This is a genomic window from Shewanella sp. ECSMB14101, from assembly GCF_000773485.1.
Lineage (GTDB): Bacteria > Pseudomonadota > Gammaproteobacteria > Enterobacterales > Shewanellaceae > Shewanella > Shewanella marisflavi.
Genome location: NZ_JSFF01000003.1, coordinates 230,687 through 280,476 on the forward strand (window position 1 = coordinate 230,687; position 49,790 = coordinate 280,476).

At 46.3% G+C, this 49,790-nt stretch carries 45 protein-coding genes and 4 tRNA genes (1 of these 49 cut by a window edge); 23 read left to right on the plus strand and 26 right to left on the minus strand.

The genetic code is table 11. The features are described from left to right. The 6 genes from lrp to serS form a co-directional block, all read left to right on the plus strand. On the plus strand, positions 1–263 hold the 3' portion of the coding sequence (gene lrp, locus NY07_RS04655; RefSeq protein WP_011865823.1) for a leucine-responsive transcriptional regulator Lrp. 241 nt of this gene lie to the left of the window's left edge; 263 of the gene's 504 nt are visible here — the last part of the coding sequence; its start codon lies beyond the left edge, outside the window; its stop codon occupies positions 261–263. Positions 264–446: 183 nt separating this feature from the next. Further along, positions 447–2,957, plus strand: a complete 2,511-nt coding sequence (locus NY07_RS04660; RefSeq protein ID WP_033538166.1) for a DNA translocase FtsK — start codon at positions 447–449, stop codon at positions 2,955–2,957. 45 nt (positions 2,958–3,002) lie between these two features. Further along, positions 3,003–3,629 carry an outer membrane lipoprotein chaperone LolA gene (gene lolA / locus NY07_RS04665; protein ID WP_052125495.1) on the plus strand — a complete coding sequence of 209 codons (627 nt, stop codon included), beginning with the start codon at positions 3,003–3,005 and terminating at the stop codon, positions 3,627–3,629. Positions 3,630–3,637: 8 nt separating this feature from the next. Next, positions 3,638–4,969 (plus strand): replication-associated recombination protein A, encoded by a 1,332-nt coding sequence (locus tag NY07_RS04670; RefSeq protein WP_033538167.1) that lies wholly within the window; start codon positions 3,638–3,640, stop codon positions 4,967–4,969. Next, the gene (gene crcB / locus NY07_RS04675; protein ID WP_011865819.1) at positions 4,962–5,336 is read left to right on the plus strand and encodes a fluoride efflux transporter CrcB; all 375 of its coding nucleotides are present in this window, start codon (positions 4,962–4,964) and stop codon (positions 5,334–5,336) included. The genes NY07_RS04670 and crcB overlap by 8 nt, the downstream gene beginning before the upstream one ends. 19 nt (positions 5,337–5,355) lie before the next feature. Then, complete coding sequence (gene serS / locus NY07_RS04680) at positions 5,356–6,642, plus strand: serine--tRNA ligase (protein ID WP_033538168.1); 1,287 nt, start codon at positions 5,356–5,358, stop codon at positions 6,640–6,642. A 216-nt stretch (positions 6,643–6,858) separates the two neighbouring features. Here serS and NY07_RS04685 read toward each other — a convergent pair whose 3' ends face one another. From NY07_RS04685 to punR, 6 genes are all read right to left on the minus strand, one after another. After that, positions 6,859–7,197 (minus strand): TusE/DsrC/DsvC family sulfur relay protein, encoded by a 339-nt coding sequence (locus NY07_RS04685; protein WP_033538169.1) that lies wholly within the window; start codon positions 7,195–7,197, stop codon positions 6,859–6,861. Then, complete coding sequence (gene tusB / locus NY07_RS04690; protein WP_033538170.1) at positions 7,191–7,472, minus strand: sulfurtransferase complex subunit TusB; 282 nt, start codon at positions 7,470–7,472, stop codon at positions 7,191–7,193. The genes NY07_RS04685 and tusB overlap by 7 nt, the downstream gene beginning before the upstream one ends. Continuing rightward, positions 7,472–7,828 (minus strand): sulfurtransferase complex subunit TusC, encoded by a 357-nt coding sequence (tusC, locus tag NY07_RS04695; RefSeq protein WP_033538171.1) that lies wholly within the window; start codon positions 7,826–7,828, stop codon positions 7,472–7,474. Before tusC ends, tusB begins: the two co-directional genes overlap by 1 nt. A gap of 8 nt (positions 7,829–7,836) precedes the next feature. Further along, entirely contained in the window at positions 7,837–8,226 is a 390-nt protein-coding gene (tusD, locus tag NY07_RS04700) for a sulfurtransferase complex subunit TusD (RefSeq protein WP_033538172.1), read from the minus strand. Between the two features lie 176 nt (positions 8,227–8,402). Then, entirely contained in the window at positions 8,403–9,062 is a 660-nt protein-coding gene (locus tag NY07_RS04705; RefSeq protein ID WP_033538173.1) for a Bax inhibitor-1/YccA family protein, read from the minus strand. Positions 9,063–9,217: 155 nt separating this feature from the next. Further along, positions 9,218–10,120 carry a DNA-binding transcriptional activator PunR gene (punR, locus tag NY07_RS04710; RefSeq protein ID WP_033538174.1) on the minus strand — a complete coding sequence of 301 codons (903 nt, stop codon included), beginning with the start codon at positions 10,118–10,120 and terminating at the stop codon, positions 9,218–9,220. A gap of 120 nt (positions 10,121–10,240) precedes the next feature. Here punR and punC point away from each other — a divergent pair, with 120 nt between their 5' ends. After that, entirely contained in the window at positions 10,241–11,503 is a 1,263-nt protein-coding gene (gene punC, locus NY07_RS04715; protein ID WP_033538175.1) for a purine nucleoside transporter PunC, read from the plus strand. Positions 11,504–11,583: 80 nt separating this feature from the next. Continuing rightward, positions 11,584–11,674, plus strand: a tRNA-Ser gene (locus tag NY07_RS04720). 142 nt (positions 11,675–11,816) lie between these two features. On the opposite strand, the gene NY07_RS04725 is transcribed toward NY07_RS04720, so the two are convergent. From NY07_RS04725 to NY07_RS04735, 3 genes are all read right to left on the minus strand, one after another. Further along, positions 11,817–14,999 (minus strand): efflux RND transporter permease subunit, encoded by a 3,183-nt coding sequence (locus tag NY07_RS04725; RefSeq protein WP_033538176.1) that lies wholly within the window; start codon positions 14,997–14,999, stop codon positions 11,817–11,819. A 5-nt stretch (positions 15,000–15,004) separates the two neighbouring features. Next, positions 15,005–16,192: an efflux RND transporter periplasmic adaptor subunit gene (locus NY07_RS04730; RefSeq protein ID WP_033538177.1), complete on the minus strand. Its 1,188-nt coding sequence runs from the start codon at positions 16,190–16,192 to the stop codon at positions 15,005–15,007. A 475-nt stretch (positions 16,193–16,667) separates the two neighbouring features. Then, on the minus strand, positions 16,668–17,687 hold the full coding sequence (locus NY07_RS04735; RefSeq protein ID WP_033538178.1) for a phosphotransferase: 1,020 nt from the start codon (positions 17,685–17,687) through the stop codon (positions 16,668–16,670). A 222-nt stretch (positions 17,688–17,909) separates the two neighbouring features. On the opposite strand from NY07_RS04735, the gene NY07_RS04740 reads away from it, so the two are divergent. Continuing rightward, positions 17,910–18,605 carry an SDR family oxidoreductase gene (locus NY07_RS04740; RefSeq protein WP_033538179.1) on the plus strand — a complete coding sequence of 232 codons (696 nt, stop codon included), beginning with the start codon at positions 17,910–17,912 and terminating at the stop codon, positions 18,603–18,605. A gap of 3 nt (positions 18,606–18,608) precedes the next feature. Here NY07_RS04740 and NY07_RS04745 read toward each other — a convergent pair whose 3' ends face one another. Then, positions 18,609–19,667, minus strand: a complete 1,059-nt coding sequence (locus NY07_RS04745; RefSeq protein ID WP_033538180.1) for a hypothetical protein — start codon at positions 19,665–19,667, stop codon at positions 18,609–18,611. A 125-nt stretch (positions 19,668–19,792) separates the two neighbouring features. On the opposite strand from NY07_RS04745, the gene NY07_RS04750 reads away from it, so the two are divergent. The 4 genes from NY07_RS04750 (at position 19,793) to NY07_RS19500 (ending at position 22,612) form a co-directional block, all read left to right on the plus strand. Next, positions 19,793–20,359 carry a GNAT family N-acetyltransferase gene (locus NY07_RS04750; RefSeq protein ID WP_033538181.1) on the plus strand — a complete coding sequence of 189 codons (567 nt, stop codon included), beginning with the start codon at positions 19,793–19,795 and terminating at the stop codon, positions 20,357–20,359. 66 nt (positions 20,360–20,425) lie between these two features. After that, positions 20,426–21,757, plus strand: coding sequence for an NAD(P)/FAD-dependent oxidoreductase (locus NY07_RS04755; RefSeq protein WP_033538182.1), 1,332 nt, complete (start codon positions 20,426–20,428; stop codon positions 21,755–21,757). A gap of 114 nt (positions 21,758–21,871) precedes the next feature. Further along, positions 21,872–22,147, plus strand: a complete 276-nt coding sequence (locus tag NY07_RS04760) for a hypothetical protein (RefSeq protein WP_033538183.1) — start codon at positions 21,872–21,874, stop codon at positions 22,145–22,147. Between the two features lie 294 nt (positions 22,148–22,441). Next, positions 22,442–22,612: a hypothetical protein gene (locus NY07_RS19500; RefSeq protein WP_161783149.1), complete on the plus strand. Its 171-nt coding sequence runs from the start codon at positions 22,442–22,444 to the stop codon at positions 22,610–22,612. A gap of 57 nt (positions 22,613–22,669) precedes the next feature. On the opposite strand, the gene gap is transcribed toward NY07_RS19500, so the two are convergent. Further along, positions 22,670–23,680, minus strand: coding sequence for a type I glyceraldehyde-3-phosphate dehydrogenase (gene gap, locus NY07_RS04765; RefSeq protein ID WP_033538184.1), 1,011 nt, complete (start codon positions 23,678–23,680; stop codon positions 22,670–22,672). 213 nt (positions 23,681–23,893) lie between these two features. Then, a complete protein-coding gene (locus tag NY07_RS04770; RefSeq protein ID WP_052125496.1) occupies positions 23,894–24,739 on the minus strand; it encodes a DUF2989 domain-containing protein in 846 nt (281 codons plus the stop codon). Positions 24,740–24,937: 198 nt separating this feature from the next. On the opposite strand from NY07_RS04770, the gene NY07_RS04775 reads away from it, so the two are divergent. From NY07_RS04775 to NY07_RS04795, 5 genes are all read left to right on the plus strand, one after another. Beyond that, the gene (locus NY07_RS04775; protein ID WP_033538186.1) at positions 24,938–26,374 is read left to right on the plus strand and encodes a glyceraldehyde-3-phosphate dehydrogenase; all 1,437 of its coding nucleotides are present in this window, start codon (positions 24,938–24,940) and stop codon (positions 26,372–26,374) included. 232 nt (positions 26,375–26,606) lie between these two features. After that, positions 26,607–26,682: transfer RNA gene (locus tag NY07_RS04780), tRNA-Gly, on the plus strand. 34 nt (positions 26,683–26,716) lie between these two features. Further along, positions 26,717–26,790, plus strand: a tRNA-Cys gene (locus NY07_RS04785). A 39-nt stretch (positions 26,791–26,829) separates the two neighbouring features. Further along, positions 26,830–26,916, plus strand: a tRNA-Leu gene (locus tag NY07_RS04790). A 338-nt stretch (positions 26,917–27,254) separates the two neighbouring features. Next, a complete protein-coding gene (locus NY07_RS04795; RefSeq protein WP_033538187.1) occupies positions 27,255–28,448 on the plus strand; it encodes an amino acid aminotransferase in 1,194 nt (397 codons plus the stop codon). A gap of 99 nt (positions 28,449–28,547) precedes the next feature. Here NY07_RS04795 and yvcK read toward each other — a convergent pair whose 3' ends face one another. Next, a complete protein-coding gene (yvcK, locus tag NY07_RS04800; protein ID WP_033538188.1) occupies positions 28,548–29,459 on the minus strand; it encodes a uridine diphosphate-N-acetylglucosamine-binding protein YvcK in 912 nt (303 codons plus the stop codon). A 134-nt stretch (positions 29,460–29,593) separates the two neighbouring features. Between yvcK and NY07_RS04805 the strand changes: the two genes are divergently transcribed. Both NY07_RS04805 and NY07_RS04810 read left to right on the plus strand, forming a co-directional pair. Next, positions 29,594–30,421, plus strand: coding sequence for a glucosaminidase domain-containing protein (locus tag NY07_RS04805; protein ID WP_033538189.1), 828 nt, complete (start codon positions 29,594–29,596; stop codon positions 30,419–30,421). Continuing rightward, positions 30,399–31,019, plus strand: a complete 621-nt coding sequence (locus NY07_RS04810) for a DUF2987 domain-containing protein (RefSeq protein ID WP_033538190.1) — start codon at positions 30,399–30,401, stop codon at positions 31,017–31,019. Before NY07_RS04805 ends, NY07_RS04810 begins: the two co-directional genes overlap by 23 nt. Before the next feature lie 70 nt (positions 31,020–31,089). Here NY07_RS04810 and ttcA read toward each other — a convergent pair whose 3' ends face one another. The 11 genes from ttcA to ccoN all read right to left on the minus strand — a co-directional run bounded on the left by ttcA (position 31,090) and on the right by ccoN (position 41,027). Then, positions 31,090–32,043, minus strand: a complete 954-nt coding sequence (gene ttcA, locus NY07_RS04815; protein WP_033538191.1) for a tRNA 2-thiocytidine(32) synthetase TtcA — start codon at positions 32,041–32,043, stop codon at positions 31,090–31,092. Between the two features lie 84 nt (positions 32,044–32,127). Then, positions 32,128–33,060, minus strand: a complete 933-nt coding sequence (gene uspE / locus NY07_RS04820) for a universal stress protein UspE (protein WP_033538192.1) — start codon at positions 33,058–33,060, stop codon at positions 32,128–32,130. A 95-nt stretch (positions 33,061–33,155) separates the two neighbouring features. Continuing rightward, complete coding sequence (etrA, locus tag NY07_RS04825) at positions 33,156–33,905, minus strand: electron transport transcriptional regulator EtrA (protein ID WP_033538193.1); 750 nt, start codon at positions 33,903–33,905, stop codon at positions 33,156–33,158. Between the two features lie 55 nt (positions 33,906–33,960). Then, on the minus strand, positions 33,961–34,653 hold the full coding sequence (locus NY07_RS04830) for a sulfite exporter TauE/SafE family protein (protein ID WP_033538194.1): 693 nt from the start codon (positions 34,651–34,653) through the stop codon (positions 33,961–33,963). Then, complete coding sequence (gene ccoS, locus NY07_RS04835) at positions 34,650–34,835, minus strand: cbb3-type cytochrome oxidase assembly protein CcoS (RefSeq protein WP_033538195.1); 186 nt, start codon at positions 34,833–34,835, stop codon at positions 34,650–34,652. The genes NY07_RS04830 and ccoS overlap by 4 nt, the downstream gene beginning before the upstream one ends. Further along, complete coding sequence (locus tag NY07_RS04840) at positions 34,832–37,231, minus strand: heavy metal translocating P-type ATPase (RefSeq protein ID WP_033538196.1); 2,400 nt, start codon at positions 37,229–37,231, stop codon at positions 34,832–34,834. The genes ccoS and NY07_RS04840 overlap by 4 nt, the downstream gene beginning before the upstream one ends. Before the next feature lie 6 nt (positions 37,232–37,237). Continuing rightward, positions 37,238–37,717: a FixH family protein gene (locus NY07_RS04845; protein WP_033538197.1), complete on the minus strand. Its 480-nt coding sequence runs from the start codon at positions 37,715–37,717 to the stop codon at positions 37,238–37,240. Positions 37,718–37,827: 110 nt separating this feature from the next. Further along, positions 37,828–38,796: a cytochrome-c oxidase, cbb3-type subunit III gene (ccoP, locus tag NY07_RS04850; RefSeq protein ID WP_033538235.1), complete on the minus strand. Its 969-nt coding sequence runs from the start codon at positions 38,794–38,796 to the stop codon at positions 37,828–37,830. Between the two features lie 2 nt (positions 38,797–38,798). After that, a complete protein-coding gene (locus NY07_RS04855; protein ID WP_033538198.1) occupies positions 38,799–38,966 on the minus strand; it encodes a CcoQ/FixQ family Cbb3-type cytochrome c oxidase assembly chaperone in 168 nt (55 codons plus the stop codon). 15 nt (positions 38,967–38,981) lie between these two features. After that, complete coding sequence (ccoO, locus tag NY07_RS04860) at positions 38,982–39,587, minus strand: cytochrome-c oxidase, cbb3-type subunit II (RefSeq protein WP_033538199.1); 606 nt, start codon at positions 39,585–39,587, stop codon at positions 38,982–38,984. Between the two features lie 12 nt (positions 39,588–39,599). After that, entirely contained in the window at positions 39,600–41,027 is a 1,428-nt protein-coding gene (ccoN, locus tag NY07_RS04865; protein WP_033538200.1) for a cytochrome-c oxidase, cbb3-type subunit I, read from the minus strand. A gap of 264 nt (positions 41,028–41,291) precedes the next feature. Here ccoN and NY07_RS04870 point away from each other — a divergent pair, with 264 nt between their 5' ends. Beyond that, positions 41,292–41,774 carry a hypothetical protein gene (locus tag NY07_RS04870; protein WP_033538201.1) on the plus strand — a complete coding sequence of 161 codons (483 nt, stop codon included), beginning with the start codon at positions 41,292–41,294 and terminating at the stop codon, positions 41,772–41,774. A 54-nt stretch (positions 41,775–41,828) separates the two neighbouring features. Here the strand turns inward: NY07_RS04870 and NY07_RS04875 are convergent, their stop codons facing one another. Next, positions 41,829–43,400: a DUF3369 domain-containing protein gene (locus NY07_RS04875; RefSeq protein ID WP_033538202.1), complete on the minus strand. Its 1,572-nt coding sequence runs from the start codon at positions 43,398–43,400 to the stop codon at positions 41,829–41,831. Between the two features lie 421 nt (positions 43,401–43,821). Here NY07_RS04875 and NY07_RS04880 point away from each other — a divergent pair, with 421 nt between their 5' ends. Beyond that, positions 43,822–45,009 carry a tyrosine-type recombinase/integrase gene (locus NY07_RS04880; RefSeq protein ID WP_373681770.1) on the plus strand — a complete coding sequence of 396 codons (1,188 nt, stop codon included), beginning with the start codon at positions 43,822–43,824 and terminating at the stop codon, positions 45,007–45,009. Positions 45,010–46,032: 1,023 nt separating this feature from the next. Here NY07_RS04880 and NY07_RS04885 read toward each other — a convergent pair. Next, entirely contained in the window at positions 46,033–46,968 is a 936-nt protein-coding gene (locus NY07_RS04885) for a sensor domain-containing diguanylate cyclase (protein ID WP_033538204.1), read from the minus strand. 327 nt (positions 46,969–47,295) lie between these two features. Between NY07_RS04885 and NY07_RS04890 the strand changes: the two genes are divergently transcribed. Continuing rightward, positions 47,296–49,698, plus strand: coding sequence for a Lon protease family protein (locus NY07_RS04890; protein WP_033538205.1), 2,403 nt, complete (start codon positions 47,296–47,298; stop codon positions 49,696–49,698). Positions 49,699–49,790: the final 92 nt, after the last annotated feature.

Consider the following 49,790-nt stretch of genomic DNA (forward strand, 5'->3'; position numbering starts at 1 on the left):
CGCTAAATCGCGATACTGCAGAGGTATTTGATAAGTTTAATCGTGCTGTTCAATTGCTCGATGATATTCAAGAATGTCATTTAGTGTCTGGCGATTTCGATTATTTATTGAAGACCCGTGTTTCTGACATGTCTGCCTATCGTCGCTTGTTAGGCGAAACTCTACTTAAGTTGCCCGCTGTTTCTGATACTCGTACCTACGTCGTGATGGAAGAAGTTAAGCAGACCAACAGAGTTGCAATTAATGTAACGCTTGAGTCTTAAAAACGATTTATGTCGTCAAAAAGGAGCCTTAATGGCTCCTTTTTTTTCACCCTGAGTAGTTTTTCATCAAAGATTGCTTTTTAGTGCGCTATTGTGCTGTATAGACAGGTAAAACGCTGCATAGCGCAAATTATTTTGATATCTTAGGCTCACCTTTTTCGTTTTCGCATTGTGGGTTGTCTTTTGTCTCAGGGAAATAGCGTCAAAACACTTAGCGGTTTGCAGCGTCTGCTTGAGGGCGGGCTGATCATCTGCTGCATGATCGCCACCTATATATTGCTCGCGCTCAGTAGTTTTCATTCGTCTGATCCAGGATGGAGTCAGTCAAATTTCGAAGGTGAGATCAAAAATGTCACTGGCGCCGTCGGGGCATGGCTTGCCGATGTGCTGTTTTATTTTTTTGGCTATACCGCATATTTAATTCCAGTGATCGTCGCACTAACCGGTTGGTTGCTGTTTAAACGCATTCATCGTCTACTTGAGATAGATTATTTTTCTGTTGGTCTCAGACTGATAGGCTTTTTGTTGATCACCTTCAGTTTGGCATCTCTTGCCAGCATGAATGCCAATGACATTTATGAATTCTCTGCAGGAGGTGTTTCTGGTGATGTCATTGCCTATGCCATGCTGCCTTATTTCAATCAGTTAGGTACCACCTTACTCTTGCTTTGTTTTGTTGGCGCCGGCTTTACTTTGTTGACAGGTATCAGTTGGTTAACTGTGGTCGAGGCCGTCGGTTTTGCAACTATCTGGTGTCTTAAGCAGCTCAAACAGATCCCTGAGAAATTCTCTAGTGCTCCCGAAACGGAAGATACCAAAGGCTTTATGTCAGTGTTTGATCGTTTTAAGGAATCTCGACAGCAAAAAGCGTTAGCCCATGACGATGAGTTCGACGATGAAGATTATGATGTCGAACAGAAGGTAACTGGTGATAGCGACCAAGTTGCCAATGAAGCTAGGCGCAAAGTGAATGAGCCAAGCTTTAGCTTGCCTAAAGTGTCACTGGATAAAGAGGTAGAAGAGGATGAGGCATCGCTGAGCTTTAGCGCTCAAGATGACGATGAAAGCATAGATTTTGATGCTAAACACTCAAGCGGCGCGGTTATACCAGCCAAGCGCGCACAAGAAAAGGCAAAGATTGTCGATGGTATTGTGGTCCTGCCAGGTGGTGAAGAGGCGCAGCCTAAGAAGCCTGTCACGCCGTTGCCAGATATCTCTCTGCTCGATGTGCCTAATCGCAAGGCAAATCCGATTAGCCAGGAAGAGTTAGACCAGGTTGCGCGACTCGTTGAGCTGAAACTGGCAGACTTTAATATTGTGGCCAATGTCGTCGGTGTTTTCCCTGGTCCCGTTGTCACCCGCTTTGAGCTTGAGTTAGCGCCGGGAGTCAAGGCCTCTAAAATCACCAACTTGTCAAAAGATTTGGCGCGCTCACTGTTGGCTGAAAGTGTTCGAGTGGTCGAAGTGATCCCAGGTAAGGCCTATGTTGGGCTAGAGCTGCCTAACAAGTTCCGTGAAACCGTATTTATGCGCGATGTGTTAGGTAGTGAAGCATTTGAACACAGCCCGTCACATCTTAGTATGGTATTGGGCCAAGATATCTCGGGTGAGCCTGTTGTAGTAGATCTAGGCAAGATGCCACACCTACTGGTAGCAGGGACTACAGGCTCTGGTAAATCGGTTGGGGTTAACGTGATGATCACCAGCCTATTGTATAAGTCGGGTCCTGACGACGTTCGTTTCATTATGATCGACCCCAAGATGCTTGAATTGTCAGTCTATGAAGGGATACCTCACCTTCTTTGTGAGGTAGTGACCGACATGAAAGAGGCGGCTAACGCACTGCGTTGGTGTGTTGGCGAGATGGAGCGTCGTTATAAGCTGATGTCGGCTTTGGGAGTGCGTAATCTAAAAGGTTATAACGCCAAGATTAAAGAAGCTAAGGCTCGCGGTGAGGTGATAACTGATCCACTATGGCGCTCACAAGACAGCATGGAAGAGCAGGCGCCAGAGCTCGATAAGTTGCCATCTATCGTGGTGATTGTCGATGAATTTGCCGACATGATGATGATTGTTGGTAAGAAGGTGGAAGAGTTAATCGCCCGTATCGCCCAGAAGGCGCGCGCTGCCGGTATTCATCTTATCCTGGCGACTCAGCGTCCTTCTGTTGATGTGATCACCGGCCTAATTAAGGCAAACATTCCAACGCGCATGGCATTTCAGGTGTCATCACGCATCGATTCGCGCACCATCTTAGATCAGCAAGGGGCCGAAACCCTGCTGGGGATGGGTGATATGCTCTATTTACCACCTGGCACAAGTGTGCCAATACGTGTCCATGGCGCCTTTATCGATGACCATGAGGTACACGCTGTCGTTGCTGATTGGCATAGTCGCGGCAAGCCACAGTATATAGATGAAATTTTACAAGGTTCTGCCGAGGGCGAGCAGGTACTGCTGCCGGGTGAAGCTGCAGAAAATGATGAAGAGGTGGACGCGCTATATGATGAGGCTGTGGCTTTTGTCACTGAGACTCGCCGCGGCTCAATTTCCAGTGTTCAACGCAAGTTTAAGATAGGTTATAACCGCGCGGCACGTATCATAGAGCAGATGGAGATGCAGGGCGTGGTAAGTTCACAGGGGCATAATGGCAACCGCGAAGTCTTGGCCCCGCCACCACCTAAAGATTATTAAGCTACTTGCTTAGCGCAGGTGGCGTTTAAATTTAAAGGATTTGCAATGCTTAAATCGTTATCGACTTTAGTTTTTACTCTGCCATTAGTGGTGGCAACGTCTGTGTATGCAGATGATTCAGCATCATTGAAACAAAAGTTGGCGAATCTGGATAATCTGAAAGCCGACTTTAGCCAAGAAGTTACCGATGTCAACGACAAAGTGATTCAGCAAGGGGCGGGCACTTTTGCCTTGGCGGTACCTAATCAATTTTATTGGCACCTGACTCAGCCGGATGAATCTTTAATCGTGGCCGACGGTCAGGATGTGTGGATCTATAACCCCTTTGCTGAAGAGGTGTCAGTTGTCGATTTTAACCAGGCCATCGACGCCTCGCCAATTGCGCTGTTAGTGCATCGAGACGATGCGACCTGGCAAGCTTATCAGGTGAGCCAGAAGGATGAGTGTTATCAGATAACCCCCAAAGCGATCGACGCTAGCGTCACCCAAGTCGATATTTGCTTTACCCAAGACACACTAGAGGTGATGAAGCTTAAAGATCAACAGGGTAACTTGAGTGTCTTTTCTTTGACCAATCAGACATCTCTTGATGATGACGATGATAAGCTGTTCCAGTTTACCGTTCCCGAAGGCGTCGATATAGACGATCAACGCCTAAAGGCTCTTGACTAAGGTAGCCTGTGTCTAGTTTAACTTTCGACTTCGCGCCTGATTTTAGGCCGCTCGCAGCCAGGATGCGTCCTGAGACCCTTGAGCAATATATAGGGCAAGATCACCTATTGGGCGAAGGTAAGCCTCTGCGTCAGGCACTCGAGGCGGGTAGGGCCCACTCTATGATGTTTTGGGGGCCACCAGGCACAGGCAAAACCACCTTGGCCGAGTTGGTTGCCCATTACGCCAATGCCCATGTCGAGCGCATTTCAGCCGTCACCTCTGGGGTCAAAGAGATCCGCGCCGCCATCGAACATGCAAAAAATGTCGCCCAGTCTCGGGGGCAGAGAACCCTGCTATTTGTCGATGAAGTGCATAGATTTAATAAGAGTCAGCAAGATGCCTTCTTGCCCTTTATCGAAGATGGTACCGTCATTTTTATTGGCGCCACCACGGAAAACCCCTCGTTTGAGATCAATAACGCCTTACTCTCTCGCGCCAGAGTCTATCTGATCAAGCGCTTGCAAGATGATGAGATTATCAAGATTGTTCGCCAAGCGCTTGCTGATGAGGAGCGCGGCTTGGGTAAGCGCCAGCTGAAGATACCTGACGAGGTTGCTAAGAAGCTTGCCAGCCTGTGTGATGGAGATGCCCGTAAGGCACTTAATCTCATAGAGTTGATGAGTGACATGCTTGTCGATGGCGGCGATTTTAGTGAGCAGATGCTCATTGAGGTCGCGGGACAGCAGCTAGCCGGATTCGATAAGAATGGCGATCAGTATTACGATCTGATCTCTGCAGTGCACAAGTCGATTCGTGGCTCGGCGCCAGATGCTGCGCTTTATTGGTATTGCCGCATGCTAGAAGGGGGCTGTGACCCACTTTATGTAGCAAGACGCTTACTGGCTATTGCGTCTGAAGATATCGGCAACGCAGATCCCGTGGCCATGTCGGTCGCGGTAAACGCCTGGGAATGCTTTCACCGGGTGGGACCGGCCGAAGGAGAGCGTGCCATTGCTCAGGCAGTGGTGTATCTCGCCAGTGCCCCTAAGAGCAACGCTGTATATACCGCATTTAAGGCGGCGCGCCAATTAGCGAGAGAGACGGGCAGTCACGCGGTGCCTAATCACCTGCGCAACGCGCCCACTCAGTTAATGGCCAATATCGGTTTGGGTGAAGGTTATCGCTATGCACATGATGAGCCCAATGGGTATGCCAGCGGTGAGTGTTATTTCCCTGAGGCACTCGCTAATACGCGCTTTTATTATCCAAGCGAACATGGGTTTGAGAAGCGAATCAAAACCAAGCTGGAAACATTGGCAGAAATGGATCGCTTAAGTGAGGTTAAGCGCTATGAATAATCTCATTTTTGTGGCCTTGGGCGGGTCCATTGGAGCGGTATTTCGTTATCTTATTTCAATATTCATGATTCAGGTATTTGGCTCTTCTTTTCCTTTTGGTACACTGATGGTCAATGTGATTGGCTCCTTTTTGATGGGGGTGATCTACGCCCTTGGAGAAGCGAGTCAAGTCAGTCCTGAAATAAAAGCTTTGGTAGGTGTTGGGTTATTAGGGGCACTTACAACGTTTTCAACTTTTTCCAATGAAACTCTGTTACTGATGCAGCAGGGGGCCTGGTTGAAAGCATTTACAAATATCGCTCTGAACCTATGTCTGTGTTTATTCATGGTTTACTTAGGACAGCAGTTGGTTTTTTCTCGCATTTAACTATTAAGAAACTAAAAACATGTTAGATCCCAAATTTTTACGTACCGAATTAGAAGCGACCGCTGAGCGCCTCGCCACCCGTGGTTTTATCCTGGATGTGGATCGTCTCAGTAAATTAGAGGAAAAGCGTAAGTCACTGCAAGTGGCGACAGAAGAGCTGCAAGCGTCCCGTAATGCGATCTCCAAATCAATAGGTCAGGCTAAGGCCAAAGGTGAAGACGTTGCGCCGATCATGGCTAAGGTCGGGGATTTAGGCGCCGAGCTAAGCAGCAAGGAAGCCGAATTAAAGCAGCTGCTTGAAGAACTTAATGCCATTGCCATGAGCGTACCTAACTTGCCTGACGAATCTGTGCCTATTGGCGCCGATGAGGCTGAAAATGTTGAGATCCGCCGTTGGGGCGAGCCTAAGCAATATGACTTTGAAGTCAAAGATCACGTTGATCTGGGCGAACTGCATGCTGGTTTAGATTTCAAGAATGCCGTGAAGATCACAGGCTCACGCTTTATCGTCATGAAGGGCCAGATCGCGCGTATGCACAGAGCCCTAGCGCAATTCATGTTAGATCTGCACACCACAGAGCATGGTTATACCGAAGCCTATGTGCCGCTTCTTGTTAATGAGGACAGTCTGTTAGGTACAGGTCAGCTGCCTAAGTTTGGTGAAGATCTTTTCCACACCAAGCCAGCGACAGAAGAAGGTCAGGGCCTTAGCTTGATCCCAACTGCCGAAGTACCACTGACCAACCTAGCCCGCGATACTATTATCGATGAAGACGAGCTTCCGGTTAAGCTGACAGCGCACACGGCTTGTTTCCGCAGTGAAGCGGGTTCTTATGGCCGAGACACTCGTGGCCTGATTCGCCAGCACCAATTCGACAAAGTTGAGTTGGTTCAGCTCGTGAAGCCAGAAGACTCTATGGCGGCACTCGAAAGTCTGACTCAACACGCCGAGACCGTACTACAAAAGCTAGGCCTGCCATATCGCACCGTGGTGCTTTGTACCGGTGATATGGGCTTTGGTGCGGCGAAGACGTTCGATATCGAAGTCTGGCTACCGGCGCAAAATACTTATCGTGAGATCTCCTCTTGCAGTAACATGCAGGATTTCCAGGCTCGTCGCATGCAAGCACGTTATAAGGCTAAATCAGCTAAGAAGCCTGCACTGCTACATACCTTAAATGGCTCTGGCTTGGCGGTAGGTCGTACCTTAGTGGCAGTATTAGAAAACTACCAAAACGCCGATGGCTCGATCACTGTGCCAGAAGTGCTTCGCCCCTATATGGGCGGTTTGACCCAAATAGGTTAAGCATATAGCGAGATAGTGTGAAACATGGATAACGGTGGGCGCTATTTTCAGTGGCTGACCTATGTCGTCATTATCTGTATCTTTTTCGCAGTAATGTTTACAACATTTGGGAAAGCGATTTTGTTAGTGATGCAAAATCTCTAACGACAAAAAAAACCTTCGCCAAGGCGAAGGTTTTTTATTATGTGCTGATGTACCTTATGCTAACTATAAGGGTTAGATGCACTTAGCGGGCTTAGGCAGTCCGGCGATCTTAGTGGCCTGTTTTGCGGGGCCAATCGGAAAGAGGGTATAGAGGTATTTAGAGTTACCTTTTTCTGGGCCTAGACGCTGACCTATTGCTTTAACCAGGACACGTATCGCGGGGCTCGTCTTAAACTCCATATAGAAATCTCTCACGAAATGTACGACTTCCCAATGGGCGGGGGTCAATGTGATCCCCTCTTCAGCGGCAATGATCTCCGCTAGTGACTCATCCCAATCCGAGACATTTTTAAGGTAGCCCTGGGGATCTGTGGCGATTTGAGCATCGCCATATTGAATATAATTTACCAAGTGATCACCTTAGCATGAGTTAGTGTAAGTTCGACAAATTCTGCTTGGCTGAGTTGGCGGTAGTCACTCAGGTGCTGTTGCAACCCTCTTGCAATGACATCTTGCTCAAGTAGACATAGATTAAGCTTAGCCAGCTCGTTGCGCCATTTAGCCAGTAAAAGACTATTTACCCCATCACCAATAAGCATCACTGTATCCTGGATTTGCAGATAGCGTAGACAGGTCGCAAGAGCGTTATCCTTGGCGGCGGAGTGTTGTACGACATGCAGTATCATCAGTAAACAAAGACCTCGTCAGCTTGTGCTAATAGCGTAGCGATCTGCTCAGGCGTCTTTGTTTCGACCGGGAACGCAGCATCTTTTTCTGTTAGCGAGTAATCCTGTAAACTTTGCTGACAGGCATATACCTGCTCTATATCGTACAGAGGAAGTGCCTTAAAGGCGGCAACAAAATCTTTAGCGCCAATCACTTCCGGCGTTTGGCCGGGGAGCAAATTGAGCACGCCTTCATCAGCGAAGATAATGCTGACCTCTTGCTCGAAACTGGCGCTCAGCAGGGCAAAGTCTAATCCTTCTCGAGCCTTAGCACTGCCATGGGGCGCATGTCTAAAAATAAGCGTGATCTTTTTCATTGTGTTTCCTAGAAGCAGATCACGCGATCGGCTTGTTCAATACCTGCCACGAGTTCACCTAAACCGCCCATTTGATAGGGAGGCTCTAGGTTCCAGTGCTGAAGCTGATTTTCGGCTGATTCGCTAGCCGATAACACGCCGCGTCGTAAGGCGGCAGACACGCAGTTAACCAGCGGGACATTATGGGTTTGGGCCAATTCACGCCAAGCTTGATACAGGTTGAATTCATCAGAGGCAGGGCTCTGTAGATGGTTGGTCGACAGTACGCCATCTTGATAAAAGAAGACCTTGAGGATCTCATGGCCTGCTTCTAGGGCCGCGTTGGCAAACATTAATGCTTGGTAACTGCTGCCTTGGCCATATCCTGGCTGATTAACTTGAATAACGAGTTTGCTCATTAACCTTCACTTACATCTGTCGCGCAAACGCACTGAACTTGGACGCTATTCTATCTTCTTTTTGTAACGATCCCAAATGCCTGAATAACCGGCTGCGGCCTAGTCGAATAAAATTTATGCTGCACATAAAAAAGCCCACCGATAAAGGCGGGCTGTTTAAGTATGACTAGACTAGATTAATCGTCGTTGCCTACACCTAATAAGTGCAAAATAGCGATAAATAGGTTTAGGAAATCCAGATATAGCGAGACGGTGGCACGAATGTAATTGGTCTCGCCGCCATTAACGATACGGCTGGTATCGAAAAGGATAAAGCCTGTCATTAACAGCGCGATACCTGCGTTAAGGGCCATAAACACCACGCCACTACCGATAAAGATGTTTGCGATACCGGCAACAATGGCGATCACCAAGCCTGCTAATAGGAAGCCACGCATGAATGAAAAGTCTTTCTTAGTGGTGATGGCGTAGCCACTAAGGGTGACAAATACCACGGCCGTTAATCCTAAAGCCTGCATGATCAGCTGAGGACCATTTGCCATTCCCGCGTAGTGATTGAGCATATAGCCAAGGGACGCACCTTCCATACCTGTAAAGGCAAATACCCAGAACAGGCCTGCTGCCGTATCAGCCTTTCTCAAAGTGACGAACAGCAGAACAAGTCCACCAACTGAAAGCCCGATCGACATGAGAGGACTAATTTGTAACGCCATTGCCAGTCCCGCACAGACCGCTGAGAAGGCAAGCGTCATCGAGAGCAATAAATAGGTATTTTTAAGCAGCTTATTCACTTCTTGTGTCGAAGCATGGCTGGCATATAGTGTTTCTTGTGTCATCTTTATCTCCAGTGACAGTCACTAACTTGATGGTTTATTTGAGTCAAATAAGGCGCAGGAGTTCCTTTTCATTAACCTGATTTAACCTTTTTAAAAATCTAAATTTATCATACCTGACCCAAGGGTAAGGTGAAAGCTTTGCAATTTCGATAGTCTTAATTAAACCAATCTCTTTGCAGTTTTTCACTATCGCCTAAGTAGTCGAGTACCCAAGCCATAGCAGGCGACTGATTCGCATCGTTCCAGGCAAGGCAACATGGGCTAGGGGCTTTAGGCCTGTCGAGCTGCTTTTCTATCAGCGCACCCGCTTGAACAAAGGGGGTGGCAAAATGTTTTGGCATGTAACCAATACCTAACCCTTCGCGAAAGCAGTTTATCGCTCGGATCCAGTCAGGGACGACGAGTCGGCGCTGATTATCCAGCAGCCAAGTCAGACGCTTTGGGATCTCACGAGATGTATCTTCAAGGCAAATAGACGGGTAGATGCGTAGTTCGTCGTCGAGCAGGGGCCTGTCTATTGCCGCTAAAGGATGATGTTTACTGACGAGAAAGGTCCATTCGATGTCGCCCATATCTTTAAAGCGGTAGTCACCGCCGACCGGGATCGCCGTGGTGGCGCCAATAGCGATATCACTGCGCCCGGTTGCGATAGCTTCCCAGACGCCATTAAAGACCTCAATGCGAATAATAAGCTCGACATTATCGAAATGGCGGTAAAAGTCGGCGATTAAGTTGCTAATTTTATCGGCACGCACGATATTATCTAGCGCGATAGAAAGTGTGGGTTGCCAACCATTTGCCACTCGCTTGGTGTCATCTTTTAATGAAGCTAAGTTAGCCAGTACAGAACGCACCTGCTTAACAAAGTGCTCTCCAGCAGGGGTTAAGCTAACGCTTCTATGATGGCGTTCGAATAATATGACCCCTAGCTCTTCCTCGACTTGTTTAACGGCGTAGCTCACGGCGGAAGGGACCTTGTGAAGCTTATTGGCTGCGGCGGTAAAACTACCGACACGGGCCACCATATCTATCAATTGCATCGACTGTTCAGAAAGCATGATAACGGGTCCCTTTTTTGCTGTGAGATTATTTGAAGGCTGTAAGCAAAAATAAACGTTTCACAAGCAAATGGCAAGTCACTAGACTCAGCGACTTTCTTGGTTATTACGTGTGTGACTATGACTTTTAACAGTAAAAGCGCTAATTTGCTATTCTTTATCTACCTCGCATTATTAAGCATGCTAGGTTTTATTGCCACAGATATGTATCTTCCAGCTTTCAAAGCTATTGAAACAAGTTTTGATGCAAGTGCGACTCAGGTGGCAAGTTCGCTAACATTCTTCCTGGCTGGATTAGCCATTGGCCAATTGTTATATGGCCCGTTAGTTCAGGCTATTGGTAAGCGCATGAGTCTGGTGATAGGACTCAGCCTATTTGGTGGTGCCAGTTTAGCCATTGCTTATAGCGATAACATTGTCATCTTCAATGGGGCCAGATTTTTTCAAGCTTTGGGTGCTTGTAGCGCCTCAGTGATCTGGCAGGCGATAGTGATCGACAGATATCGCGCCAGTGAAGCTCAGCAGGTGTTTAGTAACATTATGCCACTTGTAGCCCTGTCACCCGCTCTGGCTCCAATCCTTGGTGCCTACATGTTGGAGTGGCATCAATGGCCGAGCATTTTTGTGACGCTGGGTATACTGAGTTTAGTACTCATCATCGCAACCCTTATTTGGGTTAAGCATGATACTAAGACCAGTGATGCCTCAAGCTCGCAAGAGACTAAGGTGGGTTACTTAACCATGCTTGCGAATCCAAAATATCTGGGAAATGTACTGATCTTCGGTGCCTGTTCGGCGGCATTTTTCTCCTATCTGACGCTTTGGCCTATCGTGATGGAGCAACATGGCTATGAAGCAAAGGCAATTGGTCTAAGTTTCATTCCCCAGACCATCATGTTTATCCTTGGTGGCTATTTAAGTAAGACCCTGATCCGTAAAGTTGGGCCTGAAGTTAGTCTTACTTGGATTTTACTATTGTTCGCCGTGTGTGTCGGCGGTATCGCTTTGGTGACACTTTTATGGCCAGCGCAGAGTATCTATCCGCTGCTAGCGATCTTCTCGGTAATGGCTGCTGCCAATGGCGCTTGTTATCCGATAGTGGTGAACTGTGCACTTCAGGTGTTTAAGCAGGTGTCGGCTAAGGCAGCTGGGTTACAAAACTTTTTGCAGATCAGTATCGCTTTTGGCGCCTCATCACTTGTTGCCTTGTGGGCAAGCAGTGGCGAAAAGGCAATAGGTGTCGGCATTGTGCTCAGCGCTGTAGGAGTGCTGATTGGCTATCAAGTGCGACGCTATGACAACTGGCGCGCTGTTTTTGGCGCGATTTCGACGCCAGACCCAGCTAAAATTGCGCTGCATCAGGAAAATGACAGTACAAAATGAGTGTTAGTTAGCCAAATAAACCGCGTTTGAATATTTTCGCTTTACAAGTGAAATAGGCCACTATATTATTCGCGGCGTTCGGAGAGATGGCAGAGTGGTCGAATGCACCGGTCTTGAAAACCGGCACGGGTTTATAGCCCGTCTAGGGTTCAAATCCCTATCTCTCCGCCACATTAAGAAAAAAGGCTTCCAGTAATGGAAGCCTTTTTTCGTTTACGTCATCGCCTTTGGAAAGATACTGCATCCACGTGAACTATTGCGGTAAAAAAGCCCGCTGGTTCGCGGGCTTTTATCTGGGAGTCAAACTGCCTACTTAATTTGTTTGTGGTAGCTTTTCACTTTGCTTGTCGTTGAAAAACCGGCCCATAAAAATACTCAGCAGGCGCTTCATGTCTTCAATCGCGACGTAGAGGCAAGGGATCAGCACCAAGGTCACAACCGTTGCGAACAGAACCCCGAAAGCCAGTGATACGGCCATAGGGATCACCATCTGCGCCTGCATGCTGGTTTCACTCATGATGGGCACTAAGCCGATAAAAGTGGTCAGTGAGGTGAGCAGAATGGCTCTGAATCGCCGACAACCAGCCTCGATCACTGCCTGCCTCATGGATACGCCAGCCAGACGGGCTCGATTGATGTAATCGACCATCACCAGTGAGTCGTTTACCACCACCCCTGCGGCGGCAATAATCCCAAAGAGGGAGAGGGCGCTTAGATCGATACCCAAGAGCATATGGCCAAGTACTGATCCAATGATGCCAAAAGGGATCACTGACATGATCATCATCGGCTGCACATAGGATTTAAGCGGCACCGCCAAAAGGCTGTATATAACCAGCAGCGAAATAACAAAGTTACGCATCTGGGTATTGGCACTTTCTATCTGCTCTTGAATGTTACCCGACACTTCACTCTTCACCCTAGGGTACTTACGCAGTAGGTCAGGGATAAAGTTATCGCGAATATCCTCAGCTAGTTTAAAAGGCTCAGCTTGAGCGGCATCTACAGAGGCCCAAACATTGATGGTGCGATTACCATTTTCGCGTCTGATCCCACTGACGCCTTGAGTCACCTGGATTTCCGCGACCTCTGACAGCGGTATTTCGGCGCCCTGTGGCGTCAGTATCATCACCTCGGTAACATGGGCGATAGAGTTACGCTGATCTTCTGGATAGCGCAGCATCACCTTAATCTCTTCACCGTTACGCAATATACGCTGTGCCTCGAGGCCGTAGAAACTGGCGCTGACTTGGGAGGCGATGTCTGCCAGGGTGAGCCCTAGGCTGTTAGCCAAAGGTTTTAAGCTAAACTGCACCTCTTTTGCGCTGGACTGCCTGCTGTCATTGACGTCACCCACCCCTTGTAGGGTGTTGAGTTTTACCTTGAGCTCCTTTGCGGCAGCGATGAGCTGCTGATCATCCTTACCTTCGAGGCGGAAGCTGATATCACCATCATCGCGACCACCTCCAAAGAGGTTATCTTGAATGGTAAAGGACTTAACCCCTGGGATCTGCGGCATCGCCAGGCGCCAACGTTCTGCCAGTGCAAAGGTGTCAATAGGGCGAAGCTCGGGCGTAACCAATTTAGTCATTATCTGAGCACGGGTGCGGCTCTGAAGGTCGACCTGCATATCGGCGATCATGCGCTGGCCAAACTCTTGTTCCAGCTGTTCGTCGACACCATAGAGGGCCTTTTCGATAGCGAGCGCCGCGGCCAGAGTGGCTTTTTCTGAGGCGTCCACATTCATCTCGACACTGATGCGAGGGAAGTCGTGAGGAATTTTAGGCTGACCGACATACCGCAAAATCCCCCCCTGATAGAGACCAGCACAGACAAGAATAAAGCTGATAAAGAGGGTAATAATCATGTATCGATATTTGACCGCTAAGGTCAAAGAGGGGTGATATAGACTATTAATCACAAACTGTAGTGCAGCATCTACCCGGCTCTGAAGATAATTCACGCCGCGCCTTAACAGGTTGATGGGGGTGCGTGAGCCTGCCGGTACTTGAGTTTTCTGTTTCATTCTAGCCAAGTGAGCAGGCAGAATGAGCTTAGATTCAACCAGTGAAAAGAGCAGGCAGAGGATCACCACATACCCAATTGATTGACCAAATGCCGACGAGGGGCCATCGTCTAAGGTAATAGGCAAGAAAGCCGCTATGGTGGTGAGCACGCCGAAAGTCGCCGGCATGGCAACCTTTTTCACTCCTCTTATCACATTGTCTAAGCTTTGGCCTTTTTCTTCACATTCAGTGTGGGCACTTTCGCCCATGACGATGGCGTCGTCGACCACGATCCCCAACACCAAAATGAAGGCAAATAAACTAATGACATTGATAGTCACGTCTATCATGGCCATGGGCATGAAGAGCAGGGTACCTAAGAAGCACACTGGGAGGCCCATCATTACCCAGAAGGCCAATCTAACCCGTAAGAAGAGCGCCAACATGATAAACACCAAGACAGCGCCACTCTTCATACTGTCCAGCATCAAGTTAAGACGTCCCTCCAGGTAATAAGTCATATCGACCCAGGTCTCTAGGCTAAGCCCTTGAGGCAGGCTGGCTTGTTTATTTTCAACGTACTTGTTCACCACCTTGGCGACATCTGTCATGCTCTGATCATTGGATGCACCCACAAAAAAGGTGACCGAATTTTTACCGTTAAACTTGGAGTATTGGATCCCTTCTTCAAAACCGTCGACGACATTGGCCACATCGCCGAGCAGTAACTTAGTGCCATCTTCTAGGGTGATCAGGGGAAGGTTTTCAAACTCATAGCCAACATAGGCCTGGTTTTGTACCCTGAGGCTAATATAGCCATTTTCCGCTTTAATTTGTCCTGCCGACATATTACGTGAATAGCCTCTGACAGCCTGGGCGACATCGTTAAAGGTCAGGTTGTATTCCCGCAGCTTATCTTTGCTCACTTCGATGGCGACTTCATAGTTTAATCCGCCGTAAAATTCGGTGATATTCACCAAAGGCAGCTGCATCAGCTCATCATGTATCTTCTCGCCAAACTCCTTAAGTTGCTTAGGCGGGAGATCGCCATAGAGACTAATATAGAACACCTCTTGCCTGAGCTTGATGCGCTCAACTCGAGGGCGCTCCATACCGTCTGGAAAGCTGGAGATAGAATCGATTTCAGATTTAATTTCATCGAGAACGACTTGAGGATCGTAGGAGTCTTCAATACGAAAATAGCCTGATGCAGAATTTCGATTAGAGTAGGTAATGACGCGTTTAAGTCCTTGTACTCGCTCCAATGCCTCTTCGACTTTAATGGTGATCCCTTCTTCAACCTCTTGGGGGGCAGCACCTGGATAAAAGGCGCTGAACTCAACCCAGTTGATCTCTACCTGAGGGAAGAATTGTTTTCTGATGGTATTTGCCGTTAACAGACCACCGAGTATGATGATGATCATTAGCAGGTTTGCCGCGACGCTGTTACGAGCAAACCAGGCAATAATGCCTTTATTGGTATCTGGCATTTGCCTTACTCCTTGTCGTCCATGGCAATCTGACTGGCGCTTTCATCTTCAACAGGCTGCGTTTGCTTGTCTTGGGCAAGGGCAAGCTTCATCCCTTCGATGGGATAATCTAGCGCAGAGGTGATCAAACGCATACCGTCATCCAGCCCCTCGCCAATGACCACCTGAGTGCCTTGCTGACGCACAATATCGACGGTTTTAAAGGCGAGGGTATTGTCTGGGGTTAATACTGCCACTTGATCATTAACCACTAAGTGTCTGGCAATGGTCGTCACATCTTGTGATTGTGAACCGTGGATCTGCGCCGTAATATAGCTGCCATACCGTAGTGGCTGTTTGTTATCTTTTAGGCCATAAGGGTCAACCACTTCTGCAACCAAATAGGTCATACGGCTATGGTTATCGATAACGCCTTCACTGCGAACAATCTTCCCGTTCCATTGCTGCTCTTTCCCGGCAAAATTGCCGTGCAGGGCGACTTGTGCTCCTAAGCCTTTATTGTCGAGATAACGGATCTCCTTGTCAGGAAGAGGCAGGCGGATCTCGGCTTTTTCTGTACTAAGCACTTTGCCAAGTGGGGTACCAGCCGAGACGTAAGAGCCGAGTCCGATCTTACGGCTCTCAATCAGTGCATCATAAGGCGCCTTGATCACTGTGCGCTCCAGATTTCGTGTCGCGCGCTTTAAACCTGCTTCAGACGAATTGAGTTTGGCGACTTCTTGGGCCAGTTGCGGTTTACGCAGACTTAACTCGGTAGGGGAACCATTTTCGATCCGTTTCCACTCCTCAGCGGCCACTTTGCCGAACGCTTTTTCCTGTACTAGTGTCGCTTTCGCACTGGCGACCGTTGCTTTGGCATCGATAAGGGCGGCTTCATAGTCACTCGGGTCAATTTTTGCCAGCACCTGACCTTTCTTAACAAATCCTCCCCTGACAAACGCATCTGCCAGATAGACGATTTCCCCGGTCACTTGCGAGACTAACTCTGTCTCGTATTTGGCATTGACGATACCGTATGAATTGACATTAAAGGTCATGGGTTGCTTGTCTATTATCTCAACAGCAACAACTGGGGTGTTGTCCACCGCGGGCTTCTCTTGCGGAGGTTTTTTCATCGATGCCAGTACGGCATAAGTGCCGCCGCCAAGGGTTAAAACGACGACGGGCAGAATGATCTGTTTTAGGGTAGCCACAAACACTTCCTCTTGTTGGAGCTAAGGCTTTAAATTAATTATTAAAAAGTCTATTTCAATTCGGCGAAAGAAAAACTCAAGCTAAATGTTATCGAAATGAGCGTTTTGTTAAAGCCCTTAAATGTAAACAGGTATGTAAACGCGAGGGAGAAATTGATAATTCAAGGTCATATTGCGCAGGGGAAAGTGTACATACTGATGGCCAGACTCAAGATAAGAGACGACGCATAACGTAAGTTTGGTTCGAAAGAAAGAGAGTGTGATGCCGCGTTATTGGCTAAATTACTTAGCACATTTGGGTACTCACCCGTTTGCGTATATCGAGCACTCTCTTAATAAGATTGTAGCTTGATTTAGGCTCAATTGCGCCGCTTTGAAACCGCTAAATGATACACAAGGTAAGAATCCAGCTTGACGCTAATGATCACGCTTATGCTAGCGAGATTCATACCGGGATCGATTAAGTTAGGCTAGGTTATAACCCGTGTAGGGCTTTTTGTGTCATCGACTCGCTAAAACCATGACGTTTACTGTGCTGAGGCTGCCATCCTGTGAGAAAACGCTCAAAATCGGCCCACGCTAATGGCAGCAACTCTTGCCATTCCTTAGTCAGCGCCGCAACCTCCTGTGCCGGCAGGCGGCGACGTAATTGTCTGCTTAAACAGCTAAAATAGTGAGTGACGGCTGCTTGATATTGTAAGCTAAGTTGTTGTTCATCTAAGCAGCTACCCAATAGGTAGATGAGATCTTTTACACCAACCCCACCACCCACGTACTGAAAGTCTAATGCTGCAACCCCAATAACACCCATTTCATCAAGGTTTGGGTGAAAGCAAAAGTTAGCGACTTTAGCATCGCCATGTACCAATGTTTGATAGCTCGCATCATTGAGCCTGGCGTCGATCACCCCGGCTGCTTCCTTCAGGGCACAATTTTCCATGGCTTCAAGCTCTTCTGGGCGAGTAGCAAGATGCCAATAGGTACCGATTGGCCATAAGCCCTTGGTATATTCTGTTTTCGTGTTGCTGTTTTTGGGCATCCTATGGGCAAACAGCCCATGAAAGATAGCAAGCCACTCAATAGTGGCAAACAATCTTGTTTTATCAAGATGATGGCGGCGCTCTGTAAAGCCCTGGGCATCCAGATCGCTTAGAACCAGCAATATTTCTTGCGACGCATCGTCTTGATGAGCCGCTAACAGTCGAGGTAGATTCAATTCGGGTAAGCAACGCTGTGCCCATTGTTGATACCAGTTAAGTTCAACCTGGTATGAGGTCATCTTGCGCTGATGTGAGAGCTTGCTGTTCCAATGATAGGGATGCTTACCAGATAAAGGCGGCGAGATATGCTTAACGATTACGCTCTGGGGGCCTTGCTGCGTTTGCATTAGGTAGCGGGCGATTTCGCCATAACCACTCCATAACGTCTGCAGATGGGCACTTTTTTCAACACTAACGAGATCGAACTCTTCACATAGAAATTGATCGATATTCAAAAATCTTTGTCCTTTGGTGCGAGACCAGATAGTGAAATTACTGTCATTAAGATGTCGTTATTGTCGCAGACAATAGGAGAAGGTAAAAGCTGATAAAGCAATGGCATTTCTCTTTTTATTTGTAAGCTAGGGTTGATGAATCAGTTGGGCAGAGTCGTGCGCCTTAGGTTATGATCTATTTAGTGAATCTTTGAGCATCAATTGAGCGGTTTAGGAGGCGTTATGACAAAGCATGTAGTGATCACCGGCGCGAATAGAGGGATCGGGCTTGGCTTCGTGCGCCACTATTTATCACAAGGTGATAAGGTTAGCGCCTGTTGTCGTCAGCCATCTCAGGCCTCGGCGTTGATCCAGCTGGCAGAGATCTATGGCAACTTAAATATCTTGCAACTCGATGTGACCGATGACGCTTCGGTGAAGGCATTACCTCAACACCTTAACGACCACACCATAGATATCTTAATCAACAACGCTGGCTACTATGGTCCGAAGGGAGAGGGGTTTGGCCAGTTACACAGCGCCGAATGGCAAAAGGTGTTAGCGATTAATACTATTGCGCCTCTCATGGTAACGCAGATCTGTTATCCAATGATTCAAAAGGCGACAGATGCCAAGGTGGTATTTATCTCTTCTAAGATGGGAAGCATGGGGGATAATCAAAGTGGTGGAAGTTACCTCTATCGTTCATCTAAGGCGGGCTTGAATGCCGCAGTGAAAAGTTTAGCGATCGATCTGAGTTCAGAAGATATCTACTGCGCCATTTTTCATCCAGGTTGGGTACAAACCGAGATGGGGGGGCCCAATGCGTTGCTGACTGTCACGGAGGCTGTTGAGCAGATGACCCAGTGTATCGAAAAGCTCGACAGTGAGTCGTCTGGCAAATTCCTCAACTATGATGGCCAGGTTATCCCCTGGTAACTTTTATTTGAGAGGAAAGGCGGCAGAAATACATTCTCTCACCGTAAAGCGATATCGGTACTTAGCCTGTTCGTCAGGGACAACTTCAAGGATCTCGTAATCATTTAGCTCGACGACGTTGGCCTCGTCCCGCTTTTCGCATCGGGAGCGACCATCCGCTTCCAGATGATAAGCAAATTGTGCAATAAGCTGACGTATCTCCTGCTGATAGGCGAGTCGCACCTTGGCATACTCTTGTGCCAGTGACTCTGGCTCATCCTCTTCTTTCTTTACAGCATTACTTTGCTGTTCGAGATTCGTTTCCATAAAAGGGGATGCCGTTGACGGGGTGGGCGTATCAGCCTTTTCTTCTTTTAGCCTAGCTTCAGTGAGTTCTGGTTGTTGGGAAAGCGTTTTTGATGTGCCCATGGTAACGGTATTTTCGATTTTCTTTATGTCGCTAAACGCGGTTTCCACTTGTTCCTCGACATTTCCGATAAGCAAGATCAAGTGATATAACAAGACAAAAGAGAGGACAAATCTAACTAATAGGGTGGTAAATCTATAGTGACTGTTCGCCGTAAGGGAAAACAGCTTAATACCTATAGGTTTAAGGAGGAGCGCAATAAAGAGATATAAAGGCATAATGATCTGCGCAAACAACAGGCCTACGGCGCTGATCCCCAGCACCCATGCGGGGAGTAACAATAAGATAGCGAAGTTATGGGTATAGTTAAAATGGGTTGCGGGCACCCCCACCACCTCATTAACAATCGCGCCAGCCATGGCCAGAGCATAATTGGCCACTATGGCGTAAAACAACAGTAAAATTGCCTTACCCGCTAATGAGTGCCATACCCTTTCAAAAACAGGCCAAAACTCTAAGGTAAGGGCTATGGTAGTAATAATGGCGACTAAACCCAAACTGTCACTCGCCAGCAACAGGGCGGCGAGTAGATATAGGCGTTGAGGAAGCGTTAAGCGTTGCCATGTCGCTTTAATGCTAAGTACAAAAGATTTAGGCATCATGACGAGTCTGGTTATTTTGTTTTCCAGGCCCGGTTTAAAATTTTCGAGGTTCACCCAGTGACTCCATGATTGTCTGGGACTGCTTAATAAATATTCGCTTAATCCCTTCCTTACTTCATATAGACGTTTTTATGTTACCTTGAGGTTAAATCTAGGTAAACAAAAGAGTGTGTAAGTGGATGAATAACCAAGTAGAAATAAGGCCGTTGCAACTTGAAGATTTTGCCAGTGTGATTGCACTGGGTAACTTGGTACATGGCGATGGGTATCTCGATGAAGAGTTACTTGGCGAGATCCAACAAAAAGGTTGTAAGGCGGGGCTTAATGCTAACTTTGTCGCCTATCTGGATGGTGATTTAGTTGGGTTTCGGCTGACCTATGCCGCGGGCAACTGGCAGATTGATCCATGGTGTACACCGGGTCTATGGGGTATTCCTGTGGAACGCTGTTGTTATTTTAAATGCAATACGGTAGCGGAGCAGGCCAGGGGATTGGGTATAGGTAAAGCGCTATTAGAAAGATCCATTCAAGCCTGTAAGGCGCAAGGGGCATTAGCCGGAGTCAGTCACCTGTGGCAACAAAGCCCGGATAACTCTGCCGTGGGGTATTTTTCTAGCGCAGGAGGACAATTAATTAAGGAACACCCTGACCGCTGGAATAACAACCCCGATCATCCCGACTATGTTTGTGTTTTGTGCGGCAAGGACTGCCATTGTGTCGCGTGCGAAATGTTACTCACCTTTTAAGGCTAGCGTGTAACGTTTGAACCCTGTTATCTTGCTTAGGGCAAGTTGCCCAGATGAATAAAATCTATGTCATACGATCCATTGCTTTCCCAATATCCCGATGCCCAGCCTTGGCCAGATACCTACTGGGCTTCTAGAGTAAGTAAACCCAAGTTGCTCTCACCTCTTGCCCGCCGAGAACACACAGATGTGGCCATTATCGGTGGTGGCTATACCGGGCTATTAACTGCTTATTATCTCGCTACAGAATTTAATATTCAGGCTACTGTGCTTGAAGCTAATCAGATAGGTTTTGGTGCCAGTGGCCGTAATGCCGGTTTCGTTCTTAAAGGCTCTGGGCGTATGGGGTATGGAGAGATGGCAAGAAAATGGGGGCTCGAAACCACTAAAGGGATCTATCGAGAATTTTCCCAAGCTGTCGAGCGGGTAGAACAGCTTATTGAAAGCCACAAAATAGCCTGCGATCGTCAGCCCAAAGGTTATCTTAAAATTGCCCATAACGGCGCCGCTTATAAGACGTTAAAAGGTGCTGCAGATTTTATTGCCGAGCATCTAGGTGATGACGCGCAGTTTCTCAGTGCAGAGGAACTCAAACGTGATTATATGGACAATCATCAGGCGTTTGGCGCATTACGACTACAAGATGGCTTTGGGGTGAATCCATTAAAGCTCTGTCTCGGTTATAAGCAGGCGCTTCAATCGCTAGGGGTCTCCCTGTATGAGTCGAGTTGTGTCAAACTTTGGCTTAAAGAGGGGACTCATCATAGGTTGGTAACAGATAAGGGAGAGTTGATTGCTAAACAAGTGATTAGTGCCGGTAATGCCTATACGCCGAAAACCTTTAATTCAGCCATCGATAATCGTTACCTACCCATTTTAAGCAATATCATAGTGACAGCTCCTTTGAGTGAAGCTCAGTTGCTGCAAACAGGTCTAAAGACACATCAGGTCACTATGGATACCCGTCGGCTCAAATACTACTACCGTCTGCTTGATGATAATCGATTGTTGTTTGGCGGCAGAGGAGCGATAAGCGGTAAAGATGCTAGCGACCCGCGTTACGGCGAAAGGTTAAAGCGTGCCATGTGTGATTGCTTTCCCTCACTGGCAGATATCGACATTACCCATAACTGGACGGGTTGGATTGCTGCCGCAATGGATGATATGCCTCATGTGTTTAGTGCTAAAGGGTATGGCTATAGCCTGGGATATTGCGGCGCCGGTGTCGCGTTTTCGGCCCAAGCAGCATTTCGACTTGCACAGCGCATTGCGGGACAAGCTTTACCTGAGCTACCACTTTATCAAACACCCTTGCCAACCTTTCCTTTTGCACGCCTAAGGCGCTTAGGGCAAAGAGGTTATTATCAATATGCCTGGTTAAGAGACAGGTACTTTTAGCGGACCAAATTTGGTAAGATAGCGAGTTCACACGCAAAGCCGATGTGATGTTCTATAATTTTCTACTGTTGTTTTTTTCATCAGGCTAAGGCTCATCGTTAAAGGTTATCCGTTATGAAACATGTTGTAGATAAGATGCTCGATAAACATCAGAACTTGGTGCATTCAGAGGGCGTAAAAATTTTATCCCATACCCAAAGAGAAATAGATGAATGGGTACAACATACGGTAACCATAGAAGGCTGTGACGCACCTTTTAAATTTAAGCGTACAAAGAAATATCGTAGCTTACAGGGACAGAAGGTTAATATGACCTATTATCCCGAGACAGAAACGGTAGCTGGGTTTGATTTCGAAATCATGAAAGTGGTTCGTATTAAACGTTTTTAAGCTGATTTTACCGCTTAGCTACACAGTTCTGCTTGATAGTACTGACTTTGGCTGTTTGCGTAAGGCGTTGTTCAGTTTACCCTCCATATAATAGTGATATCCAATTAGCTTACAGGCTCAATGAGGTTCACTATGCAATCCAATGCTACAAATAGATGCGACCCTGCGCCGCGTCAAATTCAACCTGTACAGGCAGATGGCCTATACGCAGTTCATAGCCGCGCCTTTTTTATTAAGCGTTTAATTAAGAGTGATTGCCAGCGCGTCACGTCGTGCTTAGCTGAGCACTATTTAATGCCCGTTGCCGTCAATACTAAGCATTTATTAGCTTATAAGCACAGGTTACTCGAGCTCTACCGCTACGTGCTTTCTTCTGAACTCACAGAGGTCGAGCGTCAGATCTTGCTGGGCTATCTTACCCATTCGGTCGATAGCCTAGATGATGCTATGGCACGTACTGTTTGATAATGCGGTAGGATCAAAAAAGGAGCCCTTAGGCTCCTTTTTTTAGTTGGTCGCTTTTTACTTAGCTGTCATCAATGCCACGGCATTGTCTAGCATACGATTACTGAAGCCCCATTCGTTATCGTACCACGCCATGACTTTAACCAGACGGCCATTTACACGAGTCTGTGTAGCGTCAAAGTTAGAAGAGAATGGATTGTGGTTAAAGTCGATAGAAACCAAAGGTTCTTTGTTTACTGCCAGCACTTCGCTCATTGGCGCAACGCTTGCAGCCTTCTCGATGATGGCGTTGATCTCTTCTACGCTGGTGTCGCGAGCGGCGATGAAGGATAAATCCACCAATGATACGTTAACCGTTGGTACACGAACCGCCATACCGTCAAACTTACCGGCCAACTCTGGTACAACTAATCCTACTGCGGCGGCAGCGCCTGTCTTGGTTGGGATCATAGACATAGCAGCGGCACGAGCACGGCGTAGATCGGTATGATAAACGTCTGACAAACGTTGGTCATTGGTATAAGCGTGGATAGTGGTCATCAGACCTGACTCGATACCAATTGCATCATTTAACGGCTTAGCGAAAGGGGCCAAACAGTTAGTGGTACATGAGGCGTTAGAGATCACAGTCATATCAGCGGTGATCACTTCGTTGTTAACACCGTAAACCACAGTCGCATCAACGTTTTTACCTGGAGCTGAGATAATCACTTTTTTAGCGCCAGCATTTAGGTGAGGTTGAACCGCTTCTTTAGAAGTGAATATACCAGTACATTCAAACACCACATCTACATTTAGCTCAGCCCAAGGCAGTTTTGCCGGGTCGCGCTCTGAGAAGGTTTGAATTTTGTCTTCGTTGACATAGATAGCTTCATCATCATGTTCAACTTTAGCGTTGAAACGACCATGAACTGAATCGTACTTGGTTAGGTGTGCATTAATAGAAGCGTCACCCAAGTCGTTGATGGCAACGATTTGAATTGGGTATTGCTTGTCGCTTTCATAAAGCGCGCGAAGTACGTTTCTACCGATACGGCCATAACCGTTAATTGCTACGCGGATAGTCATCTCATATCCCTCAGGTAAATGTATAAAAATATCTGGTAGTAAAATTACCAAATTGACAGCTATCGTCAAGCAATATCGGGATTTATCGGTAAGTTAGCTTAACAATTTTGCTGTTTTCTTTACAAAGATCAGGTTTTCTACAAAAAAAGGGGCCATTTCTGTAAAAAAAATACTAGTGGCAAACATTTTGCCGGGGCGGAAACCACTGCCTTATTAAGACGAGCTGTTCAATTGTGCCCGAATATCACTAGAAGCGTAGTCACCCTTTTGCAGATGTTCCACTAGGTTTTCTGCTTGTTGGTCTAAAAAGATGGCCACTTGTTGATCGCCGTTAATCAATGCATTCATTTTGGCATTGGACGCCGTGTTGCGCGTCATCAATACGTTGGCTTTTGAAAAGAGATAGGTTTTTTCGAAGTCATTTTGCTGGTGGTAGATGCTGGCTAGCCCTAACAGCCAGTCAGGATTAAAACCTTCTGGTGTTGTGCGATCTAATAGTTGAAGATAGAGCGCCTTAGCTTTATTGAGATCGGACTTTTGATAGTAGGAAGCAAGACTGGCCAGAATGTCTAAATCATCAATAGCTCCGGCTTGTTGCGCTTTAATGACTCTCGATAGCGCGGCCTGATCGTTTAAACGTAGCCAGTGGTAATAGGAGAGATAGATATCGGGATCGTCTTTAGTGCTTTCTCGCAGCTGCGCCAGGTTCTGGGCACTAATACCAAAGGCTCGCACCCTGTCGTTGGTGCGTTCGGGATGCAAGATATGTTGAACACCGGCTGCCAACTCTATGCACTTATTGTAGTTCTCAAGATGAATTAGGTGCTGGTATATCTGCTTACCTGTGGGGGGAGGGGTGTTTTTCAGGGCGTAGCGCTTCTGAATTAAGTCGGCTTTTTCGTATCGGCACCAGCTATCACGATGCAGGTCATCACAAAGCTCAGGATTATTTTTACAAATCGTGGCGGTATTAACACCATTATCGCAGCCAAATAGGCCAAAAATCGCTAAAATCGACAATAATGGTGTAATGATTACAAAATTTTTCCTCAAACGCATATCCTCACAGGATTTTATCTAATAATATTACATAGTTAGAGAAAATATCTTACTAGATCGTAAGCCGACTTTTCATTACAATGGCGCCGACCAATAACGGGATTGACGCCCGATAATAATAGAGTATTGGTCTTTTCTTTTTGTTACTCAAACATTTCTACAATAAATCTAGTAGAAAGTGAGATAAAGGATCTGTAAATGACCGCTGATAAACACCTACAAAGTTGGCAAGAACGTTTTGAAATGGCTGAGGCAATGCAGCCTCTACTGGGTAAGTTATACCGTAACCAAGGTGTAGAAGTCGTTCTATACGGTAAGCCACTTCTTAATGCTTCCACTATCGAGATCATTAAGTCACACCGTTTAGTACGTCGTCATGTGGGTGACAAACTCAGATTACGTGAAAGTTTTCCTTTCGTTGAAGCGCTTAGCAAGCTTGCGGTGAAGCAATGTAAAGTGGATATCGGTAAATTAGCGGTTAATTACTGGCGTGAGCACAAAGATGCTAGCCAAATCGAAGCTTACATGAGCCACGAGCTAGCGTCTGCAATTGACCATGAAGACAACCAAGAAGCTCGCGATGTCGTACTATACGGTTTTGGTCGTATCGGCCGTCTACTCGCGCGCCTGCTAATCGAAAGAACAGGTGTTAGCAACAAACTGCGTCTGCGCGCTATCGTGTTGCGCGGTGGTCGTAAGGGCGATCTTGAAAAGCGTGCCAGCCTGCTGCGTCGTGATTCAGTACATGGTCCATTTAATGGTTCAGTTGAGGTCGACGAAGAGAACAACGCAATCATCGCAAACGGCACCTATATTCAGGTCATCTATGCTAACTCGCCAGATGAAGTCGACTATACCCGTTATGGTATTAATGATGCGTTGGTGGTTGATAACACTGGTATCTGGAAAGATGAAGATGGCCTAGGTTTACACCTGAAATCTAAGGGTGCTGCTAAGGTACTGCTAACTGCTCCGGCTAAAGGTGCGATTAAGAATATCGTTTACGGTGTTAACGAAAACGATATTTTGGATGAAGATACTATCGTTTCGGCCGCAAGCTGTACGACTAACGCGATCACTCCAGTGCTTAAGGCGATTAACGATAAATACGGAATCGTCAATGGTCACGTGGAAACCATCCACTCTTACACCAACGATCAGAACCTGATTGATAACTATCATAAGGCTGACCGTCGTGGTCGTAGCGCACCGCTAAACATGGTGATCACAGAAACTGGTGCCGCTAAAGCTGTGGCTAAAGCGCTTCCTGTATTGGCGGGTAAGTTAACCGGTAATGCGATTCGCGTACCGACGCCAAACGTTTCTATGGCGATCATTAGCCTTAACCTTAATGGCGAAACCAGCAAAGACGATATCAACGAATACCTACGCAATGTCGCGTTAAGCTCTGAACTTCAAAACCAGGTTGATTTTACCGAGTCGACCGAAATTGTTTCTTCGGACCTTGTTGGTTCTCGTTATGCGGGTGTCGTTGATTCTCAAGCGACTATTGCTGATGGTAATCGCGCTATTCTTTATGTTTGGTATGACAACGAATTTGGCTATAGCTGCCAGGTCGTTGGTGTAATGCAGAAGATGTTAGGACTTAACTATCAGTCTCTGCCAGCCGCTTAAATTTAAGTGCTTATAGAAATACCCTGGCTTAGCCCAGGGTATTTTTTTATCAATAACATAATGAATCTGCTTAACAAAAAAACACTCAGGTGATTATTGCAGCAAACGATGCGACAAAGGCCATTAATCTCTTAAATTTGCGTTGACTCTTTTTGTTAAATCGGTAGAATTCCTTTCCGCAGTCAGGGGAAAGTACACTAGTAATCACTTGATTGTCTAAAGCGTTTCAGTTGCGACATTAGCTCAGTTGGTAGAGCGATACCTTGCCAAGGTATAGGTCATCGGTTCGAACCCGATATGTCGCTCCAAATTTGCGTACTTACCGCAAATCGCTTCAAATAAGGCGCGATGGCAGAATGGCTATGCTGCGGATTGCAAATCCGTCGATCTCGGTTCGACTCCGGGTCGCGCCTCCACCTTTAGTTTTAACGTTAACTTACGGTAAAACACACTATGCCCGAGTGGTGGAATCGGTAGACACAAGGGATTTAAAATCCCTCGCTGGTAACAGCGTGCCAGTTCAAGTCTGGCCTCGGGTACCATCAATTGATGACAAAAAAGCCTCACTTAGTGAGGCTTTTTTGTATCCAAAATATGTTCGATTCTTAATGTTTCACACATCGCACCTTATAGATCTCTCCTTATTAATTCGCGAGTTTACACTATGATGTGACGCCGATCTCATATTGTCGATTGTATTGTAAATCGGTAAATATTCTAATAATTCACTAAACTAATAGGGCATTTTGCTATAAATATTATATTAATCCATAGGCGTTAAGAAAAATGTTGATATTGAAAAATATCCGCTATGAAGGGGCTTAAGACAATGGTATAACTAGCCGGAACCCTTCATATGATTACGTTTAGGAACACCATCATGATTTTTAACCAGGTAGTACTGGCTCCCGCAGATCCCATTCTTGGTCTTACAGATGCTTTTAAGGCCGATCCTCGCGCAGATAAGGTTAATTTAGGTGTTGGTATTTATAAAGATGAATCAGGCCAAACCCCGATATTAAAATCCGTAAAATTAGCGGAGCAGAAGCTACTCGAAACAGAAACCAGTAAAAGTTATCTGGGTATCGATGGTGTTGGCGCCTATAATCAGGCTGTACAGGGACTCTTATTTGGTAGTGATCATCAAGTCTTGCTTCAAAAAAGAGCGGTTACTGCCCAGGCGCCCGGCGGAACAGGCTCGCTTCGTGTCGCCGCCGAGTTTGTGGTTAGAAACACCTCAGCTCGTACCATCTGGGTCAGTAATCCGACGTGGGCAAACCACAACAATATTTTCCAATCTGCAGGGCTCTCGGTAAAACAATATGGCTACTATGATGCCGAGCGTCATGACATCGATTTTGATGCCATGCTCACTAGCCTTGAGCAGGCCAGTAGCGGTGATTTGCTGTTATTGCATGGATGCTGTCATAACCCAACAGGGATTGACCTTAATATCAGTCAATGGGAAGTGATCGCCCAGCTATGTGTTGATAAGGGGTTAGTGCCTTTATTTGATTTTGCCTATCAAGGATTTGGTGCAGGGGTGGAAGAGGACGCTCAGGGCCTGCGACTTGTCGCCAGTAAGGTACCTGAACTCTTGGTTGCTAACTCATTTTCGAAAAACTTTGGTCTCTATAACGAGCGTATAGGCGCAGTAACCTTGGTTGGCCAAGATGAAGAGATGGCTAAGCGCGCCTTCAGCCAGATTAAGAGTACGATACGCAGTAGCTATTCAAACCCACCTGCCCATGGTGCCTTGATTGTCGCGACTATTCTTGGTGATGCAGATTTACGCCAGTTATGGGAGGAAGAGCTAACCCAAATGCGCGAACGTATCGCCGAGATGCGTGTGCTTTTCGTTGAAACCCTGGCTAAACAAGGTGTTCAGCAAGACTTTAGCTTCATCTCGTCGCAAAACGGCATGTTTAGCTTCTCTGGCCTAAACAAAGATCAGGTTGCACGTCTTAAAGAGGAGTTTGGTGTTTATATCGTTGGTTCTGGCCGCATAAGTGTTGCAGGTATGACAAGGACCAATATGGATACCATTTGCAGTGCGATAGCTAAAGTGCTCTAGTTTAAACAACTGTATTAATAGAAAAGCCACAAAATGAGATTGTGGCTTTTTTATGCCTAAGTACTGCTATTCCTATACCTTGGCATTTAGGGCGGTATTTTATGCCAGTGCGCCGAGTCGCTCTGGTTCGACTATCAGTGATAGGGCATCAGCCAGAGCTTGCCTGTCGTGGAGTGCCTGATGGTGCCGACTGCGCAGCGGATAATAGGTAGTAATGCCCTTGCTGAGATACTTATCGCCGTGACAAAGCACATGATCCACTGATTTATTGCCTAACACTTGCTTAAACCAAGTAAGGCGCTGCTCTAAGCTAAAGTTTGCTGCAGCAGACGGTTCTTGGGTGAGATTGTCGATAAGAATAACTTTGGCGTTGGAGGCATGCAGAGACCGGCTCAGTCTAGGAAGTAGTAGAGGTGGCATTATACTGGTGAGAAAACTGCCTGGTCCCAGGATGATCAGATCGGCATGTTTGACTGCCTCGCAGGCTTCCGGAGTAGCATCCACCATAGGTTCGAGTGAAAGTGCTATGGGCGCTTCACCGCTTTGGTCGACTTCAACTTCACCGAATATCCGTGTTCCAGAAGACTGAATCGCCACTAGGTGTGTGGGTTGCTCTGACATTGGAATAACCTTGGTCTCGATATTGAGTAGGCCACGGATAAGATTAACGGCATCTAAGGGACGCACACAGAGATCGTCAAGTGCCATTAGCACCAGATTTCCCAAGTTATGATTGGCCAGCTCACTACTGCCACCAAAGCGGTATTCAAACAGTTGTGAGCCCAGTGACGGACGGCTAGCAAGTTGTGACAGGCAATTACGCAGATCGCCCCAAGCTATACATTCTTGTTGTTCACGTAAACGTCCCGTTGAACCACCATTATCTGTAGTCGCTACTATGCCGGTGAGTTTAGGGCCAAGAAAAGAGAGTGATGATAAAACTCGGCCCAATCCATGGCCGCCACCTATAGCGACTACATTATGAAATTGGTTGATAGCACTATCGCGCATTTGGGTTGTTCCTTCCTGAATCCCCATTCTATCTCTCAGCATTATAACCCAATCCCTCCATGGGTATAGCGGTTTTGTTCATGCCTTAGATAACATATAATGCCGACCAAGAGTATTTGTCGAGAGAGAAGAATTTGAGAACAGGTCACATCAATAAGTTGATATTATCTCTAGGTATTGTGGCACTCGCTGTTTTGGCAGTGAAGTTGTTTCTGATTGAGGGAAAACAGGATGACTCTCAGGAACCAGGCACAATACAGAAGAATCGGAGTCAGTATAGTGCTATACCCGATTTTCAGGCGATCTCCGATGTGTCGCAAAAAAAACAGGCCTTTTTCGATTTTCTACGACCCGCCATTCGTCATCATAATGCGGTCATTAGTGACGAACGCAAATTTTTACTGCAATCCAGACAGCACCTACAGAACAGTCAGCCACTGTCTGAGGCGGAAGATTATCGTATTCTTCAGTTGGCTAGTAAGTATCAATATTCGATGCGCAGCGCCACTCTTAACACCCTGGATGAGCTATTAAAGCGTGTCGATACCCTTCCCGAAGATCTGGTGTTGATCCAGGCGGCTAACGAGACAGGATGGGGGAGTAGTCGCTTTGCTAGAGAGGGCATGAACTTTTTCGGTCAGTGGTGTTTTAAGAAGGGCTGTGGATTGGTGCCACAATCGCGTAGTGAAGGGCTTAGTCATGAAGTAGCGGTGTTTAAGAGCGTCGAAGATTCTGTTGGATCGTATATGCGTAATCTTAATTCCAACGCGGCTTATTCGTTATTAAGATCCATTCGAGCCGATCTACGCGCTCAAAATCAACCCGTTAGCGCAGAGAAGTTGGTTTATGGGCTAATGAACTATTCTGAGCGTCAGGAAGCCTATATCGAAGAGCTACTTGACATGTTACGTCATAATAATCAATTTTTGGTGGAAAATCATGAAGAAAGGCCTGCTGTTTAGTTGCTTGGTATTGGCAACCAGTGTTGTTCAGGCAACGCCCATTTCGTTAGAATACCAGGGCTTCTATCAAAGAATGAAGCAGATGAATAAGGGGAATTATTCGCTAATTGATATCGCATTTTCGGTACCTAAAGCGAACGGTTGCTTGATAGAGCAGGGTTCGATCACCACCGAGAAGCGTCATTATCCTTTGACCATCTCGGCAGATCAACGCCTCTATATTCCCTTTGACGAGACATTAAAGTCAGAGCGTGCCTTGATCAATCTACAGATGAAAAATGACGTTACCCGATGTGGCGTAGCGATGCAGATAAGGGCTAAATCGCCTAGCGAACACTATTCACAACCAGCGTTGAATGAGTTGGCTACCCAGATGAATGAGCTGCTTAAGCAGATGCAGGGATTTCCAATGAAATATTTCGCCAATGATATTGCAGGGCTAAGTATTGAATTTGCAGGCGAAGCCAAGGTGACGCTCGATGATAAGGTAGAGACGGTAAACGGAAATTATCGTTTATCCAGCGATTCAATAGCATCACTTGAGAGCCTCTCGTTTAGCGAAGTGCCTAAGGTGATCAGCCCTTGGGTCACTGAGTAATCCTTGTGTTTGAATAGTCAGTGTATTGTAAAAAGCCCTCATAACGAGGGCTTTTTACATTTAGCAACTGCTAGGGAACATAGGTGCTGACTACGTCAATTTTTAATGCGTCGCTACTGCGTTTTGCTGCATCCAAATCGATATGACCGCTGTTGGCCAGATCCAGGAAGTCAAACGCAGGGAGATCAGACTCTGCCACATCACCTTTCATCGGCGCGTTGGGATCTTGCTTTAGAGAGACAAAATCGAACTGGTCTCTATCCACACCTTGGGATGGGCTGGTGTTTTGCATGGCAGTAAAGATAGTCTCGATACGGCCGGGGAACTGCTTGTCCCAACTCTTAAGCATCTCTTTGACGGCAGCGCGCTTAAGGTTTTCCTGCGAACCGCACAGGTTACAGGGAATGATAGGAAATGCCTTTAGCTCGGCATATTCGGCAATATCCTTTTCACGGCTGTAGGCGAGGGGACGGATCACTACGTTGGCACCATCGTCTGACAGTAGCTTAGGCGGCATCGCCTTGAGCTTTCCTGCATAAAACATGTTGAGGAACATGGTTTCAATAATATCGTCTCTATGATGACCAAGTGCTATCTTAGTGGCGCCTAATTTCTGTGCGAAACCATAGAGGGTGCCGCGGCGCAAACGACTGCATAGTGAACAGGTAGTCTTACCCTCTGGGATCTTATCCTTGACGATAGAATAGGTATCCTTTTCCAGAATATGATAAGGCACTTTCAGACTGTCTAGGTAGGCCGGTAAAATGTCTTCGGGAAAGCCGGGTTGCTTTTGATCCAGGTTGACAGCCACGAGATTAAACTTGATTGGCGCTCTAAGCTGAAGATTAATCAAGATATCCAGCATGGCGTAGCTGTCCTTTCCGCCGGAAAGACAGCACATGACGGTATCTCCCTCCTCTATCATGTTGTAATCGGCAATGGCACTGCCGACTTCGCGGCGCAAGCGCTTTTGAAGTTTGTTGAGCCGAGTTAACTGCTTTTTCGAGAGGGTTTCTTCAGACATAATAAAAAACGCGCCTAGTATCGTAAAATTCTGGGCGCGTAGTATAGCGTAAACATCAGGGCTAAAGAAAGATAGCCCGGAGGATCAATCCGCTTCGAGTGGCGACTTATAACCGTCTGGTTTGATGGCTAACAGATCGCAGTTGATGCTGTCTATCACATGCTCTGCGGTATTGCCGATAAGGGCAGCTGAAAAACCGGTACGACCGACAGTACCCAAAATGACCAATTCAGCGTCAAGTTGCTCGGCAAGTTCAGGGATCACATCTTCAGGCAAGCCCTCTTTGATATGACAAAAATCGCTGGAGATACCGTAATTGTTGGCGAGATAGCAAACACGTTGCTCGTGCTGCATGCGAATAGTTTCGCTATAGGTATGGGCGTCAAAATCGGGAAGTTCAATTGCTAGGTTTACAGGTGTACCAGGATAACCGTTGACAAGGTGAACTTGAGCGTCAAACTTCTTCGCCAGATCTATCGCATGTTCGATAATCTTGCCATTTAGGGTTTGGTGATCGTCATCTTCAGATGCCACGTTGATCGCGCATAAAATTTTACCCGCGACTGGCCAGTCATGTTCTTTCACCAAGAGGACTGGGACAGGGGCTTTACGCATTAAATGCCAGTCTGTTGGCGTAAAGATCACCGACTTGAGTTTATCATGTTCATGAGTGCCCTTAACGATGAGGTCATAACCGCCTGCAATAGCGTGCAAGATGATGCTTTCAAAGGGGCGGTTATGCCAGATCACTTCGCTGTCTATCGTCACACCGCTTTCTTTGTAATTGACGAGAATATCATCTAGCCAAGCACGGCGCTGCGCAATGACACCTTGACGCATCGCTTCACGTTCATGACCCGAAAGAATCGAAGTCATTTCGTAGGAAAAATCAAAAATGGAGAGAAATACGGTAATAGACGCTTGGTTTTTTGAGGCGAGTTCGACAGCTCTGGCGAGGGCAGATTGCTTATCGCTTGTTGGATCCACTACAACAAGGATTTTATGATAGTCCTTCATAGATTTTTCCTTTATCTGATGTGGTACTTAAATAATGGTCGATATAGGGCAAATTGCTTTGTTTTAGATCAAATTTGCCCTCAAAATCGACTAAATCAGCGGCCTATCTTATTGTTGCCAGCTAACTTATTGAGTGAGTCAAAATCGACTATGGTAATGTACTTCCCTTTTACCTCAATCAATTCTGCTTTTTGAAAACGGCCTAATAGGCGGCTGATGGTCTCTACGGTTAAACCAAGGTAATTACCTATGTCTCCGCGCGTCATAGTGAGACGGAACTCTTTGGGAGAGAAGCCCCTGCTACCAAAACGATTGGCAAGGTTGCTGATGAAAGCGGCTAATCGCTCTTCGGCATTTTTCTTACTCAGTAATAAGATCATCTCTTGATCGCTTTGGATCTCATTACTCATCAGACGCATAATTTGCTGTCTGAGTTTTGGCATGGTCCCTGAGAGCTCATCTAAGGTATCGAAAGGAATTTCGCAAACCATTGAAGTTTCTAATGCCTGGGCAAAACTTTGATGGGTCTGTGAATGGATACCGTCAAAACCTATCACGTCACCGGCCAGATGGAAGCCCGTGATCTGCTCGTCACCTTGCTCTGTGATGGTATAACTTTTTATGGTGCCAGAACGGATCGCATAGAGAGATTTCAGTGAGTCTCCAGACTTAAAAATCTGCTCGCCTTTTTGTATTGGCTTCTTACGTTCTATGATCTCATCAAGTTGATCTAGCTCGTTATTATTCAACGTGAAAGGGATACATAAAGTGCCCATGCTGCAGTCATGACAATGAATGGCGCATCCGGGACTAGCCGAACGACGACTTTTAATATTATCTGTCATAATCTCTCTCGAATTTCACAATTAGGCTTATGTTAAACTAATTTAATAGTCACAGCTAGCCTAGCTGTGCAAATGCAATATACAAAGTTTGTATGCCAAAGCTTACTAGAATAAGCCCACTAAATATGCGGACTTTGCGTTGTTGAACCAACTGGGCGAAGTAGCGCGCCGCGACCCCTGCACTGACCAAGGCGGGTAGGGTACCTAGACCAAATGCGGCCATTATGAGGGCACCTTGCTGTGCGGAATTCGCCGCAACGGCCCAGGTTAACGTGCTGTAAACCAGGCCACACGGAAGCCAGCCCCACAATAATCCTGCCGCGAAGGCCTGTTTTAAATCAGTAATAGGTAGCAATTTGTTCGCAACCGGGCTTATCAAGCGCCACAGCCACTTGCCTACTCGTTCAATCTGCACCACGCCAGCCCATATTTGTGCAATATAGAGACCGGTAATGATCATCATTACACCAGCAAATACGCGCATGCTGACTAAATAGGCGTCCAGGCTAAACAGAGTTGAAAGTAAACTTGCTGAGCCACCCACTAAGGCACCGGCTAAGGTGTAGCTAATGATGCGGCCAAGGTTATAGCTGAGGATAAACTTAAGCTGACCAAGCAGAATATTATCCGAGGCTCGTCTGGGAAGCTGCTGAGAGAAGGCGCCCACTAAACCACCACACATACCGATGCAGTGGCCAGCCCCCATTAGCCCCACTAAAAAGGCGCCGGTTATGGTGAAGTCAATCAATGCGGTTGCTGCTCGTCTTGCTGGCTATTTGTCTTGGGTTTAATGTCATCATCAAACAAGATAGAGACGCTTTGACGGTCAAGATCGTCAAACTGTTCAGATTTTACGGCCCAGAAAAAGATCCCTACGGCAACCAGCACAAACAGCATGGCAATGGGGATCAGTACATAGATAATACTCATAAACGAACCTTTAGTAGTCTTAGGCTATTGGCAACCACAATTAATGAGCTGGCCGACATGCCAATCGCAGCAATATAGGGTAACACGTGTCCGGTTACCGCTAAAGGAATGATAAGCAGGTTGTATCCTAGTGCCCACAACAGATTCTGCCTAATGATTTGCTCTGTCATTTTGGCGATGCGTACCGCTTGTGGAAAACGAGACAGCTGGTCTCCGAGCAAAATTAGATCGGCACTGTTTTTGGCGATATCAGTGCCGCTACCCATGGCAATCGAGAGATTGGCGCCAGCTAACACTGGTGCATCGTTAACACCATCGCCAAACATAGCCACTCGCTTACCTTGATCTTTTAGCTGGTTAATCAGCGTCAGTTTATCTTGGGGCTTAAGACCTTTATGGAGCGCAGTAATGCCAACTTCGTGAGCGACCTGCTCAACGTGCTCGCTTGTATCGCCACTGGCTATACAGGTGGCAATTCCCATCGTTTTTAGCGTGTCTACGGTTTCCTTCGCATCGTCTCTTACGGTATCACTAAGCGTAAAGCCAGCGATGAGGTGATCTTGAGTCGCCAGATAGACATTTGCTAGGTTGTCGGCAGCTTGAATTTGGGTTTGCTCAAGAATAAATGCGGCGCTACCTAAGTAATATTGCTGCTGATTAACCTTTGCCAGAACACCTGAGCCGGCAATATATCGGTTCTCCTTCACCTGACAATCTTGGCGATAAAAAGGGGCAAATGCCTTAGCGATGGGATGGATAGATTGTGATTCCATGGCAGCGCTAATGGCTAGAGCCTCTGCTTGGCTCATGGTATGAAAAAGGTGAGTCTGGTTTAAGGTCAGACTGCCGCAAGTTAATGTGCCTGTCTTATCAAATACCACCTGGTCGACTTTAGGCAGTTTTTCGAACACGCCACCACGACGGGCGACAACCCCCAAGCGCGTGAAGAGCCCGGTTGCGCAGGTGACCGCCGTGGGCGTCGCCAGTGCCAAGGCACAAGGGCAGGTAGCAACAAGTACAGAAAGCGTTACCCAAAAGGCATCTTCAGGCCAATAGTGTTTCCACACCAGATAGGTGAGGGCGGCGATCACTAAAATGGTCCAGGTGAAATAGTTAGAAATGGTATCGACATAGAGGGCCACTCTAGGCTTGTTATTCGACGCTGCTTCTTGTAATCGAATGATTTCGGCTACTAATTGGTCCTGGCCAGTCGCGGTGACCACAACCTTTATAGGGTGGTCGACATTGATGGTGCCAGCATACACCTGGCTGGTTAAATGCTTAGTCACAGGCATCTGCTCGCCTGTCAGCATGGCCTCGTTGACACAGCTTGAACCTTCGATAATGTCACCATCGGCTGCTATCACTTCCCCTGGCTTTACCATGATGATATCGCCAGTCTTAAGGCGTTTTGCAGGGACTTCAGATTGCTCACCTCGTTCATCGAGCAAATTGGCTGTCAGAGGAATGAGTTTATGCAGGTTGTTGGAACTGATGGAAGCCTTTTGGCGAGCATTTTGTTCGAAATAGCGCCCAAGTAATAGAAAGAAGGTAAACATGCTGACGGATTCGAAATAAACTTCGCCGTCGCCGGAAACGGTTGCTATGCAGCTGGCAATATAGGCTCCACAGATCGCTATAGAAACCGATACATCCATATTGAGACGCCCCGACAACATAGAGCGAAGCGCGCTGAAATAAAAAGGCTGTGCGGAGTAAAACACCACTGGCGCGGCGAAAATCATGCTCACCCAGCGGAAATAGTCTCTGAACTCCACATCAAGGTCGGTGAAGTAATCGGAATAGAGTGCCAACGCAAACATCATCACCTGCATGGTGGCAAATCCAGCTAGCCCCAGTCTTAACAGAAACTTGCGGCTATTTTTCTTACTTTGGATCTCTTGGTCATCGACCTGATATGGGGCGGCCTGATAACCGATTTGGCTTATTTGTAGTAGGATCTCGCTCAGTTTTATTACCTCAGGATCCCAGCTCACTTGAGCACGTTCTGTTGTGGTATTAACTGAGATCTTGTTGATCCCTTTTATGTGTTGCAGTTTGTGCTCGATAAGCCAGGCGCAAGCGGCGCAGGTAATACCATCTATGGTCAATGAAGTGCTGGCACTTTCGTTGCCCTGATGGACGAAATCTTGCTGAACTTCTGCGAGATCAAATGCCGAGAAGCTACTGAGTTCTTCGGGCACCAGGGCGGTCTGCTTGCTACCAGGCTCGGTGCGATATTTGTAATAGTTAGTTAATCCAGCGTCTATGATAGCGGCTGACACGGCTTGGCAGCCAGGACAACACATAGGCTGCAATACGCCATCGATAAGGGTTTCGAATTGGCGACCCGTGGTCACGGGTTCGCCACAGTGAAAACAGTTTAACGAGTCCATGAATGGCTAGTTTAACCAATATTGATTGTTATCTTTTAGCTCTAGACGTTTTTGGATGCGCCAGGACCGATCAAAACCTTCTAATCTGACTTCCCAGCTGCCTGTAATGGGCTTAGCCAGCTTAATGCGATAGACCTGAGCACCATCAGCGGTTGCAACCTGGGCGAAATCTTTCTTTTGTAGGGTAGGATGATAAAACTCGACATTAAGCGCTGCAGCATAAGGCTCGCCGCCGTGCTGGGTGAGGGTGATCTCGTCGTCACTAAGTTGTAATTCAAACTGAAGCCCCAATTGCTTGGCATGTTTGATCTTACGTAAATCCATATTAATGGCTTTGCCATCTTTGTAATAATCTTCTGACACTAAAGAGTCTTTATTTTCGATCGCGAGAAGCATGAGGTTAACACTGGCAAACACGGCGCAAAGCGGCAAAATAATCAGAAACCAAGGCCAAAACTGTTTATACCAAGCTTGTGGTTTTTTCATGGGTACTACCTGTTATTTTTGTTGGCCATATCTTACCGTTAAATGATGTTTATGGCACTTAAAAAAAAGGCCTCGATCTGTCTCGAGGCCTTGGTGTTACTTAAATGTAATTACTTGTTTGACAAGCTATAAACATATGCTGTGATGACGTGAACTTTCTCTTCGCCCAAGACATCTTTCCAGGCTGGCATCACACCAGAACGCCCATTTTTGATGCTTTCTTGGATCACGCCACGGCTGCCACCGTATAACCAAATGTTATTCGTCAGGTTAGGGGCACCCATAAACTTGTTACCTGTGCCATCCATGCCATGACAGGCAAAACAACCTTTCATGAATGACGCCTGACCTTGGGCCGCTAGCGCTTCGTCATGCTCCTGACCGGCAAGTTTCACTACGTATTCAGCAAGACCTTTAAGCTCGCTGTCTTCGATAGGTAAACCGCCTTTCGGAGGCATCATGCCGTGACGACCATTCATGATAGTGGTTTTGATGGTAGCCAAATCACCGCCATATAACCAATCACCGTCAGTCAGGTTAGGGAAGCCCTTGCTACCGCGCGCGTCACTACCGTGGCACTGTGCACAGTTTTGCAGGTACAAACGACCACCTACTTTCAGAGCTTCTTCATTTTTCACTAGCTCTTCAAGGGGCGTAGCCAAATAAGCTTCAAAAATTGGGCTGTACTTAGCGTTAGCTTTCTCAACTTCTTTATCGTATTGAACCCAACGATTCTCTTGCTTAGCCAGTTCAGTGGCAGCGGCAGAGTCAGCCTTGATACCTTGTTCGGTACCAATACTTTGGTTTGAGCTCGACCAGCCAAGGAAACCTTTAAAGTTACCCAAACCTGGATATAGCGCTAAGTAAACCACACCAAAGACGATCGTGATGTAGAACATATAACTCCACCATTTAGGCAGTGGGTTATTGATCTCTTCAATACCGTCAAAGCTGTGACCCATTGATTTGCCTTCTTCAACACCGGTAGTGTTTTTAGAGACAACAAACAGTAGGATGAAACATCCCGCGATTACCACAATTGTGAGTACGGTAATCCAAATACTCCAGAAGCTACTCATCATCACTTATGTTCTCCTGAGTCCTTGCTTTTCTCTTCATCAGAGAAAACAAGGTTAGCGGCTTCGTCAAATTGAGCCTTACGACGACCGCTATAAGCCCATGCAAAAATACCGACAAACGTCACCATGACAACAATGGTAATAATCCCTTGTACTGTGCCGTAATCCATATTCATGCCTCCAATTTATTTCAGTGCGTGACCTAGCGACTGCAGGTATGCAATTATTGCTTCCATCTCAGTTTTACCTTCAACAGCCTTCTTGGCATTGTCGATCTCTTCCTGAGTGTAAGGCACACCGAAACCGCGGAACACTTCCATCTTCTTAGCTGTGAGTTCGCCATCGAGGACGTTATCAGCTAGCCAAGGGAAGGCAGGCATGTTTGATTGTGGTACTACTGCACGTGGATCCAACAGGTGAACCTCATGCCACTTGTCGCTGTAACGACCACCAACACGAGCCAAATCTGGACCGGTACGCTTAGAGCCCCATAGGAATGGGTGATCCCAAACGGATTCACCGGCAACAGAGTAGTGGCCATAACGCTCAGTTTCTGCACGCAGCGGACGGATCATCTGGCTGTGACAGCCAACACATCCTTCACGGATATAGATGTCGCGACCTTCTAGCTCCAGTGCAGTATAAGGACGTAGCCCATCAACTGGCTCTGTTGTGTCTTTTTGGAAAAGCAGGGGAGTGATCTGTACCAAACCGCCAATACTGATGGCAATCACGGTAAAGATACCCAGCAGACCGATGTTTTTCTCGACTATCTCATGATTAAATTTCATCAAATCTACTCCTTATGCTTCAGCTAGTGCTGGCAACGATTCTTTTGGTGCTTTTACTGTCTTAAACACGTTGTATGCCATTAGTAGCATACCTGTGACGAAGAACAGGCCACCTAAGAAACGGACAAAGTAGAATGGGTATGACGCTTCCAAAGCTTCAACGAAGCTGTAGGTTAAGGTTCCGTCAGAGTTTACTGCACGCCACATTAGACCTTGCATAACACCCGAAATCCACATTGAAACGATGTAGAGAACGGTACCGATTGTCGCTAACCAGAAGTGAACGTTAATCAGCTGAGTGCTGTACATACGGCCATGACCGTAAACCGCAGGAATAAGGTGGTAAAGTGAACCGATTGAAACCATAGCTACCCAGCCTAGCGCGCCTGAGTGAACGTGACCAACAGTCCAGTCGGTGTAGTGAGATAACGCGTTCACTGTCTTAATCGCCATCATTGGACCTTCAAAGGTCGACATGCCGTAGAAAGAGAGAGAAACGATAAGGAAACGCAGTACAGGGTCAGTTCTAAGTTTATGCCAAGCACCAGATAGCGTCATAATACCGTTGATCATACCACCCCAAGAAGGTGCAAATAGGATCAGCGACATAACCATACCCAGTGATTGTGTCCAGTCTGGTAGCGCAGTGTAATGTAGGTGGTGCGGACCCGCCCAGATATACAGTGCAATCAATGCCCAGAAGTGAACGATAGATAGACGATAAGAATAAACAGGACGACCAGCTTGCTTAGGCACGAAATAGTACATCATACCTAGGAAACCAGCTGTCAACAGGAAGCCAACGGCGTTGTGGCCATACCACCATTGCACCATGGCATCGACGGCGCCAGAGTATAATGAGTATGACTTGAACAGGCTGACAGGTACTGCCATAGAGTTAACGATATGCAGTACAGCTACCGTGATGATAAAGGCGCCAAAGAACCAGTTTGCCACATAGATGTGCGACGTGGTTCGCTTAACGATTGTGCCAAAGAACACAACGGCATAGGCAACCCATACTATGGTAATAGCGATATCGATAGGCCATTCCAATTCGGCGTATTCTTTACTGCTGGTTAAACCAAGCGGCAGAGTAATAACGGCTGAAAGAATAATGGCTTGCCATCCCCAGAATGTAAATGCAGCTAGCTTAGGTGCAAATAGGCGGGTTTGGCAGGTACGCTGGACGATATAATAGGATGTTGCAAATAACGCTGAAGTACCAAACGCGAAAATCACGGCATTGGTGTGCAGAGGTCTTAGACGACTGTACGTGAGCCAGGGAGTTTCGAAGTTAAGTTGTGGCCAGATTAACTGGGCCGCGATCAATACACCTACCGTCATACCAATAATGCCCCACAATACTGTGGTAAGGGCAAATTGGCGGACAACAGTGTAATTGTAATCAGCGCCTTGAGGCTGGGAATGGTTCATCATATTGCTTCCACTGCTTATTACTTATACTTATTGTTTGAGTAAAGTGGCACTTTACCCGGTAAAATGACATCAAAGGCTTGTTTCCCTACGAAACAAACATGACTGTGTCAATGTGTTACACAACATTAACGCAAATTAATGCCGAGTAACGCAATGATACTTGAGCAATATCAAAAAAGATAGGAATTATGCGGCATCCATTATTGATCCAGATCAAACTACCTGGATAGAATGTAAACACTATGATTCAAAAGGTTAATAATTGTGCTATCAAAATGGCGTTCCCCTGATTTATGGCGTTTAGCCGGACTTATTGTTACTTTGCTGCTTTGTGGTTGCGAACCATCAGAAAAACAATTACCAAAGCTTGACCAAAACGCTACCAAAACTCCCTTTGAAATTGACCAGACACTATGCGACTTTAGCCAAAAGACCTGCGACAGAGAGCTAAGCGGGCAGCGGATCTCATTGGCTATTTCGCCAGAAAATACCCCTAGTGAAAAGCCCTTGCAGGTGACCTTAACCAGCAGTGTCGCTTTAGAAGAGTTATCGGTAAGGGTAGAAGGAAGAGATATGTTTATGGGGGTTATCCCTGTTAAGTTAAGCCAAACAGGTAAAAACACCTATCAAGGTCCGCTAATATACGGTTCATGCAGCAGTGATTATATGGTGTGGCGACTTATCGCTAGCTTTAAAATCCAAGGTGAAGCCAAGGTGGTTATGTTTGATTTTTTAGCCGATAGCTAAGTAGAGGCCACTGACACCCGCTTTTAACGCAGTCTATCAGTGGCTAAGGTATACTTAGTTTTTATCACTCAGTGCCAGCCTAACCTTATTAAATATTTCAATATTATCGATAAAGAGGTGCGCTAACTTGGGGTCAAAATGACTGCCAGCATTGCGAGCGATCTCTTCAATCACCTCTTCGATTGGCCACGCAGGCTTATAACAGCGCTCATGAGACAGGGCATCGAAAACATCGGCAATGGCCACGATTCGTGCAAAGATATGAATTTCTTCTCCTTTTAAGCCAGAAGGATAGCCACTTCCGTCGTATTTTTCATGATGCTGTAATGCAATTATCGCTGCGGCATTTAGGATTGGACGTTCTGACTTACCGAGAATTTGGTGTCCAATAGCTAGGTGTTGGCGCATGATCTCCCACTCTTCAGGCGTTAGTTTTCCGGGCTTTAATAGCACTGAATCTGGCGTGGCAATTTTACCTATGTCATGCATGGGGGAGGCGTGCTTTAGCAGCCCCGCCTGCTGCTCGTCCAGTCCTGCCAGCTTTGCCAGCTGATAGCAATATTCGGCCATCCGCTTAACATGGTTTGCAGCTTCCTTTGAACGGCTCTCAACGACATCACCCAGCCTAAAAATAAGCTCAGATTGGGTGTCTTCCAACTCCTTATTGAGTAACAGGTTCTCAAACGCAACCCCCACATTAATGGCAAAGATATCGATAAGCTTTTTATCAAGGTCGCCAATGGCGTGAATATTGTCCATGTAGAGCAAGTTAATCCAGCCGCTTTTTGCAGGAAAATAGCCCACGAAAAGATTATCTTCATATAAGCAGGTTTGCTCTTTTAACGCACGCTTTAACAGCTTTTCAATGGGTTCTGGAATCACTTGTTCATGGTGTGCGGCAAACTGTCCAGTGCCCGCCAGTATGTGCAATTTGTCAGGGCTAAGATCCTGACTCATGGCGTCGATAGCATTACAGGTCAGCAGTAAGGTTTCGTTGTTAAGGTTGAGTAGGTTGGCGACTTGCGTTAATAGCCCATCGGCAAAGTGATGTAAGGTGCGCAGCTCAAACAGGCCGGAGGTTGCTTTAAGTACACGCTCAAGTCCTTCCCGGTAGCGAATTTGAGCCATCTTCGCAGCTTCAATCTCCATGATATCCCGATAACTTCTCAGTGCGGAATAGACGCTGGTAATAAGCTTTCGCGAATCAAGTTCTGCTTTTGCTTTATAGTCATTGATATCGTAATTAACGATCACATCTTCTTCTGGAGCTTGACCGGGCTGCCCTGTGCGAAGGATAAGCCGGATGTTCTTGTTTTTATTTTCTTCCCTAATCCATTTAACCAACTCGAGGCCGGCGTGATCGCTTTCCATGACGACATCAATGAAAGCCATGGCGACGTCCTGCTCTTCTAGTAGAATGCGTTTTGCTTCTTCACCGCTATAGGCGTTGATGAATTCGATGCCACGGTGGTCGAGTTTAAATCGTGACAAAGCGAGTTTAGTGACGGTATGAACATCGGGCTCGTCATCGACTATCAGTATGCGCCAGGCTGGTCCAGATTCTGCTTCGATTGATTTCTTTTTACCAGAAAACAGTGGACTCTTTTTTGCCATATCAATCAGCATCCGTTTCCCTCATTGGTTAACTCACTTGATCTTAGTTATTAGTGTAGTAACTGGTGCTACATTTGGCTGGGAAACTAGATAAAATTACAGAACAATTTAGGTATTTAGTAATTTTTTACTCACTTGGAGGTATTTCATTATCATAAGTGGTTATAGCGTCCATTAGACGCTTCAATAGGAGAGAAAATGGTCTTTGATGCTAGATTAGATATTGGCTTATAGCTTGCGCCAGTCATAGAGCAGAAATATATCATCCGCTTTTTTCTTTATAATTGTTATAGTTAGACCGGACTAACTTTTCTTACATCGCTTTGTCGTTTCACAGGAGTATATCCGATTGCAGACTTTGCCTCTTTTTGAGTCCAGTGAGCATATCGATGCTGGCAACCCCATTATCAATCAGCATATTACGGCGTTAGCCATGGGTGGTATAGAAGATGCGGCCTTAGTCTACGAATTAGCGAGTGATCTGCTTTTTGCTCAGCGAGATAATGAAAACAGTTACAAGAGTTTTCGAAGTGAAATAACCAGCTTTTTGCATTGGTGCTTCGACGTGTGCCAGGTTTCACCCGCGAACGTGACTCGTCGAGATATGGATAGGTTTGTGGCCTACTGCCAATCACCGCCAACGGCATTGATAGGTTACTTTAATGTCGCTCAGTTCAAATTTGATAAGTTAACTCAGACCCGAATCCCTAACCCCAATTGGCGACCCTTTGTCGGTAAGAAAAACCAACCTTATCAATTAAGTGACAATGCTTTAAAAACCAAGATGGCTATATTGTCATCCTTTTACGGCTTTCTTATGGCTGAAGATTATTGCGAACGTAATCCTGCCCAAGCCTGGATGAATCACTCCAAGTTTGCGCACAAACGCAAATTTCAACTGAGCGAAGAGGAGGGCGGTGGACTCGCTTTTTCTGAGTTGCAGTGGTCCTACGTTATCTCTACGGTTGAAAAACTGGCTAAGCAAAACCCAGAAATGCACCAACGGAGTTTATTCCTTATTAAGCTGATTTACGGATGCTACTTAAGGGTTTCCGATGTCAGTGCGCGAGCGGGTTACAGTCCCATCATGGGGCAGTTTAAGCAGCATCAGCAGACGGGGATTTGGCATTTCCATATACCAAAGAGTAAAGGGGGTAAGGCGCGTCAAATACCCTTGTCAAATGAGCTATTGGCTGCGTTAAAAGCGTATCGAGCTTATTTAGGGTTGACTCAGTTGCCGACTTATCAAGAACAAACCCCTATCTTTATAAGACACAGGGCTGCCGGTCGTGGCCGAGACGCTGGATTGGTCACTGCAAACTTGGGGATCCGACAGGTGAGAGAAGAGGTTCAGCATCTCATTGAACAGGCCGCCAATAGCGCTGAAAATGATGGATTAATCCAAGATGCTGAATCCATGCGCCAATTGACCGTTCACAATATCCGCCATACGGGGATAACTCATGATATCAATCTGAATCGAAGGCCTTTATCTCATGTTCAGGCTGATGCGGGGCACGAGAGTATTGACACAACGTCACAATATTTACATACCTCGCAAGCCGAAAGGCATCAAAGTGCTGCGAATAAGCCCATGGACAGATTGGCAGGGATTGATTGACCAAAATAACGAAAAGAAATAACGGCACAACTTAATGATGACCGAGTGTCATTATTTTGATTCAAGTAATGCCGATAAGTCTCATTATCGGCATTTCAATAAAATCCGAGTTTATGTGCATCTAGCACTAATCTATTAGCATTGCTTTATCTGTTGGTTCAACGTGATCAAGGTTAGGTGCCCAAGGTTACGTGCCAGATTTGAATCATGCAGTGGGCCATTTTATGTATCGCCAGTAATGGTGCTCGCAACAAATCGCTTATGAGGGTTGCTTTTATCTGTACGAGCGCGCTTAACCTTGCCACTGAGTTTACCTATGCATTGCGTTTACCTATGATAAATCTTGGCATTACGGCTAAGGATTGGCACGCAATAATTCAATGCTTTCCGATATTCATTGCTCTCAGGATTTGCACAGAATTCTTGTTTTACAGCGGTTCGCACTAAAACAGTGTTAATCATGAAATGTTGTTGGGCTCTAACATAAGGTCATGCTAAGCGTTAGATAAAACGGTTCTTACTGGCATCTAAAATAATCCTTCATATATAGCGCGTCGCTACGTGCATGAAATTATATCTCTAGGGGGATTACCACTCAGATTTTACGTAGAAACGCGTGTCAGAATCACAAAATGTTCAAATAAGTTCGTGGCTTAGGTGGCTGGTTTACGATATTCAATGAAATGATAGTTCGCTATAGGGATTAATAGCGGTTAGTTGTCATGGGCCTTATCAACAAAAGCGTCGAGAAATAAGATTAAATGAGCTACTCAACAAAAAATGGTAAATAACTGCAGACGATCTCTAGTGAGACCGATACTCGATATTGAAGATAGTCGCTGTATGCCGTTACTATTTTCGCAGATACCAAACGATAAGCATTAAAAGTTTGTGTACTCACTGATAAGGTATGATTTACCCGATAGAGGCTGTTACAGCATCTATTGTATCGATTTAGTAATCTCCTCACACAGAAGTGCGCACAATGTATATTATGTTAAATACGATATGTGGGAGCAATTACTACCAACTGACATTGTCACGCCCCGCATCTTTGGCTCTATATAAGGCAGTGTCTGCGTCATGTAACATCTGGTTCAGGTGCTTGCCTGGCTTGAAGATACTTAGCCCACAGCTAAAAGTAATTTCCAGCACATCATCGCCTACCTGAAAACGATTTTGTCTTATGGCATCACAATAAGCCTGCGCATGGTTATAGAGATACGTCTTAAAGGATTGCTCTGCACCACAAGGTCTATTAACCAGAACGACAAACTCCTCACCACCCCAGCGCATCAATACATCCTGCGGATCTTGCTGCTGTTTCAAAATGGTGGCGATGTGGCGCAGTGCTTCGTCGCCTGTCATATGACCATAGGTATCGTTAATCTGCTTAAAGAAATCGATATCGATAAGAATGATCCCCAGTTCTCCCTGTTGTTGGCTACAGGCATGATGCAGGCGCTCGCCTATGGCAATGCCTTCACGGCGGTTATAAAACTGGGTTAAATCATCATATATGGCATGGTGTGTTAACTGAGCTTCGAGAGCCTTCTGCTCAGTAATATCGAAAATAACGCCGATCAGCCCGGCAACTTTACCCTGATTGTCGTTAAAACTTGTCTTATGAAAACGAACATAAACCGCATCGCCTTCTCGAGTTTTAATCTCTTTCTCATAGATTTGTACACCAGGCTTATCAAATAATGCCTGATCGGCGCGCTGGTAGACGTCAGCCAATTCGGCATCAAAGAGTTCATAGACGCTCTTACCGATCAGTTCTTCTCTCGTGAGCTTGATAAATGATTCAAATGCACTGTTACAACCCAGATAAACCCCCTCTATATCTTTATAAAAGATGGGCACAGGCAAGGTGCCCAGTGTAAGTTGAAGTAGGTAACTATCATTAGCCAACCACTGGAGTAGATCAGGATTTAGATTAGGAACGTCATGGGGCATATATCAGGATCTCTTATTATTTAAACTTCACGGTCCCTGTGTATAACAAAGAGTATAGTTGGCTTAGCAACATGCGCTATCTTACCAACTTATTGGCGATGTGCGAGTCAAAAGAATCTACTTGAGCCTTAACCTTACATGCAAATTTGTCATATTGAATGAAACGGATTTGAAAAATTAATCGCTGGACCGGCAGCATTGGTTACATATTGAGCGAACAACTCATTAGATGCGCTAAATCTTTCATTCAACATAAAAAATGATTGTAAATTAAAAAATGAGCTGCCTACACTGAGCTTAATATTTGTCATATGAGGGCTCTCGCCTATGTCTATCTCTCCTCTTGCCAGTGACAAGCTATACCGATTTTCGACACTTGCTCTACTCGATCCCAATATTAAATCTACCAAACAGTTAACACCACTTAACGAAATCGTAGGCCAAGAGCGCGCGCAGCAAGCCGTTGAGTTTGCCATGTCGATGAAAGATAAAGGCTATAACATTTATGCCATAGGTCGTAATGGCTTAGGTAAACGAACTATGGTGATGCGTTATCTCGATAGATACGATCCCAATGGCCATCATCAGCTCTTCGATTGGTGCTATGTGGTTAATTTCGATGATGCCCGGACCCCAAAGGTGCTGAAGTTGCCTCGAGGTAAGGCACAAGGTTTTAAAGTTGATATCGAGCAGCTTATGAAGCGGTTGGTAAAGGCCCTCCCCCTGGCTTTCGACAATGAGCTTTACTATTCCCGCGCTGAAAAACTAAAAGCGCAGCTGGCTGACAAACAAGAATCAGCACTGACGCAAATCACCAAAGAAGCCGCCTCGAAGCAAATTAGTCTGTCCATTAATGCTCAAGGCAGCTATGAGTTGGTCGCGATGAATGGTGAAGAACCTCACACTGAAGAGAGTTTTGCCGCCCTTAGCGAAAAAGAGCAAGCTAAGCTCGAAAAGAATATAGGTAGTCTCGAATCCAAGCTACGCGAAGTGGTACGCAAGTTTACTGCCTGGGAGGAAAGCTATTCAGACAAACAACAAAAGCATGACGAAGAAGTTGCCCAGGAGGTATTACAACATCTGCTTGAGCCCTTAAAGGAGCGCTACACAGATATAGTAGAGGTTAAGAGCCACCTCAATGATATGCATAAAGATATTATTGATAATTTGGATATTTTTCTAGAGCAGAATGATGAGCAGATCGCCCTCTCCTACGCCTCACTAGAAAAGAAGATGCCGCGGCGTTACCAAGTCAATGTGTTGGTAAATCATGGCGATATCCCGATGCCGATCGTCATTGAAGAGAGCCCAAACTACCATAACATCTTCGGATATATTGAAAACGCGACCTATAAAGGTACTATCTTCTCTGATTTCTCTCTCATTCGTCCTGGCAGCCTACATAAGGCCAATGGTGGTGTCTTGATGATAGATGCCATTAAAGTGTTAGAGCAACCCTATGTTTGGGATGGCTTGAAACGCGCTCTGCGTTCAAGAAAGCTCAGCCTCAGTTCGCTAGAACGTGAAGTCACCCTTTCAGGTACCATCTCGCTCGACCCTGAAGCTATCCCCTTGGACGTTAAGATTATTCTGTTTGGTGACTATCAAACCTATCAACTGCTTCAACATTATGACTCTGAATTTAAAGAGCTATTTAGAGTCACCGCAGACTTTGAAGATGAAATGCCGCGCACTGATGCGTCCGAAGTTCAGTATGCAAAATTTATTTCGAGCATAGTTCAGGGCAATAATATGTTGCACTGTGACCGCAACGCTATTAAACGCATCATAGAGTTCAGTGCACGTCAGGCCGATGCACAAAACAAATTGTCACTACACTCAGCCGACATTGCTAACTTGCTGCGAGAGTCAAATTATGTGGCAAAATCCAGTAATGCCAATATGATCCGGGCCAGCCATGTTGAGCAGGCACTGCATAACCATGAATTGAGGGTGTGCAGGCTAAGGGATCATGTGATGCAAAGTTTTATCAACGGTACGACACTTATCGACACCCAACACAGTGTTATTGGCCAGATAAACGCCTTGTCTGTGGTTGCTACATCGGATCACCAGTTTGGCGCGCCAAGCCGGATCACGGCAAGCGTTTCTTTGGGTGAAGGTGCCGTATTTGATATAGAACGTAAGGTAGAACTTGGCGGACAGATCCACTCTAAAGGGGTGATGATTTTAACCGCATATCTTGCGTCTATTTTTGGACAAACAGATAAAATCCCACTGACGACCCACCTCACCTTCGAGCAAAACTATTCAGGCGTTGATGGCGACAGTGCTTCTATGGCTGAGCTATGCGCCATTGTGTCTGCTTTTGCCAAGGTGCCACTGCGCCAAGATGTGGCAATCACTGGCTCCATGAACCAATTTGGTCAGGCGCAGCCTATTGGTGGCGTAAATGAAAAAATCGAAGGCTTCTTCGATGTGTGTAAGATAAAGGGCCGCCATAAAGGACAAGGGGTCATCATTCCCCACACCAACGTGCAAAACTTGATGCTGCGTGCGGATATTGTTGACGCGGTTACTAAGGGTGAGTTTTCTATCTGGGCTATCGAGCATGTCAATCAGGCTGTAGAGATCTTAACGGGTCTGCCGGCTGGCGAGCGAGACTTTGAGTTTGAGGATTACCCGAAAGATACCTTATACGCCAAAGCTGATGATAGGTTACAAAAGCTGAGAGACCATATTAAGCTGCGTGATAAAAAGCCGGATTAACATTAAGCGCGGAAATCGTTCGTAAGGGATAAAAAAAGCCGGTGAATCACCGGCTTTTTTTAGGTTCATCGCGGATAAGCGGGGACTAAAAA

Excerpts from the sequence above, each read along its gene's own strand:
- lolA (WP_052125495.1), top strand. The coding sequence starts at position 3,003 with ATGCTTAAATCGTTATCGACTTTAGTTTTTACTCTGCCATTAGTGGTG.
- crcB (WP_011865819.1), top strand. The coding sequence starts at position 4,962 with ATGAATAATCTCATTTTTGTGGCCTTGGGCGGGTCCATTGGAGCGGTA.
- serS (WP_033538168.1), top strand. The coding sequence starts at position 5,356 with ATGTTAGATCCCAAATTTTTACGTACCGAATTAGAAGCGACCGCTGAG.
- tusB (WP_033538170.1), bottom strand. The coding sequence starts at position 7,472 with ATGATACTGCATGTCGTACAACACTCCGCCGCCAAGGATAACGCTCTT.
- tusC (WP_033538171.1), bottom strand. The coding sequence starts at position 7,828 with ATGAAAAAGATCACGCTTATTTTTAGACATGCGCCCCATGGCAGTGCT.
- tusD (WP_033538172.1), bottom strand. The coding sequence starts at position 8,226 with ATGAGCAAACTCGTTATTCAAGTTAATCAGCCAGGATATGGCCAAGGC.
- NY07_RS04705 (WP_033538173.1), bottom strand. The coding sequence starts at position 9,062 with ATGACACAAGAAACACTATATGCCAGCCATGCTTCGACACAAGAAGTG.
- punR (WP_033538174.1), bottom strand. The coding sequence starts at position 10,120 with ATGCTTTCTGAACAGTCGATGCAATTGATAGATATGGTGGCCCGTGTC.
- punC (WP_033538175.1), top strand. The coding sequence starts at position 10,241 with ATGACTTTTAACAGTAAAAGCGCTAATTTGCTATTCTTTATCTACCTC.
- NY07_RS04725 (WP_033538176.1), bottom strand. The coding sequence starts at position 14,999 with ATGCCAGATACCAATAAAGGCATTATTGCCTGGTTTGCTCGTAACAGC.
- NY07_RS04740 (WP_033538179.1), top strand. The coding sequence starts at position 17,910 with ATGACAAAGCATGTAGTGATCACCGGCGCGAATAGAGGGATCGGGCTT.
- NY07_RS04750 (WP_033538181.1), top strand. The coding sequence starts at position 19,793 with ATGAATAACCAAGTAGAAATAAGGCCGTTGCAACTTGAAGATTTTGCC.
- NY07_RS04755 (WP_033538182.1), top strand. The coding sequence starts at position 20,426 with ATGTCATACGATCCATTGCTTTCCCAATATCCCGATGCCCAGCCTTGG.
- NY07_RS04760 (WP_033538183.1), top strand. The coding sequence starts at position 21,872 with ATGAAACATGTTGTAGATAAGATGCTCGATAAACATCAGAACTTGGTG.
- NY07_RS19500 (WP_161783149.1), top strand. The coding sequence starts at position 22,442 with ATGCCCGTTGCCGTCAATACTAAGCATTTATTAGCTTATAAGCACAGG.
- gap (WP_033538184.1), bottom strand. The coding sequence starts at position 23,680 with ATGACTATCCGCGTAGCAATTAACGGTTATGGCCGTATCGGTAGAAAC.
- NY07_RS04770 (WP_052125496.1), bottom strand. The coding sequence starts at position 24,739 with ATGCGTTTGAGGAAAAATTTTGTAATCATTACACCATTATTGTCGATT.
- NY07_RS04775 (WP_033538186.1), top strand. The coding sequence starts at position 24,938 with ATGACCGCTGATAAACACCTACAAAGTTGGCAAGAACGTTTTGAAATG.
- NY07_RS04795 (WP_033538187.1), top strand. The coding sequence starts at position 27,255 with ATGATTTTTAACCAGGTAGTACTGGCTCCCGCAGATCCCATTCTTGGT.
- yvcK (WP_033538188.1), bottom strand. The coding sequence starts at position 29,459 with ATGCGCGATAGTGCTATCAACCAATTTCATAATGTAGTCGCTATAGGT.
- NY07_RS04810 (WP_033538190.1), top strand. The coding sequence starts at position 30,399 with ATGAAGAAAGGCCTGCTGTTTAGTTGCTTGGTATTGGCAACCAGTGTT.
- ttcA (WP_033538191.1), bottom strand. The coding sequence starts at position 32,043 with ATGTCTGAAGAAACCCTCTCGAAAAAGCAGTTAACTCGGCTCAACAAA.
- uspE (WP_033538192.1), bottom strand. The coding sequence starts at position 33,060 with ATGAAGGACTATCATAAAATCCTTGTTGTAGTGGATCCAACAAGCGAT.
- etrA (WP_033538193.1), bottom strand. The coding sequence starts at position 33,905 with ATGACAGATAATATTAAAAGTCGTCGTTCGGCTAGTCCCGGATGCGCC.
- ccoS (WP_033538195.1), bottom strand. The coding sequence starts at position 34,835 with ATGAGTATTATCTATGTACTGATCCCCATTGCCATGCTGTTTGTGCTG.
- NY07_RS04840 (WP_033538196.1), bottom strand. The coding sequence starts at position 37,231 with ATGGACTCGTTAAACTGTTTTCACTGTGGCGAACCCGTGACCACGGGT.
- NY07_RS04845 (WP_033538197.1), bottom strand. The coding sequence starts at position 37,717 with ATGAAAAAACCACAAGCTTGGTATAAACAGTTTTGGCCTTGGTTTCTG.
- ccoP (WP_033538235.1), bottom strand. The coding sequence starts at position 38,796 with ATGAGTAGCTTCTGGAGTATTTGGATTACCGTACTCACAATTGTGGTA.
- NY07_RS04855 (WP_033538198.1), bottom strand. The coding sequence starts at position 38,966 with ATGGATTACGGCACAGTACAAGGGATTATTACCATTGTTGTCATGGTG.
- ccoO (WP_033538199.1), bottom strand. The coding sequence starts at position 39,587 with ATGAAATTTAATCATGAGATAGTCGAGAAAAACATCGGTCTGCTGGGT.
- ccoN (WP_033538200.1), bottom strand. The coding sequence starts at position 41,027 with ATGATGAACCATTCCCAGCCTCAAGGCGCTGATTACAATTACACTGTT.
- NY07_RS04875 (WP_033538202.1), bottom strand. The coding sequence starts at position 43,400 with ATGCTGATTGATATGGCAAAAAAGAGTCCACTGTTTTCTGGTAAAAAG.
- NY07_RS04880 (WP_373681770.1), top strand. The coding sequence starts at position 43,822 with ATGGGTGGTATAGAAGATGCGGCCTTAGTCTACGAATTAGCGAGTGAT.
- NY07_RS04885 (WP_033538204.1), bottom strand. The coding sequence starts at position 46,968 with ATGCCCCATGACGTTCCTAATCTAAATCCTGATCTACTCCAGTGGTTG.
- NY07_RS04890 (WP_033538205.1), top strand. The coding sequence starts at position 47,296 with ATGTCTATCTCTCCTCTTGCCAGTGACAAGCTATACCGATTTTCGACA.